The organism is Streptomyces sp. NPDC102451 (assembly GCF_044765485.1).
In the GTDB taxonomy this organism is placed as follows: domain Bacteria; phylum Actinomycetota; class Actinomycetes; order Streptomycetales; family Streptomycetaceae; genus Streptomyces.
Genome location: NZ_JBIWKD010000001.1, coordinates 735,557 through 791,616, shown reverse-complemented (window position 1 = coordinate 791,616; position 56,060 = coordinate 735,557). Strand labels below are relative to the sequence as shown.

Sequence of the window (56,060 nt, the reverse complement as noted above, 5' to 3'; positions counted from 1 at the left end):
CCTGCTCATGGCGGTGGATGTTCTCCATGCCGATCGAGGAGAGGTAGTCCACGGCCGCACCGAGGCCGACGGCCTGCGCGATCGGGGGCGTACCGGCCTCGAACTTGTGCGGCGCGGGGGCGTACGTCGAGGAGTGCATCGACACGGTCTCGATCATCTCGCCGCCGCCGAGGAACGGCGGCAGGTCCTCGAGGAGCTCCTGCCGTCCCCACAGCACACCGATGCCCGTCGGGCCGACCATCTTGTGACCGGTGAAGGCCACGAAGTCGGCCTGCAGCGCCTGCACGTCGAGCACCATGTGCGGGGCCGCCTGCGAGGCGTCGATGCAGACCAGCGCGCCGACCTGCTGGGCACGCCGGATGATCTTCTCGACCGGGTTGATCGTGCCCATGATGTTCGAGACCAGCGTGAAGGAGACGATCTTCGTCTTCTCCGTGATGATCTCGTCGATGTTCGACAGGTCGAGACGGCCGTCGTCCGTGATGCCGAACCACTTCAGCTTCGCACCGGTGCGCTGCGAGAGCAGCTGCCACGGCACGATGTTGGAGTGGTGCTCCATCTCCGTGGTGACGATCTCGGTGTCGCTGTCGACCCGGTAGGGCTCGTCCGCCCAGCCGAGCATGTTGGCGACGAGGTTCAGCGACTCCGAGGCGTTCTTGGTGAAGATCACCTCGTTGCGGCTGGGTGCGTTGATGAAGGCCGCGACCTTGTCGCGAGCGCCCTCGTACAGCGCGGTGGCCTCCTCGGCGATCGTGTACACACCGCGGTGGACGTTGGCGTTGTGCCGCTCGTAGTACTCGCTGAGCGCGTCGAGGACCTGGCGCGGCTTCTGCGAGGTCGCCGCCGAGTCCAGGTAAACGATCTTCTTGCCGTCGTGGACCGTGCGGTCCAGGATCGGGAAGTCCTTGCGGATCGCCTCGGTGTCGAGGAGGCCGGAGAGCCCCTGTCGGGCGTCAGTCACGCGACCGTACCTCCTGAGTTCGCTCCGCTCACGGGGCCACCCTTCGTGTAGGCCTCGTAGCCCTCGTTCTCCAGCTGGTCGGCCAGCTCGGCACCGCCGGAGGCGGCGATCCGGCCGTTGGCGAAGACATGCACGTAGTCGGGCTTGATGTACTTGAGGATGCGTGTGTAGTGCGTGATCAGCAGGGTGCCGACCTCGCCGGTCTCGCGCACCCGGTTGACGCCTTCGGAGACGGTCTTCAGCGCGTCGACGTCCAGGCCGGAGTCGGTCTCGTCGAGGATCGCGACCTTCGGCTTGAGGAGCTCCAGCTGGAGGATCTCGTGGCGCTTCTTCTCACCGCCGGAGAAGCCCTCGTTGACGTTGCGCTCGGCGAAGGCCGGGTCCATCTGGAGCTGGGCCATCGTCTCCTTGACCTCCTTCACCCACGTCCGCAGCTTGGGGGCCTCACCGCGGACGGCGGTGGCGGAGGTGCGCAGGAAGTTGGAGACCGAGACACCGGGGATCTCGACCGGGTACTGCATGGCGAGGAACAGGCCGGCGCGGGCCCGCTCGTCCACGGACATCTCCAGGACGTCCTCGCCGTCCAGGGTCACCGTGCCACTCGTGATCGTGTACTTGGGGTGACCCGCGAGCGAGTACGCGAGGGTGGACTTGCCGGACCCGTTCGGGCCCATGATGGCGTGGGTCTCGCCCTGCTTCACGGTCAGGTCGACGCCCTTGAGGATCTCCTTCGTGGCGTTGTCGGCCTCGACGGAGACGTGCAGGTCGCGGATTTCAAGCGTTGCCATGGGTGACTCAGGACTCCTGGGTGACGGAGACGAGCACATCGTCCCCTTCGATCTTTACGGGGTATACGGGGACGGGGCGCGTCGCGGGAAGACCGGACGGCTTGCCGGTGCGGAGGTCGAAGCTCGATCCGTGCAGCCAGCACTCGATCGAGCAGTCCTCCACCTCGCCCTCCGAGAGCGAGACGTTCGCGTGCGAGCAGATGTCGTTGATCGCGAACACCTCCCCCTCGGTGCGGACGACGGATACCGGCGTGCCGTCGAGCTCCACCCGCTTCGGGGTGTCGTCCTCCAGCTCGCTCAGCGCACAGGCTTTGACGAAGGCCATCAGACCGACGCCTTCAGCTCGGCCTCGATCTTGTCGAGGAGCCGGGCTTCGACATCCGGCAGACCGATCTGCTGGACCAGCTCGGCGAAGAAGCCGCGCACGACGAGCCGGCGGGCCTCCTCGGCCGGGATACCGCGGGACTGCAGGTAGAACAGCTGCTCGTCGTCGAAGCGGCCGGTCGCCGAGGCGTGGCCGGCACCGACGATCTCGCCGGTCTCGATCTCCAGGTTCGGTACGGAGTCGACACGGGCACCGTCGGTGAGAACCAGGTTGCGGTTCATCTCGTAGGTGTCGGTGCCCTCGGCCGCGGCCTGGATGAGCACGTCGCCGATCCAGACGGCGTGGGCGCCGTCGCCCTGGAGCGCACCCTTGTACACCGCGTTGGACTTGCAGTGCGGGGTGTTGTGGTCGACCAGGAGACGGTGCTCCTGGTGCTGGCCCTTGTCGGTGAAGTACAGGCCGAAGAGCTCGGCCTCGCCGCCCGGGGCCGCGTACGCGACGCGGGGGTGAAGGCGGACGAGGTCCCCGCCGAACGTCACGATGATCGACTTGAAGGAGGCGTCGCGGCCGACCAGCGCGTTGTGCTGGCCGACGTGGACGGCCGTGTCGTCCCAGTCCTGCACGGACACGACGGTCAGCTTGGCGCCGTCGCCCAGGACGTAGTCGACGTTGGCCGCGAGCACGGCGTCACCGGTGTGGTCGATGACGACGACGGCCTCGGCGAAGGCGCCCAGCTCGATGACCTGGTGGCCGTAGGCCACACCGCCCTCGCCGTGCACGGTGATCCGGACCGGCTCGCTGAGCACGGCCTCCTTGGCGACCGTGACGACCGAGGCGTGCTGGAAGGACGAGTACGCCTGGGCGGCGACGCGGTCCACCGGGGTGCCCGCCTTGCCGATGCGGGCGTCGTCGCGGCCGACGGTCTCGACCGTGACGCCGGAGGGCGCCTCGACGACGACCTTGACCCCGTCGCCGGTGGCGACCGCGGTGCCGTCGTGCAGACCGCGCAGCCGCTCCAGCGGGGTGAACCGCCATTCCTCCTCCCGGCCGTGCGGGACCGGGAAGTCCGCGACGTCGAAGGACGGGGGCGCGCTCATGCGCGTGGCGACGGTGGACTCGGCCGCCACCGCGATGGAACCGGCGGTGGTGGAGCCCACCGGGGAAATCTGAGCCTCAGCCATGGCTGTCGTAGTGCTCGCTTTCTCAGTCAAGATCTCTTCGGGACGCGGTCGGCCGGCGTACTAGCCGACCGAGCCCTCCATCTGCAGCTCGATCAGCCGGTTGAGCTCCAGGGCGTACTCCATGGGCAGCTCCTTGGCGATCGGCTCGACGAAGCCGCGCACGATCATCGCCATGGCCTCGAACTCGGTCATGCCGCGGCTCATCAGGTAGAAGAGCTGGTCCTCGGAGACCTTGGAGACGGTCGCCTCGTGACCCATCGACACGTCGTCCTCGCGGACGTCGACGTACGGGTAGGTGTCGGAGCGGGAGATGGTGTCCACGAGCAGCGCGTCGCACAGCACGTTGGACTTGGCTCCCGGCGCACCCTCGCCGATCTCGATGAGACCGCGGTAGGAGGTGCGGCCACCGCCTCGCGCCACCGACTTGGAGACGATGTTGGAGGAGGTGTTCGGTGCCATGTGGACCATCTTGGCGCCGGCGTCCTGGTGCTGGCCCTCGCCCGCGAAGGCGATGGACAGGGTCTCGCCCTTGGCGTGCTCGCCCATCAGGTAGACGGCCGGGTACTTCATGGTGACCTTGGAGCCGATGTTGCCGTCGACCCACTCCATGGTCGCGCCCTCGTACGCCACGGCGCGCTTGGTGACCAGGTTGTAGACGTTGTTCGACCAGTTCTGGATGGTCGTGTAGCGGCAGCGGCCGCCCTTCTTCACGATGATCTCGACGACCGCGGAGTGCAGCGAGTCCGAGGAGTAGATCGGCGCGGTGCAGCCCTCGACGTAGTGGACGTAGGCGTCCTCGTCGACGATGATCAGCGTCCGCTCGAACTGGCCCATGTTCTCCGTGTTGATACGGAAGTAGGCCTGGAGCGGGATCTCGACGTGCACGCCCTTCGGCACGTAGATGAAGGAGCCACCGGACCACACGGCGGAGTTCAGCGAGGCGAACTTGTTGTCACCGACGGGGATGACGGTGCCGAAGTACTCCTTGAAGAGCTCCGGGTGCTCCTTGAGCGCGGTGTCGGTGTCCATGAAGATGACACCCTGCGCCTCGAGCTCCTCGTTGATCTGGTGGTAGACCACCTCGGACTCGTACTGCGCGGCGACACCGGCGACCAGGCGCTGCTTCTCCGCCTCGGGGATGCCGAGCTTGTCGTACGTGTTCTTGATGTCCTCGGGCAGGTCCTCCCAGGACTCCGCCTGCTTCTCCGTGGACCGCACGAAGTACTTGATGTTGTCGAAGTCGATGCCCGACAGGTCCGAGCCCCAGTTCGGCATGGGCTTCTTGCCGAACAGCTTCAGGCCCTTGAGCCGGAGCTTCAGCATCCACTCCGGTTCGTTCTTCTTCTCCGAGATGTCGCGGACGACAGCTTCGGACAGGCCGCGCTTCGCCGCCGCGCCTGCCGCGTCGGAGTCGGCCCAGCCGAATTCGTACGTGCCCAGGCCTTCGAGCTCAGGGTGGGCAGTCTCCGTAGGGAGCGTCATGCGGGGTTCCTCCCGGCCGTACTTGCAGATGCTGAATGAGTGGTCTGTGAAGCCTGTGGTGCCGTGGGGCTGCTGCGCGGAACGAACGTCGTGCACACACCGTCCCCGTGGGCGAGGGTGGCGAGACGCTGCACATGGGTCCCGAGCAGGCTGGAGAAGAATTCCGTCTCCGCCTCGCACAGCTGCGGGAACTGCTCGGCTACGTGCGCTACCGGGCAGTGGTGCTGGCAGAGCTGTTCGCCCTGCTGACGGCCCGGCGCGCTGCGCGCCGTAGCAGCGTACCCGTCGGCGGACAAGGCCCTGGCCAGGGCCTCGGTGCGTGCCTCCGGGTCCGCGGCCTCGATCACCGCGCGGTATTTCTCGGACTGGGCGGCCATCCGGGCGCGGGCGAAGGCGACGAGCGCCTCGTCCCCCGCTGTGTCGGCGATCCAGCGCAGCGCGTCGGCGGCGAGCTTGTCGTAGGACTGGTCGAATGCGTCCCGGCCGCAGTCGGTGAGGGCGAACACCTTGGCCGGACGGCCACGGGTCCGCGCTCCGTAGACCCGCTGTTCGCGGGCCTCGACCACATCGTCGGAGACGAGTGCGTCCAAATGGCGACGGACGGCGGCCTGGGTGAGACCGACGCGCTTCGCCAGGTCGGCGACGGTGGACGGGCCATGGTCCAGGATGGAGCGCGCGACCCGGTTGCGCGTCGGGCGCTCACCGGTCGCGAGTTCCTCCTGAGGAGCCTCGCCAACGTATTTCACAACGCCATTGTTGCGTAATTCCTTCGGGCGTGACAACCCGCCTCAGGACCGGGCACGGTGCCCTTCATCACTTAGGTAGACCTAAGTTGACCTGCGGAAATGACGATCACAGCAGGCCGGCGCAGGTGGGCGCTCTCCGGGCCGGCCGGTGGCCGGGCAGCCGGGAAGGCCCGCGGGACCGGCGAGGAACCCGGCGCGCCGGACCCCTCACCGGCCAGCCTAGACTTGCCCGCCATGAGCAGCGAGCCCGTCGTACAGGCCAGGGGCCTTGTCAAGCGGTACGGCACCAAAGCCGCGGTCGACGGCCTCGACCTGGAGGTCGCGGCGGGCGCCGTGACCGCGGTCCTCGGCCCCAACGGCGCCGGCAAGACCACCACGATCGAGAGCTGCGAGGGCTACCGCCGGCCGGACGGGGGGACCGTGCGGGTCCTCGGTCTCGACCCGGTCGCGGACGCCGCGGCGCTCCGCCCCCGCATCGGAGTGATGCTGCAGTCCGGCGGCGTCTACTCCGGCGCCCGGGCCGAGGAGATGCTGCACCACATGGCGAAGCTCCACGCCCATCCGCTGGACGTCGGCGCGCTCGTCGAGCGTCTGGGGCTCGGCAGCTGCGGCCGGACCACCTACCGCAGGCTCTCCGGCGGGCAGCAGCAGCGCCTCGCGCTGGCGATGGCCGTCGTGGGCCGCCCCGAGCTGGTCTTCCTGGACGAGCCGACGGCCGGTCTCGACCCGCAGGCCCGCCGCTCGACGTGGGACCTGATCCGGGAGCTGCGCACCGACGGCGTGTCGGTCGTGCTCACCACCCACTTCATGGACGAGGCCGAGGAGCTCGCCGACGACGTCGCCGTCATCGACGCAGGGCGGGTCATAGCGCAGGGCAGCCCGGAGCAGCTGTGCCGCGGCGGCGCCGAGAACACCCTGCGCTTCACCGGCCGCCCCGGCCTGGACCTCGGCTCGCTGCTGAAGGCGCTGCCCGACGGCAGCGAGGCGGCCGAGCTCACCACCGGCGCCTACCGCATCACCGGCCGGATCGACCCGGAGCTGCTGGCCACCGTCACCTCCTGGTGCGCCCAGCACGGCGTGATGCCGGACGGCATCGCGGTGGAGCGGCACACCCTGGAGGACGTCTTCCTCGAACTGACCGGCAAGGAGCTGCGCGCATGAGCGCCGGTACGTACACCCCGCGCCCCGGCGCCGCCCCGCTGCCCCGCATGATCGCCGCGCAGGCCGCGCTGGAGACGCGGATGCTCCTGCGCAACGGTGAGCAGCTGCTGCTCACGGTGGTCATCCCCACCCTGCTGCTCGTGCTGTTCAGCGCGGTCGACATCGTCGACACCGGCGCGGGTGAACCGGTCGACTTCCTGGCGCCCGGCGTCCTCGCCCTCGCGGTGATGTCCACGGCCTTCACGGGCCAGGCCATCGCGACCGGCTTCGAGCGCCGTTACGGGGTGCTCAAGCGGCTGGGGGCCTCTCCCCTGCCCCGCTGGGGCCTGATGACGGCGAAGACGCTCTCGGTGCTGGTCACGGAGGTGCTGCAGATCGTCCTGCTGACGGTGATCGCCTTCGCCCTGGGCTGGTCGCCCGAGGGGAACCCGTTCGCCGTGCTGCTGCTCCTGGTGCTGGGCACCGTGGCCTTCTCCGGGCTGGGGCTGCTGATGGCGGGGACGCTGAAGGCCGAGGCGACGCTCGCCGCGGCCAACCTGGTCTTCCTGCTCCTGCTGGTGGGCGGCGGCGTCATCGTGCCGCTGGACAAGTTCCCGGACGCCGCGCAGTCGGTGCTGGGCCTGCTGCCGATCTCGGCGCTCTCCGACGGGCTCAGGGACGTCCTCCAGCACGGCGCGGCGATGCCCTGGGGCGACGCGGCGGTCCTGGCCGTCTGGGCGGTCCTGGGACTGGGCGCGGCGGCCCGCTTCTTCCGCTGGGAGTGACCGCCCGGCCACCGCGGATGTCCGGGCCCACCCGGAATGCCCACCCCTCGTGAAAACATGCACAAGCCGTTCCTTACGATGGTGCGCGTGGAAACCCCCCTCTCCTACATCGCCAAGCGCTGGACTCCGTCGGTGAGGACGGCCAAGCGCGCCGCACTCGCCGCGGTGGTGATGAGCGTTTTCATCATCATCACCGGCGGCGCGGTCCGGCTGACCGGTTCCGGTCTGGGCTGCGACACCTGGCCCAAGTGCACCGACGACAGCCTCTTCGCGACGCCCGAGCAGGGACTGCACGGCGCGATCGAGTTCGGCAACCGGATGCTCACCTACGTCCTGTCGGCCGCGGTCGGCTGGGCGATCATCGCGGCACGTTCCCTGAAGCCCCGCCGGCGCGGTCTCACCCGCCTGGCGTGGTCGCAGTTCTGGCTGGTGATGGGGAACGCCGTCATCGGCGGGATCACGGTCTGGGCCGGCCTCAACCCGTGGTCGGTGGCCGGGCACTTCCTGCTCGCCAACTGCCTGCTCACGGTGGCCGTGCTCACCTGGGTGCGGATCGGCGAGGGTGACGGGCCGCCGCGGCCGCGCGCCCCGCGCCCGGTGCGGCAGCTGTCCTGGGCCATCGTCGTCACCACGGTCGTCCTGATCGCGCTCGGCACCACCGTGACGGGCTCCGGCAAGCACGCCGGCGACAGCAGCGACGTACCGCGCATGCCGTGGGACTGGAGCGCCGCCGCCCATGTGCACGCCATCGCCGCCTGGGTCGTCTGCGCCCTGGCCGTCGCGATGTTCTTCGCCCTGCGTGTCGTGGATGCCCCCGTGGACACGAGGGCCCGCGCCCGTGACCTGCTGATCGTCCTGGTGGCGCAGGGCGGCATCGGATACGTCCAGTACTTCAACGACGTACCGGAGATCCTGGTCGGCCTCCACATGTTCGGCTCGGCCCTGCTGTGGATCGCCGTGCTGCGCCTGCTGCTGTCACTGCGCGAGCGTCCGGTGGCCGACACCGCCGTCCCCGCCCCGGCGGTGGCCGGAGACCTGCCGGAGCACGCCGCCGCGCGCTGAGCGGAAGCCGCTCCCCCGGTACCACGGCGACGGCCCCCGTCCTTCTCGGACGGGGGCCGTCGCCGTTCCCCTACGGCCCCGGTCCGGGGCCCGGGCGTCTCAGCCCTTGTTGTCGTTGGAGGGGCCGCCGACCTGGATTCCCGCCATCCGGGACCACTCGTACGGGCCGGTGCGGACCTTGGCCGCGAACTCGCCGTCGAAGTCCTCGTGGACCGTGATGCCCGCCTTCTGCGTGGCGCTCTCGGCGACGGCGTGGGAGGGGGCGACGAGGTCGCCCCAGCCGCCGTCCTCGCCGACCAGCACGATGCGGGTGCCCATCTGGCCGAGGTGGGCGAGCTGCCCCTCGGCGCCGCCGTGCGCCTTGGCGAAGGCGCCGATCTGCTTGGCGAGCTTCGTGGCCCTGCGCTCCGCGCGGGCCGCGTGCTTGCTGTCGTCCGTCTGCTGCGTCTGGGGCTCTGCGGTCTCTGCCATGGACAGGATGCTACCGACGGGTAGATCGACTGGCGACGGGCGGGGGGCGTGGCATCGGCCACGTCCCCCGCCCGTCGGCGGAGCTCAGGTGCGTGCGGGACTACCTCAGGAAGGGGTCCACGGCGACGGCGACGAAGAGGAGCGAGACATAGGTGATGGACCAGTGGAACAGCCGCATCTCCTTGAGTTTGGTGCCCGTGACCCCCGCCTTCGCCCGGTTCTGCAGGCCGTGCGCCTCCCAGAGCCAGAAGCCGCCGGTGAGCAGGGCGACGGCCGTGTAGAACCAGCCCGTGTAGCCCAGAGGAGTGAGGAGCAGCGAGACGCCGACCATCACCCAGCTGTAGACGACGATCTGGCGGGCCACCACCTGGTTGGAGGCGACGACCGGGAGCATCGGGACGCCGACCCGGGCGTAGTCCTCCTTGACCTTCATCGACAGCGGCCAGTAGTGCGGCGGCGTCCAGAAGAAGATCACGGCGAAAAGGATGACCGCGGCCCAGCTCATCGAATTGGTCACGGCGGACCAGCCGATGAGCACCGGCATGCAGCCCGCGATTCCGCCCCAGACGATGTTCTGCGAGGTGCGGCGCTTGAGCAGCATCGTGTAGACGACGACGTAGAACAGAAGTGCGCCGAGCGCGAGGGCTGCCGAGAGCCAGTTGACCAGCAGTCCGAACCACACGGTGGAAATCACCGCGAGGGCGATTCCGAAGGCGAGGCACTCCCTGGGGCTCACCATGCCCGTGACCAGCGGGCGCTGGGACGTACGGTCCATCAGCGCGTCGATGTCACGGTCGATATACATGTTGAGCGCATTGGCACCGCCCGCGGAGAGATATCCGCCGATGGTGGTGGTTACTACGAGCCAAAGATCGGGCACGCCCTGAGCGGCGAGGAACATCACCGGAACGGTGGTGATCAACAGAAGCTCGATGATGCGCGGCTTGGTAAGAGCCACGAATGCCTTGATGCGGGCCCCGGACGGGCGATGGCCCCCTGGGCTCGGAGTCAAGGCGACCCCTGCGGGTCGGGACTCGACGGCCGTCACGCACACCCCTGACAGAGAAATCCCAGCAAGCTCCGGGCGTGAAGGCCCAGTAAAGACTTGCGCGAACCAGACCACTGTAGACGTTGGGCATACGCCGCTCTTCGCGGGGGTGGGGTCGTGTTGGGGTGGCGCAGAAGTGAACGACGGCGCTCATACGGGAGGCGAACTCCGCAGGTCGCCCGCACTGTGGAAAGGGCAGAAGTACGGCCTTGGGACGGGGGTAGGCTCGACAATGCCCGGTGCGGTAACCAGTCACCGGTTTACAACAGTGGAGAGGAGCCCTGACTCAGGGTGAGCACCAAGCCGACCACCACAGACCTCCAGTGGACCGAATTGGACCAGCGGGCCGTGGACACCGTCCGCGTCCTCGCCGCGGACGCCGTACAGAAAGTCGGAAACGGCCACCCGGGTACGGCGATGAGCCTCGCTCCTGCCGCGTACACCCTCTTCCAGAAGGTGATGCGCCATGACCCGGCGGACGCGGACTGGACCGGACGCGACCGGTTCGTGCTGTCCGCGGGCCACTCCAGCCTGACGCTGTACATCCAGCTCTACCTGGCCGGATACGGCCTGGAGCTGGACGACCTCAAGGCGTTCCGCACCTGGGGCTCCAAGACGCCGGGCCACCCGGAGTACGGCCACACCACGGGTGTCGAGACGACGACCGGCCCGCTGGGCCAGGGTGTCGCCAACGCCGTGGGCATGGCGATGGCCGCCCGTTACGAGCGCGGTCTCTTCGACCCGCAGGCGGCCGCCGGCACCTCCCCGTTCGACCACACCATCTGGGTCATCGCCGGTGACGGCTGCCTCCAGGAGGGCATCTCGGCCGAGGCGTCCTCGCTGGCGGGCCACCAGAAGCTCGGCAACCTGGTGCTGCTGTGGGACGACAACCACATCTCGATCGAGGGCGACACGGAGACCGCGGTCTCCGAGGACACCCTGAAGCGCTACGAGTCCTACGGCTGGCACGTCCAGCGTGTGGACCAGCTGCCCAGCGGCGACCTGGACCCCGAGGGTCTGTACCGCGCGCTGCAGGCCGCCAAGGCCGAGACGGAGCGCCCGTCGTTCATCGCGGCCCGCTCGATCATCGCCTGGCCCGCCCCGAACGCCCAGAACACCGAGGCCGCGCACGGCTCGGCGCTCGGCGACGACGAGATCGCGGCCACGAAGCGGGTGCTCGGCTTCGACCCGGAGAAGACCTTCGAGGTCTCCGACGAGGTCATCGCGCACACCCGTGAGGCGCTGGACCGCGGCCGCGAGGCCAAGGCCGAGTGGGAGAAGTCCTTCGCCGCCTGGCACACCGCGAACCCGGAGCGCGCCGCCGACTTCGACCGCATCGCCGCGGGCGAGCTGCCCGAGGGCTGGGAGAACGAGCTCCCGGTCTTCGAGGCCGGCCACGGGGTCGCCACGCGTGCCGCCTCCGGCAAGGTCCTCCAGGCGCTCGGCGGTGTCATCCCCGAGCTGTGGGGCGGCTCCGCCGACCTCGCGGGCTCGAACAACACCACGATCGACAAGACGTCGTCGTTCCTCCCGGCCGGCAACCCGCTGCCCGAGGCCGACCCGTACGGCCGGACGATCCACTTCGGCATCCGCGAGCACTCCATGGCCGCGGCCATGAACGGCATCGCGCTGCACGGCAACACCCGCATCTACGGCGGCACCTTCCTGGTGTTCTCCGACTACATGCGCAACGCCGTGCGCCTCTCCGCGCTGATGCACCTCCCGGTGACGTACGTGTGGACGCACGACTCGATCGGCCTCGGCGAGGACGGCCCGACGCACCAGCCGGTCGAGCACATCGCCTCGCTGCGCGCGATCCCCGGCCTCAACGTCGTCCGCCCGGCGGACGCCAACGAGACGGCGATCGCCTGGCGCGAGATCCTCAAGCGCGGCAAGAAGGACTACGGGAAGAGCGCCCCGCACGGTCTGGCGCTGTCCCGCCAGGGCCTGCCCACCTACGCGGCGAACGAGAACGCCGCCAAGGGCGGTTACGTGCTCTTCGACGCCGAGGGCGGCGACGCGCAGGCCGTTCTGATCGCCACGGGCTCCGAGGTCCAGCTGGCCGTCGAGGCCCGCGACGAGCTCCAGGCGGCCGGTGTGCCGACCCGTGTGGTCTCGATGCCGTGTGTCGAGTGGTTCGAGGAGCAGGACCAGGCGTACAAGGACAGCGTGCTTCCGCCGTCCGTGAAGGCCCGGGTCGCCGTCGAAGCGGGTATCGGCCTCACCTGGTACCGGTATGTGGGCGACGCGGGCCGGATCGTCTCGCTGGAGCACTTCGGTGCGTCGGCGGACGCCAAGGTCCTCTTCCGCGAGTTCGGCTTCACCGCCGCGCACGTGGTGGAAGCCGCCCGGGAATCTCTCGCCTCCGCTGCGCGCTGACGCGGTTATACGACTAGTAGGAGATGCAATTCTCATGACAGACGCACTCAAGCGCCTCTCCGACGAGGGCGTGGCGATCTGGCTGGACGACCTGTCGCGCAAGCGGATCACGTCCGGCAACCTGGCCGAGCTGATCGACCAGAGCCACGTCGTGGGTGTCACGACCAACCCGTCGATCTTCCAGAAGGCGATCTCCTCGGGCGACGGTTACGAGCAGCAGCTCACCGACCTCGCGGCCCGCAAGGTCACCGTCGAGGAAGCCATTCGGATGATCACCACGGCGGACGTCCGTGACGCCGCCGACATCCTGCGTCCGGTCTTCGACGCGACGGACGGTCAGGACGGCCGGGTCTCCATCGAGGTCGACCCGCGCCTGGCGCACAACACCCTGGCCACGGTCGCCGAGGCCAAGCAGCTGGCCTGGCTGGTGGACCGGCCGAACACGCTCATCAAGATCCCGGCGACGAAGGCCGGCCTGCCGGCGATCACGGAGACCATCGGGCGGGGCATCAGCGTCAACGTGACCCTGATCTTCTCCCTGGAGCGCTACCGCGAGGTCATGGACGCCTACCTGGCGGGCCTGGAGAAGGCGAAGGCCGCGGGCCTGGACCTCTCCAAGATCCACTCGGTCGCCTCGTTCTTCGTGTCCCGCGTGGACACCGAGATCGACAAGCGCCTGGACGCGGTCGGCAGCGACGAGGCGAAGGCCGCGAAGGGCAAGTCCGCCCTCGCCAACGCCCGCCTCGCCTACGAGGCGTACGAGGAGGTCTTCGCGGGCGACCGCTGGACCGCCCTCGACAAGGCGCACGCCAACAAGCAGCGCCCGCTGTGGGCCTCCACCGGCGTGAAGGACCCGTCCCTCAAGGACACCCTGTACGTCGACGACCTCGTCGCCCCCAACACGGTGAACACCATGCCGGAGGCGACCCTGGAGGCCGTGGCCGACCACGGCGACATCACCGGCAACACCGTCGCCGGTGGCTACGACCAGGCACGTGCCGACCTCGACGCCGTCAAGAAGCTCGGGGTCAGCTACGACGACGTCGTCCAGCTGCTGGAGGACGAGGGCGTCGACAAGTTCGAGGCCGCCTGGAACGACCTGCTCAAGTCGACCGAGGCCGAGCTCGAGCGCCTCGCTCCTTCGGAGGGCTGACCACCTTGTCTGGTGTTCCCGGAGCCAACCCGCTCCGTGACGCCCAGGACCGACGGCTCCCGCGCATCGCGGGGCCGTCGGGCCTGGTGATCTTTGGCGTCACGGGCGATTTGTCCCGTAAAAAGCTGATGCCCGCCGTCTACGACCTGGCCAATCGCGGCCTGCTGCCGCCGGGCTTCTCGCTCATCGGCTTCGCGCGCCGCGACTGGGAGGACGAAGACTTCGCCCAGGTCGTCCACGACGCCGTGAAAGAGCATTCCCGCACCCCGTTCCGCGAAGAGGTCTGGCAGCAGCTCAGCCAGGGCATGCGCTTCGTCCAGGGCAACTTCGACGACGACGTCGCGTTCGAGACCCTCAGGGCGACGATCGAGGAACTCGACAAGGCGCAGGGCACGGGCGGCAACTTCGCCTTCTACCTGTCCGTGCCGCCGAAGTTCTTCCCCAAGGTCGTCCAGCAGCTCAAGAAGCACGGGCTGGCCGACCAGAAGGAAGGCAGCTGGCGACGGGCCGTCATCGAGAAGCCGTTCGGCCACGACCTGGAGAGCGCGCAGGAGCTCAACCACCTCGTGCACGACGTCTTCCCGCCGAACGAGGTCTTCCGCATCGACCACTACCTCGGCAAGGAGACGGTCCAGAACATCCTGGCGCTGCGCTTCGCCAACACGATGTGGGAGCCGATCTGGAACAGGTCGTACGTCGACCACGTCCAGATCACGATGGCCGAGGACATCGGCATCGGCGGCCGGGCCGGTTACTACGACGGCATCGGCGCGGCCCGTGACGTCATCCAGAACCACCTGCTCCAGCTGCTGGCGCTGACGGCGATGGAGGAGCCCGGCTCCTTCCACCCCAAGGCCCTGGTCGCCGAGAAGCTGAAGGTGCTCACGGCGGTGGAGCTGCCCGAGGACCTCGGCAGTCACACGGTGCGCGGTCAGTACACGCACGCGTGGCAGGGCGGGGAGGAGGTGCCCGGCTACCTCGAGGAGGAGGGCATCGACCCCAAGTCGAAGACCGACACCTTCGCCGCGATCAAGCTGACGATCAACAACCGCCGCTGGGCGGGCGTCCCGTTCTACCTCCGTACCGGCAAGCGCCTCGGCCGCCGGGTCACCGAGATCGCGGTCGTCTTCAAGCGCGCCCCGTATCTGCCCTTCGAGTCCGGTGCGACGGAGGAGCTCGGCGGCAACGCCCTGGTCATCCGGGTGCAGCCGGACGAGGGGGTCACGGTCCGGTTCGGCTCCAAGGTGCCCGGCACGTCCATGGAGGTGCGGGACGTCACGATGGACTTCGCGTACGGCGAGTCCTTCACGGAGTCCAGCCCGGAGGCGTACGAGCGGCTCATCCTCGATGTCCTGCTCGGCGACGCGAACCTCTTCCCGCGCCACCAGGAGGTCGAGCTCTCCTGGAACATCCTCGACCCGATCGAGGAGTACTGGGACAAGCACGGCAAGCCCGCCCAGTACGCGGCCGGCACCTGGGGTCCGGCCGAGGCCGACGACATGCTCGCACGCGACGGACGGAGCTGGCGCCGGCCATGAAGATCGATCTCACGGAAACCACGTCCAGCAAGATCAACCAGGCCCTCATCTCGGCCCGCCGGGACATCGGCTCCCCCGCCGTCGGCATGGTCCTCACCCTGGTCATCGTCACGGACGAGGAGAACGCCTACGACGCCCTCAAGGCGGCGAACGACTCCTCGCGCGAGCACCCCTCGCGGATCATCGTGGTGATCAAGAGGGTCAGCCGTTCGCCGCGTGCGCGCCGCGACGCCCGGCTCGACGCCGAGATCCGGGTCGGCTCCGACGCGGGCTCGGGTGAGACCGTCGTCCTGCGTCTGCACGGTGAACTGGCCAACCACGCCCAGTCCGTGGTCCTGCCGCTGCTGCTGCCGGACGCCCCGGTGGTGGCGTGGTGGCCGGAGGACGCTCCGGCGGATCCGGCCAAGGACCCGCTGGGCGCGCTCGCCCAGCGCCGTATCACCGACACCTACTCCGCCGAGCACCCGCTCGACGAGCTGTCGGTGCGGGCGGCGACGTACCGGCCCGGGGACACGGACCTGGCCTGGACCCGCATCACCCCGTGGCGCTCGATGCTGGCGGCCGCGCTCGACCAGCAGCCCGCGCAGGTCGTCTCGGCGACGGTCGAGGGCGAGTCCGACAACCCGAGCTGCGAGCTGCTCGCGATGTGGCTCGCGGACCGGCTCGGGGTCCCGGTCGAGCGGACGCTCTCCGGCGGTCCCGGTCTGACGGCGGTGCGGCTGGAGACCAAGAACGGCGTGATCGTCCTGGACCGGCCCGACGGTTCGCTGGCGACGCTCTGCATGGCCGGGCAGCCGGACCGTGCGGTCGCGCTGAAGCGGCGGGAGACCGCCGAGCTCCTCGCGGAGGAGCTGCGCCGTCTGGACCCGGACAACATCTACGAGGCGACGGTGAAGTTCGGCGTGGAGCGCCTCGGCGGTCCCACCGAGGCGTCGTCCGTCGGTACGGGGCAGAAGCGGGCGGAGCCGGCCGGCTCGGCCGCGCCTGCCGCGAAGAAGGCGGCGGCCAAGAAGGCGGCGTCGAAGTGAGTGCTCCGCAGCTCGTCGTGCACCGCGACAAGGAGCTGATGGCCCAGGCCGCGGCGGCCCGGCTGATCACGAAGATCGTAGACGCCCAGGCCGCCCGCGGTTCCGCCTCGGTGGTCCTCACCGGCGGACGCAACGGCAACGGCCTGCTGGCCGCGCTCGCCGGCTCGCCCGCCCGGGACGCGATCGACTGGTCGCGCCTCGATCTGTGGTGGGGCGACGAGCGGTTCCTGCCCGAGGGCGATCCGGAGCGCAATGTCACGCAGGCCCGTGAGGCCCTGCTGGACAGGGTGGAGCTGGACCCCGCGCGGGTCCACGCGATGCCCGCGTCGGACGGGCCGTACGGCAACGACGCCGACTCCGCGGCCGCGGGGTACGCGGCGGAGCTCGCCGCCGCGGCGGGCCCGGAGGACCATGGGCCCGTACCGACGTTCGACGTGCTGATGCTGGGCGTCGGCCCGGACACGCATGTCGCGTCGCTCTTCCCGGAGCTGCCCGCGGTGCGGGAGACCGAGCGCACCGTCGTCGGTGTGCACGGTGCCCCGAAGCCGCCGCCCACCCGTGTCTCGCTCACGCTGCCCGCCATCCGGGCGGCGCGCGAGGTGTGGCTGCTGGCCGCGGGTGAGGACAAGGCGGAGGCGGCGGAGATCGCGCTGTCCGGGGCCGGGGAGATCCAGGCACCGGCGGCGGGGGCCTACGGCCGCAGCCGCACGCTGTGGCTGCTGGACGCCCCGGCCGCCTCCCGGCTGCCGCGCGCGCTGTATCCGCCCGCCTCGGCGTAGGCGAGCAGCACAGAGGCCGGTCCCGCTCCGTGGAGGAGCGGGGCCGGCCTCCTGCATGCGGGCGCCATGGGCGGGCCCGGGTGTGTCAGCGGGACGGCGTCTCGAACACCAGGAGCAACACCGCCACCGACGGTGCCATCGAGGCGATCGCGCACCAGAGGCGCAGCGTCGTCCAGCGGCGCAGCCGGGGCAGCGACCATGCGGTGATCAGGGCCACCACGGTGAGAGCCGTGCCGAAGACGGCCACGGCGTCGATCGCGGACAGGCTCCGCTCCAGCTCCTGGGAGCAACCGCGGGTGCCGCAACTCCCGCGGTTGACATGGACGAGCGAGCCGAGGAGGAACGCGACCGGGGCGAGCAGCACCAGCGAGAGGGTCGCGACGAGCGGCGCCACCCAGCCATGGGGGTCGCGGTCGGAAGGACCCGGGGAGGCACCGGCACGGAACGCCGCCGGGTTCTGCGGCGGGAAGCCGCCGGGGCCGGCGGAACCACCGGGTGCCGGCTGCCGGTTGAAGGGATCTGGAGTCGCCATACGAGCATGAAACCCTCCGAGCGGCCCTCGGGGAACAGGGTGGCGTACTCACTCCCGTACGCGGGTGTACTCACCCCGCACCAGGAACGGCTCCAGCAGGCCGGGGACGGCCTCCGCGGCGAAGGTCAGGCCCTCCGAGGCGTCGGTGTCGTGCGCGGTGTAGGCGCCGCCTCCGGCGGCCGTCGTGGCGGTGACGCTCAGCAGCCCGGCGCGGCGCTGGAACCAGGACTGCCGCACGGTCCAGCCGATCACGCCGTTCCGCTGCAGGGCCGCCGTGGAGCGCCGGAGCGTCCCGGAGCGGGTCACGAGGTACGCGCCGCTCAGCGTGTGCCCGAGCGACCGGTAGGCGTCGAGGGCGAGCGCCACGGCGAGGGGCAGGCCCACGACGGCGCAGCCGAGGGCGATCCACAGCAGGACGGGCGTCAGCAGGGCACCCAGGACCGTCAGGACCAGTACAGGGGCGAGGACCGCCGTGACGGCCCGGCGCAGCCGCCGGCCCCGGGCGGCGGGCGGGTGCGGTGCGAGCGGGGCACCGGTCGGCGCGACGGGCTCCCGCAGCACCTCGGCGGCTATCGCGTCGGCGAAGGGCCGGGGCGCGGCCGGCAGCAGGGTGTCGTGGTCGGCCCCCTGGGACTCCTCGTCCTTCGCCAGGCCCGTGGTGATGGCGTCCACCCGGGCCGCGCCGGCCAGCCGTACGCCCAGGGGCTCCACCAGGTCCACCCCGCGCAGCCGCCGCTCCTCGACGGACAGCGAACGGGAGGTCAGCAGCCCGCGCCGCACCCGCAGGGTTCCGCCCGGTTCACGCTCCAGGCGGTAGTTCCACCACATCTCGACCCAGAGGCCGAGCGCCCCGGCGACGCCCGCGACCAGCGCCGCCACGGCCAGGACGGTGATCGCCCAGACCAGCGGGGTGTCCCGGAAGCGGTCGGCGACCCAGTCGATCACCTCGCCCTGCGCGCCGACCCACTCGCTGATCTGCAGGACACCGCCGACCGCCGCGCCGCCGAGCGCGGGGGCGACGAAGGAGACGGGCGCGTAGCGGATCCAGCGGGGGTCGAGCCTGGCCAGCTCGCCGTCGCGGTGCGTTCCCGGGGCCTCCTGGCCGGCGCGGTCGAGGAGTTCGCGGCGCAGCCGCTCGCCCTCGGCGCGGGTGACGGGGTCGAGTTCCAGCGTGGACTCGCCGCCGGTCTGCTCACCGGTGCCGATACGGACCGTGACCAACCCGAGTATCCGTTGCAGCGGGTGGGCGGTCAGATCGACGCTGCGGATCCGCTCGCGGGCCAGGGAGCGCCGTTTGACCAGCAGGAGACCGGTGTGCAGCTCGACCCGTTCGCCGCCGACGCGGTAGCGGGTGCGCCGCCAGCGTACGTAGTCACCGGCTGTGGCACAGCCGATCAGAAGGGCGGCTCCGGCCAGGGCCCAGCCGATGGCCGCCGGATAGCCCAGCCGCCCGGACAGCCCCGCCACGGCCGGGACGGCGGCGCCCACGGCCACCCCCGCCGTGACGAGCGCGGTGACGAGGACCGTACGCCGGTGGATCCGCCGCCACGGGGGGCCGGTCTCGTCGGCGGCGGTGCTCATGTCGCGTCACCTGGCGTGTCCTGGGTGATCCGGGTGAGCCGCTCGGCGAGGTCGGCGGCCGTCTCGTGGCCGAGGCCCTCGATCCTCACCGCGCCCTTGGCGGAGGCGGTGGTGACGGTGACCGTGGCCAGCCCGAAGAGCTGCTCAAGGGGGCCGCGCACGGTGTCCACGGTCTGGATGCGTGACATCGGCGCGATCCGCCACTCCCGCAGGAAGACCCCGGTCCGTACGTAGACCGCCTCGTCGGTGACCTCCCAGCGGTGGGTGCGGAACCACCAGAGGGGGAAGAGGACGGCGCAGGACAGTCCTGCGACCGCCAGCACGGCGGCGGGCGTCCACAGCCAGAACCTGGCCGGGGCGATGAACGCCCCGAGGATGCCCAGGACCGCCACCGGGGCCGCCGTCAGCAGCAGCCACTGGGCCCGCCACCACCCCACGGCACCGCGGTCCGGCCGGTTGCGCGGCGGCCTGAGCCGTACCGTCCCCTCCCCCGTGGTCATCGCTCAGCGGCCCCGCAGCGAGCGGTACGTCGAGACGAGCGCGGCGGTGGAGCTGTCCAGCTGCTCGCCGCCGGTGCCCTCGGTGAGGACCGGCTCGATCTTCTTGGCGAGGACCTTGCCGAGCTCGACGCCCCACTGGTCGAAGGAGTCGATGTTCCAGACGGCGCCCTGGACGAAGACCTTGTGCTCGTACAGCGCGATCAGCTGGCCGAGCACCGACGGGGTGAGACGGTCCGCGAGGATCGTGGTCGTCGGGTGGTTGCCGCGGAACGTCTTGTGCGGCACGAGCTCCTCGGGCACGCCCTCCGCGCGGACCTCCTCGGGCGTCTTGCCGAAGGCGAGGGCCTGGGTCTGGGCGAAGAAGTTCGCCATCAGCAGGTCGTGCTGGGCGATCAGCCCGGGCAGCAGGTCCTGGACCGGTGCGGCGAAGCCGATGAAGTCGGCCGGGATGATCTTCGTACCCTGATGGATCAACTGGTAGTAGGCGTGCTGCCCGTTGGTGCCGGGGGTGCCCCAGACGACCGGGCCGGTCTCCCACTCCACCGGATTGCCGTCCCGGTCCACGGACTTGCCGTTGGACTCCATGTCCAGCTGCTGCAGGTACGCGGTGAACTTGGACAGATAGTGGCTGTAGGGCAGCACCGCGTGCGACTGGGCGTCGAAGAACTCGCCGTACCAGATGCCCAGGAGGCCCAGCAGCAGAGGGGCGTTCTCCTCCGCGGGGGCGGTGCGGAAGTGCTCGTCGACGAGGTGGAAGCCGTCGAGCATCTCGCGGAACCGGTCGGGCCCGATGGCGATCATCAGCGACAGGCCGATCGCCGAGTCGAAGGAGTACCGGCCTCCGACCCAGTCCCAGAACTCGAACATGTTGGCCGTGTCGATGCCGAAGTCCGCGACCTTCTCCGCGTTGGTCGACAGCGCCACGAAGTGCTTGGCGACGGCTTCCTGACCGGCCCTCAGCTCGGTGAGCAGCCAGTCGCGGGCCGAGGTGGCATTGGTGATGGTCTCGATCGTCGTGAACGTCTTGGACGCGACGATGAAGAGCGTCTCGGCCGGGTCGAGGCCCTGCACCGCCTCGTGGAGGTCCGCGCCGTCGACGTTCGACACGAAGCGGACGGTCAGCGAGCGGTCCGTGAAGGAGCGCAGCACCTCGTACGCCATGGCGGGGCCGAGGTCGGAACCGCCGATGCCGATGTTGACGATGTTCTTGATCGGCTTGCCGGTGTGGCCGGTCCACTCCCCCGCCCTGACCCGGTCGGAGAAGGCGGCCATCCTGTCGAGGACGGCGTGCACGGCGGGCACCACGTTCTCGCCGTCGACCTCGATCACGGCACCCCGCGGGGCGCGGAGCGCGGTGTGCAGGACGGCGCGGTCCTCGGTCGTGTTGATCTTCTCGCCGCGGAACATCGCGTCCCGCAGCCCGGCCACGTCCGTGGCTGCGGCGAGCTCGCGCAGCAGCCGCAGCGTCCCGTCGGTGACCAGGTGCTTGGAGTAGTCGATGTGGAGGTCGCCGACCCGGAGGGTGTACTGCTTCCCCCGGTCCGGCGCATCGGCGAACAGCCGCCGCAGATGCGTCCCCCCGAACTCCTCACGGTGCTTACCGAGAGCCGTCCACTCGGGCATCTGGTTGAGCTTGGCTCGGCTTTGTGCGTTCATCCCGGAAATCGCCCACTTCTCTCGTACCTGCAACCTTCCCCGCTGCCCCTCCAACCTAATTGATCAGGGGGGTGCGACGGGGCATCGGTGAGCCGGTGAACGGCATACGGATTCCGGCCGGGCACCCAGGGGGTGACCGGCCGGTGAAAAGTCGGGTCCGAACGAGAGGCTTCTAGATCTCGCCGCGGAGTTTCGCGAGGGCTTCGGCGAGGATCGCCTCGCCGTCCGCGTCACTGCGCCGCTCGCGCACGTACGCCAGGTGCGTCTTGTACGGCTCGGTGCGCGGCGGGGCCGGCGGGCTGTCCTTGTCCTGTCCGGCCGGGAAGCCGCAGCGCGGGCAGTCCCAGGTCTCCGGTACCTGCGCGTCATGGGCGAAGCTCGGCTGCGTCTCGTGCCCGTTCGAGCACCAGAAGGAGATGCGGGCGCGTGGCGCGGACTCGCCGCGCTCGGCCTCCCCCATCGGCCCCGCTCCGACCCGGCTTCCCCGGATCGCGTTGCCACTTGCCACGGTCGTAACTCCCTGCGTGATGGTGCTCGAAGATGCCCCAGTCTACGTAAGGCCCAACGCGCGTCCAGTGAAAGGAGTTACACCGTCACCGGGAATCGCGAACGACGGGTCAGCTGTCCAGCTTGATGAGCAGAGCAAGGACGACAATGCACGCGAACCATGCCAGACCGACCACGACGGTGATGCGGTCGAGGTTCCGTTCGGCGACCGACGAGCCACCCACGGAGGACTGCATTCCACCACCGAACATGTCGGAAAGGCCGCCGCCCTTTCCCTTGTGCATCAGCACCAGCAGCATCAGCAGCAGGCTGAAGACGATCAGGGCGATCTCGAACGCCAAAACCACGGCTGGTCCCTACTTTCCGGAATTCCTAGGACTGCATGTACGAACAGCGGGGGCCCGGGGGTAGACCCCCCTCGGCCCCCGCAAGGGTACGACGGATCCGCGCTACCGCATACTCACTGGTCGCGGAAGCGGACGATCTTGACGAACTCGTCGGCGTCGAGCGCGGCGCCGCCGATGAGGGCACCGTCCACATCGGGCTGCGCCATGATGGCCGCGACGTTGCCGGACTTCACCGAGCCGCCGTACTGGATACGGACGGCGTCGGCCAGCTCCTGCGAGTACAGCTCGGCGAGACGGCCGCGGATCGCACCGCAGACCTCCTGGGCGTCCTCGGGGGTGGCGACCTCGCCGGTCCCGATGGCCCAGACCGGCTCGTAGGCGATCACGATGGACTCGGCCTGCTCGGCCGGGACGTCCTTCAGCGCGCCGTCGAGCTGCGCCAGCGTGTAGGAGACCTGGTCACCGGCCTTGCGGATGTCCAGGCCCTCGCCGACACAGAGGATCGGGGTCAGGCCGTGCTTGAAGGCGGCCTTCACCTTGGCGTTGCAGATCTCGTCGTTCTCGCCGTGGTACTGGCGGCGCTCGCTGTGGCCGACGGCCACGTACGTGCACTTCAGCTTGGCGAGCATCGGGCCGGAGATCTCACCGGTGTACGCGCCGGAGTCCTGCGCCGAGATGTCCTGGGCGCCGTACTTGATCTTCAGCTTGTCGCCGTCGACCAGCGTCTGCACGGAGCGCAGGTCGGTGAAGGGCGGCAGGACGGCGACCTCGACCGCGTCGTAGTCCTTGTCGGCCAGGGCGAAGGCGAGCTTCTGGACGTGCGCGATGGCCTCGAGGTGGTTGAGGTTCATCTTCCAGTTGCCCGCCATGAGCGGGGTACGGCCTTGTGCGGGAGCAGTCATTGAGGGTCAGTCCTCCAGTGCGGCGAGTCCGGGAAGCGTCTTGCCCTCGAGGTATTCGAGGCTGGCGCCGCCACCGGTCGAGATGTGTCCGAATGCGTTCTCGTCGAAGCCCAGGATGCGGACGGCGGCTGCGGAGTCCCCGCCGCCGACGACCGTGAAGGCATCGGAGTCGATGAGGGCCTGGGCGACCGCCTTGGTGCCCTCGGCGTAGTCGGGGTGCTCGAAGACGCCCATCGGGCCGTTCCAGAACACGGTGGCCGCGTCGGCGAGCTTCGAGGCGTAGAGCTTGTTGGTCTCCGGGCCGTTGTCCAGGCCCATCACACCGGCCGGAATGGCGTCGGCGGCCACGGTCTCGGGGTGGCCCGGGGTCTTGGCCTTGAGGTCCGGGAACTGCGCCGAGACGACGACGTCGACGGGGAGGACGAACTCCACGCCCTTCTTCTCGGCACGCTCGAGGTAGCCGAGCACCGCCGGGATCTGGTCCTCCTGGAGGAGGGAGCTGCCCACCTCGTGGCCCTGGGCCTTGAGGAAGGTGTAGGCCATCCCGCCGCCGATGAGGATGCGGTCGGCCTTCTCCAGCAGGTGGTCGATCACGCCGAGCTTGTCGGAGACCTTGGAGCCTCCGAGGACGACGACGTAGGGGCGCGTGACGTCCTCGGTGAGCTTCTTCAGGACGCCGACCTCGGTGGCGATCAGGCCTCCGGCCGCGTGCGGCAGCCGGGCCGGGAGGTCGAAGACCGAGGCGTGCTTGCGGTGGACCGCGCCGAAGCCGTCACCCACGTACACATCGGCGAGCTCGGCGAGCTGATCGGCGAAGGCGCCGCGCTCGGCGTCGTCCTTCGACGTCTCGCCGGCGTTGAAGCGGAGGTTCTCGATGACGGCGACCTGGCCGTCGGCGAGACCGGCGACGGTCGCGCGGGCGGACTCGCCGACGGTGTCGGTCGCGAAGGCGACCTCGGTACCGAGCAGCTCACCGAGGCGCGCGGCGGCGGGGGCCAGCGAGAAGGCCGGGTCCGGGGCGCCCTTGGGGCGGCCGAGGTGCGAGGCGACGACGACCCGCGCGCCCGCGGCGGCGAGCGCGGCGATCGTCGGCCGGACGGCGCGGATGCGGCCGTCGTCGGTGATCGTGGTGCCGTCCAGCGGCACGTTGAGGTCGGCACGGACGAATACCCGCTTGCCCGCGACCCCTTCGGCGAGAAGTTCGTCGATCGTCTTCATCTCTGTTCCCATACTCCTTGGAAGGACGGATGAGCATGCGAGGGGGCTCGAACGGCGCTGCGTCGCACCGTCCGAGCCCCTCACATCACACCTGGATGCCTGCCGATCCTAGGATCAGAGCTGGCCGCCGACGAAGACGGTCAGGTCGACGAGGCGGTTGGAGTAACCCCACTCGTTGTCGTACCAGCCGAGGATCTTCACCGTGTTGCCCTCCTGGACCATGGTCAGGGAGGAGTCGAAGGTGCAGGACGACGGGTCGCCGACGATGTCCGAGGACACGATCGGGTCCTCGGTGTAGGTCAGGAAGCCCTTGAGGTCGCCGTCGTCGGACGCCTTCTTGAACGCGGCGTTGACCTCGTCCTTGGTGACCTCGCGCTGCAGGGTCACGACGAGGTCGGTGGCGGAACCGGTCGGGACCGGGACGCGCATCGCGATGCCGTCGAGCTTGCCCTTGAGCTGCGGGAGGACCAGCGCGGTCGCCTTGGCGGCGCCCGTAGTGGTCGGGATGATGTTCTCGGCGGCGGCGCGGGCACGACGCAGGTCCGAGTGCGGGAAGTCCAGGATGCGCTGGTCGTTCGTGTACGCGTGGACCGTCGTCATCAGGCCCTTGACGATGCCGAAGTTCTCGTCGAGAACCTTGGCCATCGGCGCCACACAGTTGGTGGTGCAGGAGGCGTTGGAGATGACGTGGTGGTTGGCCGCGTCGTACTTGTCCTGGTTGACGCCCATCACGATGGTGATGTCCTCGTCCTTGGCCGGAGCCGAGATGAGGACCTTCTTGGCGCCACCGGCGATGTGCTTCTCGGCGTCGGCCTTCTTGGTGAAGATGCCGGTCGACTCGATGACGATGTCGACACCCAGCTCACCCCAGGGGATGTCGGCCGGGTTGCGCTCGGAGAGCACCTTGATGGTGTGACCGTCGACGGTGATGGTGTCGGCGGTGTGGCTGACCTCTGCTTTGAGACGACCCAGAATGGTGTCGTACTTCAGCAGGTGAGCCGTGGTCGCAGTGTCACCCAGGTCGTTGACAGCCACGATCTCGATGTCCGCACCCTGCTCCAGCAGCGCGCGGAAGTAGTTACGACCGATGCGGCCAAAGCCGTTGATGCCTACGCGGATCGTCACGAACCGATCTCCTCGTTAGGAACGCCGGTTTCGATGCCGGCGAGTTTTATAGGGATGTCCCCGACCGCCTCCGACCCTACCTCTCCGAAGCCTCGGGAGTGACATCGAGAGCGGTGGTGCGAAAAGGGATCCCCTTACTCCCGAGTAGGAGTAAGGGATTCCGGTCGCGGAGGGCTGCCGGGACGGCCACCGTCCGCGGCACGTCACCAAGCGTCAACACCCGCCGGAGCCGGGCCCCTTGCGGCGACGAGGCGGCCGACGGCGCCCCTCGGGCCGATATCACCGGGAGTCACCGCGGCGGTCGCTGACGCGCGCTCAGCTGCCGGGGTTCGCCCTCCGCGGGTGGCGGCAATGGTCTCCGCGGCATATTCGCCGAAGTGCGATGCGGCGAACCGCGAGCTCCACGCTCAATTGCGCGGAGCGGCACTCAATCGATAAAGACTTCGGGCCGTGCACACTTTCGGGAGACACGGACTCGGATGCGGAAGCGGATACGGCCGCGGATACGGACGCGGAACCGGGGAAGATTGCCCGCTCAATCGTGCAGGGCGGCGCTCAAACCTATTCCCGGAAAATTCTCCGCCGCATGACTCACGCCTGAGGGCTTACGCCCCGGCCGGGAGGATTCCGCCGGCCGGGGCCTCCTGCGGCTCTCAGCCCACGAGGCCGTCGGCCAGCTCCTCGCTGAGGGTCGACTCCGTGCCGGGGATACCGAGGTCCTGGGCCCGCTTGTCCGCCATGGCCAGCAGGCGCCTGATCCGGCCCGCGACCGCGTCCTTGGTCAGCGGCGGGTCGGCGAGCGCTCCCAGCTCCTCCAGGGAGGCCTGCTTGTGCTCCATGCGCAGCCGTCCGGCCGCCGCGAGGTGCTCCGGGACCTCCTCGCCCAGGATCTCCAGCGCGCGCCCCACCCGGGCGCCGGCGGCGACCGCGGCGCGGGCGGAGCGGCGGAGGTTGGCGTCGTCGAAGTTGGCGAGACGGTTGGCCGTGGCGCGGACCTCGCGCCGCATCCGGCGCTCCTCCCAGGCCAGCACCGACTCATGGGCACCGAGACGGGTCAGCAGGGCACCGATGGCGTCACCGTCCCGGACGACGACACGGTCGACACCGCGCACCTCCCGGGCCTTGGCCGCGATGGAGAGCCTGCGGGCGGCCCCGACCAGGGCGAGCGCGGCCTCCGGGCCGGGGCAGGTCACCTCGAGCGACGAGGAACGTCCGGGCTCGGTGAGCGAGCCGTGCGCCAGGAAGGCGCCGCGCCAGGCCGCCTCCGCATCGCAGGTGGCCCCCGAGACCACCTGCGGGGGCAGACCTCGGATGGGGCGGCCGCGGCCGTCCACCAGGCCGGTCTGGCGCGCCAGCTGGTCGCCGCCCGCCACCACCCGTACGACGTAGCGGGAGCCACGGCGCAGTCCGCCGGGAGCCATCACGATCAGCTCCGAGCTGTGCCCGAAGATCTCGAGGATGTCCCGCTTGAGCCGGCGGGCCGCCATGGCCGTGTCCAGCTCGGCCTCGATCACAATCCGGCCGCTCACCAGGTGCAGCCCGCCCGCGAACCGAAGAATCGCCGAGACCTCTGCCTTTCTGCAGCAGGTCCGGGTCACGGGAAGCCGAGAGACTTCGTCCTTCACCGCTGGCGTCATCGCCATGGGCCGATCCTTCCATGCATCCGAAAAATACGGTCGTACGCGGCGGCCAACAGCTCCGGATCATGAATCGGAACGCCGTCGGGTGAGGCCACGGGGGCCAGCTCGACCGCGGCTCCGAGCCGCTGTGCGGCGTCGGCGAGGGACTCGCGATCGGGCACGGCGGCCTCGTCGGCCAGCACCACGTCCATGGCGAGTTTAGGGGCGTGTCGTCCCAAAACCTCCAAATGACGCTGCGGTGAGAAGCCTTCTGTTTCACCGGGCTGTGGTGCGAGGTTCAGTGAGAGGACCTTACGGGCCTTCGTCGTGACCAGTGCGTCGAGCAGTTCGGGCACCAGGAGATGCGGAATCACGGAGGAGAACCAGGACCCCGGGCCGAGCACCACCCAGTCGGCGTCGAGCACCGCCGCCACCGCTTCGGGGACCGCCGGCGGGTCGGCCGGCACGAGGTGGACGGACTGCACCTCGCCGGGGGTCAGCGCCACCGTCGCCTGCCCACGCACGGTGACCACGTCCTCGGGGCGCTCCACGTCGTGCCCCCGCACGAGGGCCTGGAGCTCCAGGGGGACGGCGGACATCGGCAGCACCCTGCCGTGTGCTCCGAGCAGCTTGCCGACCAGGTCGAGGGCCTGGACGTGGTCGCCCAGCTGCTCCCAGAGGGCGACGATGAGCAGATTGCCCACCGCGTGCTCGTGCAGATCGCCCTTGGACTCGAAGCGGTGCTGGATGACCCGGGCCCAGGTCTGGCCCCATTCGTCGTCGCCGCAGAGCGCGGCGAGCGCCTTGCGCAGGTCGCCCGGCGGGAGGACGCCGAGCTCCTCGCGGAGCCGGCCGCTGGAGCCGCCGTCGTCGGCGACGGTCACCACGGCCGTGAGATCGCCGGTGATCCGGCGCAGCGCCGTGAGCGAGGCCGACAGCCCCATGCCGCCGCCGAGGGCGACGACCTTGGGCTGTGCGCCACGCTTGCGGCCGGAGAGCGCGGCCGTGGCCCTGCTCAGCCGTCGCTGACGCGGATTGCGACTGCTCACTCGCGCCCCATGTCCCGGTGGACGAGGACGGTCTCGATCCCCTCGGTGGCCAGCCGGGAGGCCAGCTTCTCCGACATCGCGACGGAACGGTGCTTGCCGCCCGTACAGCCCACGGCGATGGTCACGTAACGCTTGCCCTCACGGCGGTAACCCGCGGCGATGAGCTGGAGCAGCTCCGTGTACTGGTTGAGGAACTCCTTGGCGCCCGGCTGGTCGAAGACGTAGTCGGACACCTCCTCGTTGAGCCCGGTGAAGGGGCGGAGCTCCGGGACCCAGTGCGGATTCGGCAGGAAGCGGCAGTCGACGACGAGGTCGGCGTCGACCGGCAGGCCGTACTTGAAGCCGAACGACATCACCGTCGCCCGCAGCTCCGGCTCCTCGTCGCCGGCGAACTGGGCGTCCATCTTGGCCCGCAGCTCGTGCACGTTGAGGCTGGAGGTGTCGATGACGAGGTCGGCGTCGCCGCGCAGCTCACGCAGCAGATGCCGCTCGGCCGCGATGCCGTCGACGATGCGGCCGTCACCCTGGAGGGGGTGCGGGCGGCGGACCGATTCGAAACGGCGTACGAGGGCGTCGTCGGAGGACTCCAGGAAGACGATCCGCCGGGTGACGTGCTTCGCCTCCAGGTCGGCGAGGGAGTCCCGGAGGTTGTCGAAGAAACGGCGGCCCCGTACGTCGACGACGACGGCGATGCGGGCGACGTTGCCCTGGGACCGGGCGCCGAGCTCCACCATCGTGGGGATCAGCGCGGGCGGCAGGTTGTCGACGACGAACCAGCCGAGGTCCTCCAGACACTTGGCGGCGGTGCTGCGCCCGGCGCCCGACATTCCGGAGATGATCACCAGCTCGGGGATGGCGGGCGGGGTGGCCTCGGCCTTCTCCGTGGTGCTTCCCGTACTCACGTGTGCTGCTCCGTCTGCTCGGCCGCGTTCGTCCTGGTCTTCATGCGCGTGCTCGGTCATGTCCTGCTGCCCCCGTCGTCCTCTTCAATGATCTCTCCAGTGGCGGTGTTCACGGCGGGTGCGGCCGGGGCGGCCGCGGCAAACGCGACGGCCACCGATTCCGCGGTCCTGCGCCCTATCCCCGGCACCTCGCAGATCTCGTCGATTGTCGCCTGCCTCAGCTTCTTGACGGAGCCGAAATGCTTGATCAGGGCCTGCTTACGGGTCTCGCCGAGGCCCGGGACGTCGTCGAGGGGGCTGCTGCGGATGCGCTTGGCCCGCTTGGCCCGCTGGTAGGTGATGGCGAAGCGGTGGGCCTCGTCCCGGATGCGCTGGAGGAGATAGAGGCCCTCGCTGGACCGGGGCAGGACCACCGGATCGTCGTCGTCGGGCACCCAGACCTCTTCGAGCCGCTTCGCGAGACCGCAGACGGCGATGTCGTCGATGCCCAGCTCGTCCAGGGCCCTCTTGGCGGCGGCGACCTGGGGCTGCCCGCCGTCGACGACGACGAGCTGGGGCGGGTAGGCGAAGCGCTTGGGGCGGCCGTCGTCCTCGCGGGGCTCCTCGCGGGCGGGGCCGGGCTCCTGCGCAGCGGGCGCCACCGGCCCGGGCACGCCGGGCCCACCGGGCCCACCGGTCCCGCCGGGGGCCGGCACGTCGGATCCCTGGACGCCGGGTGCGGGCACGCCGGGCGCCCGGTCGCCTTGTGCGGGCTCACCGGACGCGCCGGGAGCGGGGCCGACGGGTGCGGGGCCGCCGGGTGCGGGAACGGGGCCCGTGGGCGCCGGGGTGTCCTCCCACTCCCCCGTCCGCTCCTTCTCCTGGAGGTAGCGCTTGAAGCGGCGGCCGATGACCTCGTGCATCGACCGGACGTCGTCCTGGCCCTCGAAGCCCTTGATCTGGAAGCGGCGGTACTCGCTCTTGCGTGCGAGGCCGTCCTCGAAGACCACCATGGACGCGACCACGTCGTCGCCCTGGAGGTGCGAGATGTCGAAACACTCGACGCGTAGCGGCGCGGTGTCGAGACCGAGCGCCTCGGCGATCTCCTCCAGGGCGCGGGAGCGTGTCGTGAGGTCGGACGCGCGCTTGGTCTTGTGCAGCCCCAGCGCCTGCTGGGCGTTGCGCTGGACCGTGCCCATGAGGTCCTTCTTGTCGCCCCGCTGCGGGATGCGCAGGCTGACGTGGGACCCCCTGCGGTCCGCGAGCCACTGGGACACGGCGTCGGGGTCCTCGGGGAGCGCCGGTACCAGCACCTCCTTGGGGACGGAGTCGCCCGTCTCCTCGCCGTAGAGCTGCTGGAGCGCGTGTTCCACCAGGCCCGCCGTGTCGACGGCCTCGACCTTGTCGGTGACCCAGCCGCGCTGGCCCCGCACCCGCCCGCCGCGGACGTGGAAGATCTGGACCGCCGCTTCGAGCTCGTCCTCGGCGACGGCGATCAGGTCGGCGTCGGTGGCGTCGGCGAGCACGACGGCGCTCTTCTCCATAGCCCGCTTCAGCGCCTCCGCGTCATCACGCAGCCGGGCCGCCCGCTCGTACTCCATCTCCTCGGCCGCCTGCATCATGTCCTTCTCCAGGCGGCGGATGTACGTGCCCGTACGGCCTGCCATGAAGTCGCAGAAGTCCTCGGCCAGGTCCCGGTGTTCCTCGGGGGTGACCCGTCCGACGCACGGGGCGGAGCACTTGCCGATGTAGCCGAGGAGGCAGGGGCGGCCGGTGCGCTCGGCGTTCTTGAAGACGCCGGCGGAGCAGGTGCGCACAGGGAAGACCCGGAGCATCAGGTCGACGGTCTCGCGGATCGCCCAGGCGTGCCCGTACGGACCGAAGTAGCGGACGCCCTTCTTCTTGGCGCCGCGCATGACCTGGACGCGGGGGAACTCCTCGTTGAGCGTGACCGCGAGGTAGGGATAGCTCTTGTCGTCGCGGTACTTGACGTTGAACCGGGGGTCGAACTCCTTGATCCAGGAGTACTCCAGCTGAAGCGCCTCGACCTCGGTGGAGACCACGGTCCACTCCACGGAGGCAGCCGTGGTCACCATCGTGCGGGTACGCGGATGCAGACCGGCCAGGTCCTGGAAGTAGTTGGCCAGGCGCTGACGCAGGTTCTTCGCCTTGCCGACGTAGATCACCCGGCGGTGCTCGTCGCGGAACTTGTAGACCCCCGGGGAGTCGGGGATCTGTCCCGGCTTGGGGCGGTAGCTGGAGGGGTCTGCCATGTCTCATACCCTACTTGCGGGCAGTGACAGAGCGGCATTTCCGGGTCCCCCGGGGCCGGGGACGGGCAGTCCGGTCGGGCTCAGGACCCGGGCCGGGCCGGGCCGGGCCGGTCAGGCTCCGGGGCCCGCGACTAGCTTCCCGCCCTCGACCTTCACCGGGACGGAGGGCAGCGGCACGGTGGCCGGGCCCTGGACCGCCTTGCCCGTGGTCATGTCGAAGCGGCTGCCGTGGCAGGGGCAGTTCCCCTCGTTGCCCTCGACCTTGTCCAGGAGGCAGCCGGCGTGGGTGCACTGCGCGCTGAAGGCCTTGTACTGCCCGGCGGCCTGGCAGCTCACGACGACCCGCTGCTCCCGGTAGAGCTTCGCCCCGCCGACCGGGACCTCCTCGGCGGCACCGAGCTCCACGGGTGCGGTGGGTGTGGGCGTCTGCGCGTGGCCGAGCTTCGACTCGGTCGAACAGGCTGCCGCTCCCAGCCCGGCGGCACCGGCGAGAGCGGCGCCCTTCAGTACGGTACGGCGGGCGGCGGGCAGGCCGGGCATGCGGTCTCCACTGGTCGGGGGGACAGAGAGCCGCCGTCACCGTCCGGGGCACCGGGTGTCCGGTACTCCGGGCACGGGCCGCACCTGAAGGCACGGGCGACAGACCCGACGATACCGGCGGAGAACGACGGCCCTTCGACCGGCCCCGGAGAGCACCGGGGCGCCGGGCAGGCCGGCCCCCTGTGCGGGTGCCGGCCTGCCCGGGCGGTGTCAGGCCTTCCGCGCGCGGGTGGCCTTCTTCGCCGCGGGACGCTCGGCCGCCGCCTTCCCCGTGGTCCTGGCCGTGGCGGTCTTACGGGCCGTGGCCGTCTTCGCCGCGACGGCCTTCTTCGCGGGCGCCTTACGGGCCTTGCGGGCCGCCGGCACCACGGCCTCACCGATCCGGTCCGCGCCCAGAACCTCCTGGAGGAACTTCCCGGTGTGGCTGGCGGGCACCGAGGCGACGTGCTCCGGAGTGCCCTCGGCGACGACCAGACCGCCGCCGTTGCCGCCCTCGGGGCCCATGTCGACGACCCAGTCGGCGGTCTTGATGACATCGAGGTTGTGCTCGATGACGATCACCGTGTTGCCCTTGTCGACCAGGCCCGAGAGCACCGAGATGAGCTTGCTGATGTCCTCGAAGTGCAGACCGGTCGTCGGCTCGTCCAGGACGTAGACCGTGCGGCCCGTGGAGCGCTTCTGCAGCTCGCTCGCCAGCTTCACGCGCTGGGCCTCACCGCCGGAGAGCGTCGGCGCGGACTGGCCGAGCCTGACGTATCCGAGGCCGACCTCGTTGAGCGTGCGGAGGTGACGGGCGATCGTCGGGACGGCCTCGAAGAACTCCAGGCCCTCCTCGATCGGCATGTCCAGCACCTCGGCGATGGACTTGCCCTTGTAGTGGACCTCCAGGGTCTCCCGGTTGTAGCGCGCACCGTGGCAGACCTCGCACGGGACGTACACATCGGGCAGGAAGTTCATCTCGATCTTGATCGTGCCGTCGCCGGAGCAGTTCTCGCAGCGGCCGCCCTTGACGTTGAAGGAGAAGCGGCCCGGCAGATAGCCGCGCACCTTCGCCTCCATCGTCTCGGCGAACAGCCTGCGGACGTGGTCGAAGACTCCGGTGTACGTCGCCGGGTTGGACCGGGGCGTACGGCCGATCGGCGACTGGTCGACGTGGACGACCTTGTCGACGAGGTCGTCGCCGTCGACCCGGGTGTGCCGCCCGGGGACCGACTTGGCGCCGTTGAGCTCACGCGCCAGGTGGGTGTAGAGGATGTCGTTGACCAGGGTCGATTTCCCCGAACCCGAGACACCGGTGACCGCCGTGAGCACACCCAGCGGGAAGGAGACGTCGATGTCCTGGAGGTTGTTCTCCCGGGCGCCGTGCACCGTGAGCCGGCGCTTCGGGTCGACGGGACGCCGGATGTCCGGCATCTCGATGGCCCGCTTCCCCGCGAGGTACTGCCCGGTGATCGACTCCTTGTTGGCCAGCAGCTCCTTGAGCGAGCCGGAGTGGACGACCTTGCCGCCGTGCTCACCGGCGCCGGGGCCGATGTCGACGACCCAGTCGGCGACCTTGATGGTGTCCTCGTCGTGCTCGACGACGATGAGCGTGTTGCCCATGTCGCGGAGCCGGACCAGGGTCTCGATCAGCCGGTGGTTGTCGCGCTGGTGCAGGCCGATGGACGGCTCGTCCAGCACGTACAGCACGCCGACGAGTCCGGAGCCGATCTGGGTGGCGAGCCGGATGCGCTGGGCCTCGCCGCCGGACAGGGTGCCCGCGGCGCGGTTCAGCGAGAGGTAGTCGAGGCCGACGTCGACGAGGAACCTCAGTCGCTCGTTGACCTCCTTGAGGACCCGCTCGGCGATCTTCTTGTCACGGGCGTTGAGCTTGAGGCGGCCGAGGAACTCGGCGCACTCGCTGATCGACATCGCGGCGACCTCGGCGATGGACTTCTCCATCACCGTCACCGCGAGGACCAGCGGCTTGAGCCGGGTGCCCTCACAGGTCGGGCAGGCCACCTCGCGCATGTAGCCCTCGAAGCGCTCGCGGCTGGAGTCGCTCTCGGCCTCGGAGTGGCGCCGCTTGACGTACTGGACGGCACCCTCGAAGCGGGGGGTGGTGTAGGCGCGCTCGCGCCCGTACCTGTTGCGGTAGCGGACCTCGGTCTGGATCTTGTGACCGTGCAGCAGGGCCTTCTTGGCGCGTTGCGGCAGTCCGGCCCAGGGGATGTCCGTGCGGAATCCGAGGGCGTCGGCCAGCGCGGTGATCTGGCGCCCGAAGTACTCCTTGGTGTGACCGTGCGACCACGGGTGGATCGCCCCCTCGTCCAGGGACTTGTCCTCGTCCGGGACGATCAGCTCCGGGTCGACCTCCATCCGCGTACCGATGCCCGTGCAGTCGGGGCAGGCGCCGAAGGGGGAGTTGAAGGAGAAGGAGCGGGGCTCCAGCTCCTCGAAGGAGAGGTCGTCGTAGGGGCAGTAGAGGTGCTCGGAGTACATCCGCTCACGCTCGGGATCGTCCGCCTCGAGGTCGACGAAGTCGAGCACGACCATGCCGCCGGAGAGGCCCAGCGCCGTCTCGACGGAGTCGGTCAGTCGGCGCTTGGCGCTGTCCTTCACCGTGAGGCGGTCGATGACCACCTCGATGGTGTGCTTCTCCTGCTTCTTCAGCGTGGGCGGCTCGGACAGCTGGATCGTCTCGCCGTCGACGCGGGCCCTGCTGTAGCCCTTGGTCTGGAGATCGGCGAAGAGGTCGACGAACTCGCCCTTGCGCTCGCGCACCAGCGGCGAGAGCACCTGGAAGCGGCTGCCCTCGGGCAGGCCGAGCACCTTGTCGACGATGGCCTGCGGCGACTGGCGCGCGATGGGCCTTCCGCACTCGGGGCAGTGCGGCTTGCCGATCCTGGCGAAGAGCAGCCGGAGGTAGTCGTAGACCTCGGTGATGGTGCCGACCGTCGAGCGCGGGTTGCGCGAGGTCGACTTCTGGTCGATGGAGACGGCGGGCGAGAGGCCTTCGATGAAGTCCACGTCCGGCTTGTCCATCTGGCCGAGGAACTGCCGGGCGTACGAGGAGAGCGACTCCACGTAGCGACGCTGGCCCTCGGCGAAGATCGTGTCGAACGCGAGCGACGACTTGCCCGATCCGGAGAGCCCGGTGAAGACGATGAGGGAGTCACGGGGGAGATCGAGCGAGACGTTCTTCAGGTTGTGCTCGCGCGCGCCACGGACGATGAGACGGTCGGCCACGCCGGTCCGCACCTTTCTGGAGAGAAATGGGGGAACTGAGCCCCTGTCCCAGGGTATGGGGGGCGCCACAGCGATGTATGAAGCTTTCGACTCCGAGCGTATAGCACGCGCATTCGATTTATGGTCGACCGAAGACTCCATCACCCGAACGAGTGGTGAGGTCTACGCTCGGCTCATGACTGATCATGCGCGCGACCTGGAAGCTGTACGTGAAGCGACCGATCGGCTGCTCAGTGCCACAGGCACGATGGACGACGACGCCGTTGCCGAGCCGTCGCGGCTGCCGGGCTGGACCCGGGGCCATATTCTTGCCCACCTGTCACGTAACGCCGACGCGCTCGTAAATGTTCTCCGAGGGCGCCCGATGTACGCGAACAGCGAAACCCGGGACGCCGACATCGAACGTGGCGCGCCCCGCCCCCTGGCCGAGCAGGCCGCCGACCTGCGCACGAGCGGCGCGGCCTTCCTCGCGGCGGCCGAGACCCCGGCCGACTGGTCACGCACGGTCACCATGCGCAACGGTGTGACGGATTCGGCCTCCCGGATCCCCTTCCGCCGCTGGGCCGAGGTCGAGCTGCACCACGTCGACCTGGGGGTGGGGTACGAGCTGGAGGACCTGCCGGAGGAGTTCGTGACCCGGGAGAACGACTTCCTGGCGGAACGGTTCGCCGGGCATCCCGACGTCCTCCCCACGACGGCGGTCGCCCCCGACGGCCGGCTGTGGACCACGGGCGGCGGCGCCGACGGCCCCCCGGTGACCGTCCGGGGCGAGGCCGCCGACATCCTCGGCTGGCTCTGCGGACGCCGGGACGGCTCCGGGCTCACCGTGGAAGGCGGCGGCCTTCCCGCACTCCCCCCGCTATAGGCTTCGTCACATGACGTACAGCGGAGCGGTCAAGGTCGGCGGGCGTGCGGACGTACACGAGCTGACGGATCTGATGATCTCCAAGGTCGCCGTCGGCCCGATGAACAACAACGCCTATCTGCTGCGCTGCCGGGCCACCGGCGAGCAGCTCCTGATCGACGCGGCCGACGAGGCCGGAACCCTGCTGCGGCTGATCGGTGACGACTCCATCGCGTCCGTCGTCACCACGCATCAGCACGGCGACCACTGGCAGGCGCTGGCCGAGGTGGTGGCGGCCACCGGGGCGCGCACCTACGCCGGGCGGTACGACGCCGAGGGCATCCCGGTCCCGACCGACGTCCTGGTCGACGACGAGGACACGATCCGGGTCGGGCAGGTCACGCTGACCGCCCGCCGTCTGACCGGCCACACCCCGGGCTCCATCGCGCTCGTCTACGACGATCCGCACGGCGCTCCGCACCTGTTCACCGGGGACTGCCTCTTCCCGGGCGGGGTCGGGAACACGCACAAGGACCCCGAGGCGTTCGCGAGCCTGCTCCACGACGTGGAGACCAAGCTCTTCGACCAGCTGCCCGACGAGACCTGGGTCTACCCGGGCCACGGTCACGACACCACGCTCGGCGCCGAGCGCCCGCAGCTGCCGGAGTGGCGCGAGCGCGGCTGGTGAACCGCTGAAAGCCCGACGGCCGGGTGCCCCTCACGGGGCCCCGGCCGTCGGTATGTCCGTCCGGCGCTACTTCTCCGCGCCGACGTTCTCGCTGTCGTCCTTCTCCTCGTCCTTCTCCGTGCCCTTCTCCACCGCGTCCTGCCTCTTGGTGGCGATGAGGCTGGTGATCGTTGTGATCACCAGGACGCCGCAGATGACGGAGAGGGAGAACGGGATGGAGATCTCCGGGACGTGCACCCCGGACTCGTGCAGGGCGTGCAGCACCAGCTTGACGCCGATGAACCCGAGGATCACCGAGAGCCCGTAGCTGAGGTGGACCAGCTTCTTCAGCAGACCGCCGATCAGGAAGTACAGCTGACGCAGGCCCATCAGGGCGAAGGCGTTGGCGGTGAAGACGATGTACGGGTCCTGGGTCAGGCCGAAGATCGCCGGGATGGAGTCCAGCGCGAACAGCACATCGGTGGTGCCGATGGCGAGCATGACCACCATCAGGGGGGTCAGGACGCGCTTGCCGTTGTTCCGGATGAAGAGCTTCGTCCCGTGGTACTTGTCGGCGACACCGAAGCGGTGCTCGATCGACTTCAGGAGACGGTTCTCCTCGAACTCGTCCTCCTCCTCGTCGGCCCGCGCCTCCTGGATCAGCTTCCAGGCGGTGTAGATCAGGAACGCGCCGAAGATGTAGAAGACCCACGAGAAGTTGGCGATGACCGCGGCACCGGCGGCGATGAAGATCGCACGCAGCACCAGGGCGATCAGCACACCGACGAGCAGCACCCGCTGCTGGAGGTGCGAGGGCACCGAGAACTTCGCCATGATCAGGACGAAGACGAAGAGGTTGTCGACACTGAGCGACTTCTCGGTGATGAAGCCGGCGAAGAATTCGCCCGAGGCCTGGCTCTCGCCGAAGACCAGCAGACCGAGTCCGAAGAGCACGGCCAGGGCGATCCAGACGATGGTCCAGATTCCGGCTTCCTTGGTCGACACGTCATGGGGCTTGCGCCCGATGAAGAAGTCGACGGAGACGAGGGCGACGAGACCGAGAATGGTCAGCGCCCAGAGGGTCCATGAAACGTCCACTGCGCCTCCGGCAGTTCGCTACGGCTATAGATCAGCGTCGTCGCTGCCGGAGGTCTCTTCCACCCGGGAGCGCGGGATGCGCGCCGGGCCGACGCCCCGGGACCGGTCACAGTCCGTACTGACGGGAACGCCGCGATCGGGAGTACTCCCCTCCGCACCCAGAACAGTACATGAAGCACCAAGAAACAGTAAAGTTTCTGCCAAGGTGAAGCCAAAATGCCAGGTCAGAGGCTCTGCGGCGGGTAACTGACCTGCCGTCACCCCGCTCAGCGGTAGCCGGCGCGCCGCGCCTCGGCGACCAGCGCGAGCACCTGCTCCAGGACCCGGCTTCCCTGCGGCGCCCTCAGCGGCTCGTACGTCCACGCGTGGCCCACCCAGGGGTCGGCGAGGTGGTCGTCGGCCACCGGGGTGATCCGCAGCAGGGACCGCCACAGCGGGTCCAGCACCGGACCGTAGGCGCGGGTGTCCTCGCGGTCGGCCACCATCAGCAGGTGCACGCCCACCGAGGGGCCCTCGTCGGCCAGATAACGCAGCTGGGTGACGGCCCGGTCGTCGAAGCCGTGCGGGAAGTCGTTGACGATCAGCAGCTGTTCCGCCGTGTCGAGGTCCGGGGGCAGCGCGTCCGAGGCGCCGGCCCTGATCGCCATCTGCACCAGGTCGACCCGCCGGGTGAGGTGCGCGAGGACCGAGGCCACACCTTCCGCCCCGGATGCGGGCGGCCCGGCGAGGACGCCGGCATCGACCAGGGGTGCGAGCGGGCCGGCTGCGGAACCGGCCGGGTCGATGACGTGCACGGAGAAATCGTCCGCCGGGTAGACGGCGAGCAGCCGCGCGGCCAGGGCGACCGCGGTCTCCATGGCCAGGGTGCGCAGCCGGTCCCCGGGCGTCGCGGCGGCCGCCTCGGAGGCCGTACGTCCGCTGTCGACCCAGATCCCGCGCTCCAGGGGCAGCCGGACCAGCAGGGGGATGCGCAGGCCGATGCCCTCGGGCAGATGGAGGTCGCCGATGCGCAGGGCCATCGGGATCTCCATCGGCACGCGGTAACCGTGCCAGACAGGGTTGCCCCAGCCCGCGTACGCGGCGGGGAGGGCGGGTTCGACGACGGCGGACTCCGCAGCGAGCTGGGCGAGGTCGCGTTCGAGCGCCTCGCGGGCCCGGCCGGTGAGTTCGTCGTGCTTGGCCCGGGCCTCCTCGCGGGCCCGGTCGCCCGCTCCGCCGATGCGGCTGCGCGGGTCGGAGAGGGTCCGGTCGAGCTCCTGGTCCATCCGGGACTCGGCGAAGTCGACCGCGCTCCGGTAGGCGGCGACGGCGCGGGCGAGGTCCTCGAACATGCCCCAGATCTGGTTGTAGAGGCGCTCGTCCATGGACCAGCCGGTGGCGTCACCGGCGACGGGCTGCGCGGGCCGGCCGGGGGCGGCGGGCGGGGCCGTCGGGGGCGGGGGCGGCGGCGCGGAGGTCTGGCGCCGCGGGTGCGCGTAGTTGACGGGGCCGCCGGGGGCCTCCGTGCGCGCGGGCGCGGGATCCGGCGGGGCGGGGGCGGGCGGGCCGCCGTCCCCGGAGGCCGCGGGGCCGGCGGGGTGGCGCACCCGCTCACCGTCGGGGGCCCGGGGCGGCGGTGTCACGGAGCGGGCGAGCCCGGAGGCGACGGCCTCCTGGATGGAGGCGGCGAGCTCCGCCGCCTCCGCCACCCCCTGGTCGGCGAGCATCCCGGCGAGCCCCGCGGCGTACCCCTGGCCGACGGCGCGGACCTTCCAGACGCCCTGGCGGCGGTAGAGCTCCAGGGCGGACACGGCGGACTCGGTGTCCAGGCCGGTGAGGGTGAACGTGGCGATCTCGGTGCCGTCGAGCCCGGTCACGGCGACGAAGGGGGCGGCCACCGCGCCGAACCTGGCCGGCTGCCCGGGGCCCACGGGCAGGGCGAGGAGCACGGTGACGCGGTGCACCGAGTCGGGCAGGGCGTCCAGGTCGACGGCGAGCCGGTGGTCGGCCGCGGCCTGCCGGGACACTTCGAGCCCGGGCACCCGGTGCGAGGCGGGGTGGGCTATCCACTCGGCGTCCCGGACCGTGCCCCGCTCGTCCCCGAGCGTGGCCCCGGCCACGACGGGTGAGCCCGCCGACACCCTGATCTCCAGACGGGTCTGGGGCAAGGTGTGGTTCTGCCCCCGGACCAGCTCGGCCGTCATCGCCCTGTCCCCTCGACGTTCGGTGTGGTGCCCTGCCATGGGCGCAGCTCCCGGCGGCGGGTGCCTCCGGGAGCTGCTCGTACGGATCTGTGGGCTGTGCCGCCCGCCGCCGCGCCTACAGGTGCGGCAGGATCGCCGGCATCAGGTCCTGGAACGTACGGCCGTTGGCCGGGTTGCCGAGGGCGGTCATCTGCCATCCGCTGCCCGAGCGGTGCACCTTCGCCATGATCTGCGCCGTGTACTGGCCGCCGCCGTCCAGCGTGTAGCGGGCGAGCTCCTGGCCGTTGGTCTCGTCGACGATGCGACAGAAGGCGTTCTGCACCTCCTGGAACGTCTGGCCGGTGAACGAGTTCACCGTGAAGACGATCTGGTCGATGTGGACCGGGACCCGCTGCAGGTCGACGAGGATCGCCTCGTCGTCGCCGCCGGAGCCGGCACCGCCGACCAGGTTGTCCCCGGTGTGCTTGACCGAACCGTCGTCGCTGACGAGGTGGCGGAAGAACACGACGTCCACGGGCTGCTTGTCGGCGAAGAGCACCGCCGAGGCGTCCAGGTCGATCTCCCGGGTGCGCGAGCCGAACAGCCCGCGGCGCGGGGCCGCCTGCCAGCCGAGCCCCATCCGTACCGCGGTCAGGGTCCCCCCGTCGCTCTTCTGCAGGCTGATGGCCTGGCCCTTGGTCATGTTGACCGTCACGCGCTGTCCCCTCTCCGCTTGCCCCGCCACCTTCGGTGTGCGGTTTCCCCGCACCCTACGCAGTCCCCCGAGGCGGGAAGGAGCCATGGGCCGTTTTTGTGTCGGTCCTGCAACACTGCGGGCCCACGGGGGAACACTGCGCGCCCCACCAGGTCAGGCCAGCCCCGCCTCCCTCATCTGGCGCAGCTCCTTCTTCAGCTCCCCCACCTCGTCACGCAGCCGGGCGGCGACCTCGAACTGCAGGTCGGCGGCGGCCGCCCGCATGCGGTCCGTCATCTCCTCGATGATCCCCGCGAGCTCCGCGGCGGGCCGGTCGGTGACCACCGCGCCGTCCTTCTTCGCCTTGCCCCCCGCGGCCGCCTTGCCGCCCAGCGAGGGGACCGGGGCCTTGGTGTCCTTGGCCTGCCGGTAGCCGGTGCCGAGCAGCTGCTCGGTGTCGACCTCCTCGCGTGCGATGGACGCGACGATGTCGTTGATCTTCTTGCGGAGCGGCTGCGGGTCGACGCCACGCTCGGTGTTGTAGGCGATCTGCTTCTCGCGGCGGCGGTTGGTCTCGTCGATGGCCTGCGCCATCGCGGGGGTGACCTTGTCGGCGTACATGTGGACCTGCCCCGAGACGTTACGGGCGGCACGTCCGATGGTCTGGATCAGCGAGGTGCCGGAGCGCAGGAAGCCCTGCTTGTCCGCGTCGAGGATGGCCACGAGCGACACCTCGGGCAGGTCGAGGCCCTCACGCAGGAGGTTGATGCCGACCAGCACGTCGTACTCGCCGGAGCGCAGCTCGCGCAGCAGCTCGATGCGGCGCAGCGTGTCGACGTCGCTGTGGAGGTAGCGGACCTGGATGCCCAGCTCGAGGAAGTAGTCCGTGAGGTCCTCGGACATCTTCTTGGTGAGGGTGGTGACCAGGACGCGCTCGTCCTGTTCGGTCCGCTTGCGGATCTCGTGGACCAGGTCGTCGATCTGGCCCTCGGTGGGCTTGACGACGACCTCCGGGTCGACGAGCCCGGTGGGCCGGATGATCTGCTCGACGTAACCGTCGCCGCGGGACATCTCGTACTTCCCGGGGGTGGCGGAGAGGTAGACCGTCTGGTTGATCCGGCCGAGGAACTCCTCCCACTTCAGGGGGCGGTTGTCCAGCGCGGAGGGCAGCCGGAAGCCGTGGTCGACGAGGGTCCGCTTGCGGGAGGCGTCGCCCTCGTACATCGCGCCGATCTGGGGCACGGTGACGTGCGACTCGTCCAGGACGAGGAGGAAGTCCTCGGGGAAGTAGTCGAGGAGGGTGTTGGGGGCGGTGCCGGGCGAGCGGCCGTCGAAGTGCATCGAGTAGTTCTCGACGCCGGAGCAGGTGCCGATCTGCCGGAGCATCTCGATGTCGTACGTGGTGCGCATGCGCAGCCGCTGGGCCTCCAGCATCTTGCCCTGCTTCTCCAGCTCGGCGAGGCGCTGCTCCAGCTCCTGCTCGATGCCGGTGACCGCCTTCTCCATGCGCTCGGGTCCCGCCACGTAGTGGCTGGCGGGGAAGACGTGGAGCGAGGAGTCCTCGCTGATGACCTCGCCGGTGAGCGGGTGGAGGGTCGAGAGGGCCTCGATCTCGTCGCCGAACATCTCGATGCGGACGGCGAGCTCCTCGTACACCGGGAAGATCTCGATGGTGTCGCCGCGGACCCGGAAGGTGCCGCGGGTGAACGCGAGGTCGTTTCGGGTGTACTGGATCTCGACGAAGCGGCGCAGCAGCTGGTCGCGGTCGACCTCGTCGCCGACCTTGAGCTGGACCATCCGGTCCACGTACTCCTGGGGGGTGCCCAGGCCGTAGATGCAGGAGACGGAGGCGACCACGACGACGTCGCGCCGGGTCAGCAGCGAGTTCGTGGCGGAGTGCCGGAGCCGCTCGACCTCCTCGTTGATCGAGGAGTCCTTCTCGATGTAGGTGTCCGACTGCGGGACGTACGCCTCGGGCTGGTAGTAGTCGTAGTACGAGACGAAGTACTCCACGGCGTTGTTCGGGAGGAGCTCGCGGAACTCGTTGGCCAGCTGGGCGGCCAGCGTCTTGTTCGGCGCCATCACCAGGGTGGGGCGCTGCAGCTTCTCGATCATCCAGGCGGTCGTCGCCGACTTGCCCGTGCCGGTCGCGCCGAGCAGGACGACGTCCTTCTCACCTGCGCGGACGCGCCGGTCCAGCTCGGCGATGGCCGCCGGCTGGTCACCGCTGGGCTGGTAGGGACTGACGACCTCGAAAGGCGCCACCGAACGTTCGATCTTCGAGACTGGCCGCATGCAACCACCGTACGACCCCCCACTGACAACGGCCGGGGATCAGCGGCTCCGCGGCTGCCGGTACGCCCTGCGCGAGGCGCTCTCGTAGTGCGGTGCGGGGCGGCGCTGGGCGGGGATCGAGGTGACCGGGCCGCCGCACCGGGAGGTGTGTCCGGGCGTCCGGCGGGCTGCCTGGGGCCCGCCGGTCACCACCAGGGGGTCGATCATCACGATCACCGCGGCGAGCAGCAGGAAGCAGCCCGGCCCGATCATCATCGGCAGGAGCAGTGAGGTGGGGGCCTCGCCGGCCTGCGGCGCGGCGTCGGGGTGCAGGTGCACCTGGAGCGCGGCCATCCCCGTGTAGTGCATGCCGCTCACGGCCACGCCCATGACGACGCTGGCGCCGAGGCTGGGCAGGAAGCCGTGGATGGAGACGGCCGCCCACAGAGCGGCTGTCGCGGCCACCACGGCGATGACGACGGAGAGCGAGACGGTGAGGGTGTCGTACTCGAACAGTCCCTCGAAGTTCATTCCAGCCATGCCGAGGTAGTGCATGGAGGCGACCCCGAGGCCGGTGATCGTCCCGCCGGTGACCAGTGCCATGCGGGTGGCGCCCCGGTAGCCGACGAGGAATATGCCGACCCCGACCATCACGACCGCCACGCCGAGGCTGGCGAAGGTGAGGGGCCTGTCGTAGCTCATCGGTGCTTCCCGGACGGTGAAGCCCAGCATCGCGATGAAGTGCATCGTCCAGATGCCGGAGCCGATGGAGGTCGCGCCGAGCGCCAGCCAGCCGGCTCTGGACGCGCCTCGTGTGCGCAGGGAGCGCGTGGTGCACCGAAGACCGAGCGCGGCACCGAGGCATGCCATGAGGAACGCCGTGACGGGGGTCACGAGGCCGTAGGTGAATCCGTCAACTGTGCCCTGCATGCTGGTACGCCCTTCGCGGTGTGCCCGGGTTCGGGGGTGACCCTAAAGGGCAAGGCCCGGCAAGCAAACATAAGAGCGGCATTTTATCCTCCTCTGGGCCTTCCGCGTATCCGGCACCCATCGCTCCGTTCACAACATGGCCATCATTCCCCTCCCGTCCGTTGGGGATCTGATGCGAGTCTCTGCCTGTCCGCATTCCGACGCGAGGAGTACACGTGTCCGTACGCACAGCAACCGCCTCCGGCACCGTCACCGCCCTGCTCGGCGCCTGCGTCCTGCTGCCCGCCACCCAGGCCCAGGCCTCGGGCAGCCAGGACAGCCCGGTCGTCTACGCCCACCGGGGCGCCTCCGCCTACGCCCCGGAGAACACCCTGGCGGCTGTGGACGCGGCCGACCGTCTCGGCATCGACTGGGTGGAGAACGACGTCCAGCTCACCAAGGACGGTGTACTGGTCGTCGTGCACGACACCACCCTGAACAGGACCACGGACGCCGAGGAGGTGTTCCCCGACCGGGCGCCCTGGGCGGTCAAGGACTTCACCGCGGCGGAGATCGCGAGGCTGGACGCGGGCAGCTGGTTCGGCCCCGCCTTCGCGGGTGCCCGGGTGCCGACGCTCACGCAGTACCTGCGCCGCATCGAGCGGAACCACCAGAATCTGCTCCTGGAGATCAAGAGCCCGGAGATCTACCCGGGGATCGAGAAGGAGACCCTGGGCGTCCTGCGCAAGCAGGGATGGCTCGACCGCGCTCACGTCAAGCACAGGCTGATCGTCCAGAGCTTCGGTGCAGAGAGTGTGAAAACTGTCCACGCTCAGCGTCCGGACGTCGTCACGGGCTTCCTGGGCACCCCCGCGGTGGCCGATCTGCCGTCGTACGCGGCGTTCACCGACCAGATCAATCCGTCGTACACGACGATCGGCGCCGACTACGTCGCCGAGGTGCAGAAGCTGAAGGGCGCCCACGGCAAGCCGCTGCAGGTCAACACCTGGACGGTGAACGACGCGGCGAAGGCTGCGGAGGTGGCCGGTTTCGGCGTGGACGGCATCATCACCAACAACCCCGACACCGTCCGGGACGCCACCCGCTGAGCGGCTGACGGGGCGTTGTCAGTGGCCGGCCGTACGGTGGGCCACATGGAGAGCAGCGAGCAGGTCGTGGAGTGGTCCGTCGTGCCGAGCGCCATCGGCCCGCTCCTGCTGGCCGCGACCCGGACGGGCCTGGTGACCGTGGTCTTCCACGCCCGCCCGGCGGTCCGGGACAAGGTGCTCGGACAGGTGCGGTCCCGGCTGGGCGCGGAGCCCGTGGAGGCCCCGGACTCCGTGCTGCTGGCCGAGCCGGTGCGTCAGCTCGCCTCGTACTTCGCGGGAGGGCTGCGGGACTTCTCGCTCGACCTGGACTGGTCGCTGAGCTCCGGTTTCCACCGCGAGGTGCTCCGCGAGCTGGCCTCCGGCGTGCCCTACGGGACGGTCGTGGGGTACGGCGACCTGGCGCGCCGGGTCGGCCAGCCGGGCGCCGCCCAGGCCGTGGGGGCGGCCATGGGCTCCAACCCGCTTCCGGTGGTGGTTCCTTGCCACCGGGTGGTGGAGAGCGACGGGGGGCTCGGCGGCTTCGGCGGCGGGCTGGAGACGAAGCGGCAGCTGCTGGCACTCGAGGGGATACTCCCGCAGCCGCTGTTCTAGGAGGTCCGGCGGCTGGTCACGCTCCGGGCCCCGTCCAGGCGGGGTGGTGCGGGTCGTCGGCGCGTACGACCGTGTCCGCGCGTCCGGCCGGGCCCACCTCTTCCTCGTACCGCGCGAAGGCGGGGAGCGTCCAGCGCTCGCTCTCCCCGGTGCGCCGTCGCAGCGCTCCCGGCGAGAGGCTCAGATGTACGGCGAGGTCGAACGGGAACCAGTGCCCGAGGAGCAGCGGACCGTGCAGGATGAGCACCCCGCCCTCGGGAAGCACCTGGTAGGGGCTGCGGGTCGCCCGGTCCGTCACGGGGTTCCAGAGATCGGGCAGGATCCGGCCGCTGCCGCCGGGTTCCAGCGGACGGAACACCTCCCGCCACAGCGCGCCGGTGTCGAACCAGCTGTCGGCGTACGAGTCCGGGTCCTCCTTGCCGTATTCGTAGCGCAGGCTGGCCGGGCGCAGGAAGCCGCCCGTGGAGACGGTGAGCACCGGGCGCCCGCGCGCCCGCAGTGCCTCGGCGAGGTGCGCGGCGAGATCTTCGGGGCGGGCGGCCGGAGCGCTGTCCACGCCGATCCTGAGCCAGGGCCCGCCGTCGGCCGGTGCCGTCCCGTCGGCACGCCCGGCCAGGGCTTCGGCCAGCCGTTCCCAGGTGATCGGTTCGAATCGCACGCGTCCATCATCGCCCCGCGGCCGGTCAGAGCCGGGTGCCCCTGGCCCGTAGCAGCTCGGTGATCTTCCGGACGAGTTCCTCGTCGTTCTTCGCGGACACCCCGGGAGCGGTGGTGTCGGACACCAGGTCGTCGAGCCGCTCGGCGGTCCGGAAGTCGTAGGCCCGCTCCTCCTCGTCGCCGGGGACGTTGTCGTACGCGTCCCTCGCGCGGAAGCCGACCGTCATGTCGACGGCCTTCGCGATGATCCAGGTCAGGATGAAGGAGAACGCGATGACGGAGACGATCGCGACGAGCTGTTTGCCCAGCAGGGCCCAGCCGCCGCCCTCGAAGAGACCCTTCTGGCCGCTGATCCGCGCCGTGGCGAAGAGACCGACCATGATCAGCCCGATGAACCCGCCGACCCCGTGCACCCCGACCACGTCGAGGGTGTCGTCCACGCCGAAGCGGTACTTGAGCGTGATCGCGAAGGCGCAGACCGCGCCCACGACGAGTCCGGTGACGACGGCGCCCAGGGTGTCGATCTCACCGCAGGCGGGCGTGATGGCGACCATGCCCGCGACGGCGGACGAGACGACGCCCATGGTGGTCACCTTGCCGGTGCGCCACTTCTCGACCAGCGGCCAGGTGACCATGGCGCCCGCGGCGCCCAGCTGGGTGTTGATGAACGCGGCGGCGGCGGTGCCCTGGTCGCTGAGCGCGGAACCGGAGTTGAAGCCGAACCAGCCGAACCAGAGGAGCCCGGCGCCGATCACGACGAGCGGGATGTTGTTGGGCCGCTCCTCCCGGCGGGCGAAGTCGCGCGGTGCCCGCAGCACGAGTGCCACGGCCAGGCCCGCGACCCCGGAGTTGAGCTCCACCGGCAGCCCCCCGGCGAAGTCGAGCGCGCCGAGGTGCTTGACGATCCAGCCGTCCTGGTCGAACACCCAGTGGGCGAGCGGGACGTAGACGATCAGCAGCCACAGGACGACGAAGACGAGCCAGCCCTTCATCGTGGCGCGGTCGGCGATCGAGCCGCTGATCAGCGCGACGGTGATGATGGCGAAGCCCATCTGGAACGTGCTGTAGATGTACGTGGGGATGTGGCCGGTGAGCGAGGTCAGCCCGACGTCGTGCATGAACACGTGGTCGAGGTTGCCGATGAGTCCCGCGCCGCCGACATCGGGGCCGAACGCCAGCGTGTAGCCGATCACCCACCACAGGAGCGTGCCGAAGGCGAGCGCGGCGAAGCTCATCTTGATCATCATCAGGACGTGCCTGGTGCGCACCATGCCGCCGTAGAAGAACGCCAGTCCTGGCGTCATCAGCAGCACCATGGCGGTGGAGGCGAGCAGCCAGGCGGTGTCCCCGGAGTCGTACGCGGGTGGCATCGGCGCGGGAGCGGTGTTCATCGGCGGTACCTCGTGGGTGTCGTCGGGGCGGGGGAGGTGCGCGCTACGGCTTGCGGGTGGGCGGCGCCGGCCTGCCGGTGAGGAGCCGGTGCACGGCGTGCCAGGCGGCGGTGTGCGCGGCGGCGACCCGCACGGGGCTGTCGTCCAGGAGCCGGAGCCAGGCACCGCAGTCCCGCGGCAGCACGCTCACCCCGTACAGGACCCCGTGTCCGGCCAGGGCCGTGTGGAGGGTGTCGGCGATCTCGGAGGCCGGGGCCCGGTCACTGACGACGTAGAGCGAGGAGACGTGGTCGTGGCCGGCGAACGTCCCGGGGCCCACGACGCCCGGCCCCCTCGTCGCCGCGCCCGTGTCCAGGCGCAGGGTGTCGATGGCGAGCGGTGTGCCGTCGGGCCGGGTGATGTGCAGATCCGCCGCGACGACCCGGTAGTCGTGGCGCTCCCCGCGGGCGAGCCGGCCGGCCGTGACGGTGTCGCCGAGGAGGACGGTGGCACCGGGGGCGACCGTGACCTCGGTGCGCTGGTAGAACCGGGCGTCCTTGAACGGGATCACGGGGTCCGGCAGGTACTCGACGTAGGAACCCTCCTCCGCCGTGATGTGCACGCGCTGGCTCGCGTAGTCGTGCTCCATCCGGAAGACCTTGGTGGCGGCCTGGGTGGTGAGGTGGACCTCGCTGCCTGGGCCGCAGCGGAAGTCCATCCGGTAGCGGTCCGCCTGGGCGATGCCGCCGCCGGTCGCCATCAGGCAGACGTAGGTCATGCCGGGCATGGCGGGGTCGGTCCACAGCGGCCGCATGATCTGCAGGGGTGACTTCTGGTAGCGCTCGACGAGTTCGGTGCGCCCACCCCGTACCGCGAAGGCCAGGTCCAGGATGCCCACCTTGGCCGGGGAGCCGGGGGCGAGCGTGTCCGGTACGGAGGCCAGGGCCGCCACCTCCGGGGGGAGGCGTACGGCGCTGTAGTAGCCGGGGTCGAGCCGGTCGGGCCTGGTCCGGAGCGGGGTGGGCGGCACGTCAGATCAGCACCTTGCGGCGTGATTCGATGTAGCCGAGGACGTCGTCGACGCCGACGCCGGTCAGACAGTCCGTGAGCACGACCGGGCGGTTCTCCCGCACCCGGTGGGCGTCGGATTCCATGATGCCGATGTCGGTGCGTACGTACTTGGCGATGTCGATCTTGTTGATGACGAGCAGGTCGGAGTCGGTGATGCCCGGGCCGCGCTTGCGGGGCATCTTCTCCCCCTCGGCGGTGTCCAGGACGAAGAGGAAGATGTCGACGAGGGCGGGGCTGAAGGTGAGCGTGAGGTTGTCGCCGCCGGACTCGTAGAAGAGCGTGTCCGTGTCGGGGAAGCGCTCCAGCATCTCCGCACCGGCCGCGAGGTTCATCGTGGGGTCGTCGCGCACCGCCGTGTGCGGGCAGGCTCCCGTCTCGACGCCGACGACGCGCTCGGGTTCGAGGATCCCCTCCAGGGTGCGCCGGATGTGCTGGGCGTCCTCCTGGGTGTAGATGTCGTTGGTGATGACCGAGGGGCGGCGGCCGCTCCTGATCAGCAGCGGCACCAGCGCCTCGATGAGCGCGGTCTTGCCGGATCCGACGGGTCCGCCGATGCCGACCCGCAGTACGTTGTCGTCCATGGTGCTCCCTGGCTCGTGTGGGGGGTGAGTGTGTTCAGCTGGCGAAGAGCCGGGCCTCGGCGCGTTCATGACGGCCCGACATGATGTCCGAGGCGAAGACGGTGGCACCGACGTCGGGCAGCTCCCGGCGCAGTGCCGCCTCGACGGCCTCCTCGATGACGGGGGCGGCTCCGTGGAGCAGGGTCTGCGCCTTGCGGTGGTCGGTGAGCCGCAGGCGGAGCGCGGCTCCCGCGAAGCTCGCGCAGAAGGCGAAGAGGTCCGAGGCGACGGCCTGCCGGACCGGTACGCCGGTCGCCGCGTAGATGACTCCGGCCGCCACCGCCTGGGTTCCGGGGGCCTCGCGGCGTACGACACGGGCGAAGTAGGCGCCGATCTCCGGCCGGTCGAAGACCTCGCTCGCCAGGTCGAGGAGCTGCCGTCCGGTCCGGGTGGCCGCCTGGCGCATCTCCCGTCCCAGTTTGGTGGCGAAGAGGTGTTCGTCGACGGCGGCCACGGCGTCCGGGTCTCCCGCCCGGCAGGCGCGGTGGGCGAGTGCGAGCGCGGTGGCGTCGGCCGGGCCGACGCCGTGCAGCACCAGGGATTCCAGCAGCCGGGGCAGGGAGTCGGAGTCGACCGCCTTGGCGTGGGCGAATCCCTCCAGGCTGTGCGACAGCGTGTAGAAGCCGCTCGGGAACGCCGAGTCGGTCAGCTGGAGACTGACCAGCAGGTGTCCGAGCCCGGTCGCCGTGGCCGGTGTCCCCGGGGCGGCTCGCGCGCCGGGCCCGGGGCCCATGGTGTCGCTCTCCTCCTGGTACACCGCCTAGACCAGGAAGAACAGGTGGTTGAGGGGGAGCTTCTCGGCGGGGTCGATGGTGGCGACCTTGCCGTTGAGGGTGACCTTGAACGTCTCGGGGTCGACCTTGATGTGCGGCAGCGCGTCGTTGCGGACCATGTTGTGCTTGCCGATGGTCCGGGTGCGCAGCACGGGCAGGACCTTCCGCTCCAGGCCGAGCTCGGCGGGGACGTCGGCGGCGATGCCCGCCTGCGACATGAACGTGACGTGCGTGGCCTGCTGGGCCTTGCCGAACTGGCCGAACATCGGGCGGTAGATCACGGGCTGCGGGGTCGGCAGCGAGGCGTTGGGGTCGCCCATCTGTGCCCAGGAGACGATGCCGCCCTTGATCACCATCTTCGGCTTGGCACCGAAGGAGTGGATGGGCCAGAGCACGATGTCCGCGATCTTGCCCTTCTCGATGGAGCCCACGTGGTCCGAGATGCCGGTGGCGATCGCCGGATTGATGGTGACCTTCGCGAGGTAGCGCAGGACCCGCTGGTTGTCGTTGCGCTCGGAGTCGCCCTCCAGCGGACCGAGCTTGTCCTTGCAGTGGTGGGCGGTCTGGAAGGCACGGGTGACCGATTCGCCGACCCGGCCCATGGCCTGCGAGTCGGAGGAGAACATGCTGATCACACCGAGGTCGTGGAGCACCGTCTCGGCGGCAATGGTCTCGGCGCGGACCCGGCTGTCGGCGAAGGAGACGTCCTCGGGGATGTCATGGCTGAGGTGGTGACAGACCATCACCATGTCCAGCAGCTCGTCCACGGAGTTCTTGGTGTACGGCAGCGTCGGGTTGGTCGAGGACGGCAGGACGTTGGGCTCCCCCGCCACCCGCATGATGTCGGGGGCGTGACCGCCGCCCGCGCCTTCGCTGTGGAAGGTGTGGATGGTGCGTCCGTCGATCGCCGAGCGGGTGTCCTCGAAGAATCCGCCCTCGTTGAGGCTGTCCGTGTGGATGGCGACCTGGACGTCGTGCTCGTCGGCGACGTTCAGGGCGTTGTCGATCACGGCGGGGGTGGCGCCCCAGTCCTCGTGGACCTTCAGGGCGCAGGCTCCGGCGACGACCTGCTCGTTCAGCGCCTCGGGAAGGCTGCCGTTGCCCTTGCCCATGATGCCGACGTTGACCGGGATGCTCTCGGCGGCCTGGAGCAGCTTGCCGATGTTGTACGGCCCGGGGGTGCAGGTGGTGCCGTTGGAGCCGTCGGTCGGGCCGGTGCCGCCGCCGATGAGCGTGGTGATGCCGTTGGTGAGGGCCTGCTCGGCCTGCTGGGGCGCGATCAGGTGGACGTGGGTGTCGATGGCGCCCGCCGTGGCGATGAGGTGCTCGCCGGCGATGGCCTCTGTGCCGGGCCCGATGATCAGGCCCGCGTGGACCTTGTCCTGGGTCTGCGGGTTGCCGGACTTGCCGATGTCGACGATGAAGCCGTCCTTGATCCCGATGTCGCACTTCACGACGCCGACGACCGGGTCGATGACCACGACATTGGTGATGACGGTGTCGAGGGCGCCCTGGGCGCTGGTGGCCTGGGGGTCTGAGGCCATGCCGTCGCGCATGGTCTTGCCACCGCCGTAGAGGACCTCGTCCCCGTACTGGCCCTCGCTGTAGTCCTTCTCGACCTCGACGACGAGGTTGGTGTCGCCGAGGTGGAAACGGTCGCCGACCGTCGGACCGAACATGTCGGTGTACTGCTTGCGCGGCAGGATGGGCATCAGCGCGAACCCTTCTTCTGCTTGGTGTCCTTCTGTTTCCTGGGCTTGTCCGTGCTCGTGCCGCCGCTCCCGCCCGCGGTGGGCCTGCCCGCCGTGCTCTCCTCCGCGCCGGCGAAGCCCCGTTCGATGGCCTTGCGCACGGCCTCGACCCGGGCGGGGTGCGATACGAGGCTGCCGTTGAGCAGCCCGCTGAAGCCGACCAGCCGCCCGGTGCCGGCGTACTCGCACAGCTCGACCTCGCGCGTACCACCGGGTTCGACGCGTACAGAGGTGCCGGCGGGGATGTTGAGGTGCATGCCCAGCGCCTTCTGCCGGTCGAACGACAGCGCGGAGTTGACCTCGAAGAAGTGGTAGTGCGACCCGATCTGGATCGCGCGGTCGCCGGTGTTCTCGACGGTGAGCCGGGTGGTCCGGCGGCCGGCGTTGATCTCGATCGGATCCTCGCCGTACAGGTACTTCTGGCGGAATGTCATGCGGTGCTCCTGGTGAGGTGGCCCGCTCCATGGCCGTGCGGGTGGCCGTGCGGGTGCGGGTGGGGATGTCCGTGGTCGTGCCCCTCCCCCGGGGGGTGCGTGTGGGAGTGGCCGTGGTCGTCGGCGGCGGTGAGTCCGGTCGCGATGCCGTCGTCCCGCCCCCGGCTCCAGCGCAGCCCGGCGTCGGCCACCCGTTCGGCGAGGACCCGGGCCAGTGCCGCGCGGGACACCGTCGGCCCGGCGGACGTGACCTCGGTGCCCGGCACCACGGGGAGCTCCGGGAGGTGGAACGCCGCGGGCAGCAGCGTCACCCGGGAGGCGCCGAGCATGCCGCAGCGCCTCACTCCCCCGGCGGGATCCGGGTCGCCGCCGGTCAACGCGACCTCGACCAGGCGATGGCTGCCGTAGCCGTGGACCAGCCGTGCGATCCGGTAGAGCTCGGCGTCGTCGAACAGTCCGCCGGCCGGGGCGGTGACGAGCAGCGCCGAGGTTCCCGGTGTGCGGGCGGCCGCCGCCCGCAGCCAGGCGACCAGATGCCGCCCGGTTCCGAACGGCTCCGCGAGGAGGGTCCCGGAGGTCTGTCCGGCGGGCAGCGCGCGCAGCGTGCGCGCGGTGTCCGCGACGAGTTCGGGGTCCCTGCCCAGGGTCATCGGGACGACGCACGCCTGCTCGCCCGAGCGTCTCAGGCCGGCCAGGGCGCGGATCAGCTCGCGTCCGCCGGGAACGACGAGCACCTCGGGACCCGCGAGGTCGCGCAGCGCTTCACCGTCGCCGGCCTCATGGCCGTACACGGCGACGACGCGGCGGCGGTCCGTCATGTCTCAGCCCCCGATGGGGTCGTGACAGGAGACGAGTTTGGTGCCGTCCACGAAGGACGCCTCGACCTGCAGCAGCCCGAGCATCTCGCGTACGCCCGGCATGGTGTCGTCCTCGCCGACGATCTGCCGGCCGAGTTCCATGCAGTCGGCGACACTCCTGCCGTCGCGGGCCGCCTCCAGAATGGCCTCGGTGATCAGCGCGACGGACTCGCTGTAGTTGAGCTTGAGCCCACGGCCCTGACGTTTGCGGGCCAGGTCGGCGACCACGTACACCAACAGCTTGTCGATCTCGCGGGGGGCGAGGTTCATCGTCGGTACCTTCCTCAGGATGGGGGGACGAGTGGTTCAGGCGCTGCGGCGAAGGCGCGGCAGCAGAGGGACCGCTGCCATGAGCGCCCAGGTGGTGAGGATGAACGGCCAGGTGAAGGTGTGGCCGCCGAAGGGTTTGAACAGGGAGGTCAGTGACGCCGTGAGGCCGGTGGTGGCCGCGGCTCCGAAGAGCGCGTAGACGCCGTTGGCGACCGTGCCGGCGAGGAAGACCGCGCCGAGGGCGATGGCGACCAGGACGGCGTTGTAGCCGTAGATGCCTTGGGCGATCTGGGCGGTCGGGGCGCCGAGTGCCCAGGCGGCCACGATGCCCATGACGCTGCCGGCGGCCGCGTACAGGAGGACCCGTACGCCGGCGAAGGCCAGCCCGACGAGCATGATGAGCCCGACGTACCACTCGTCGACCAGGAAGATCTGCGACACGTTGGTGAAGAAGGCGTGCCACAGGTCGCTCCAGGAGATCCCGGTGTCCCCGGAGGTCGGGTTGGAGACCTCTTCGGGGGCGCCGTGCCAGATCCGGCCGAAGGAGGGGGCGCCGAGCACCATGACGCCTGAGACCAGGCAGAACGGCGCGGTGAGGGCGGTCAGTCCGTACGGCGCGAGCAGAGTGGTCAGCGTCGCGGTGAGGAGGGTGCACATGATCGCGCCGACGACGGCCAGCACATAGGTGGCGGGGTGGTGCCCGAGGTAGGTGACCAGCGCGATTCCGGTGAGGCAGCCGCAGTACCCCTGGAGGCCGAGGGCGATGTTCGACCGGTCCGCACCCAGCGCGTAGGCGGTGGCTGTGGAGATCAGGGTGCCCAGGGTCGCGAAGAGGCCGATCTGCCAGCCGGCGCTCCACAGCGCGGCGAGGATGAGGACGCCGGTCCAGAGGAGGGGCTGGAGGTCGACCTGGCCCACCCCGCGGACCGACGCCAGAAGGAAACCGGAGGGTTCTTTCCTCTGCAGCTTTCCGACGATGTCCGGTTCGGCGACAGGCACGGGTGGCTCCAGCCTTCGAAAGGAGAACGTGCGAATGAGCCCGTGCCTCTTACAAGGATCTGTATGGACATGGGCGCCATGCCCAGGAAATGCCATCTGCCGGGTATCGACGACTTCGGGTGCGCCGTTCGAGCCGCACGTCCCACCACGACCGCGCCCTGCGCGGATAGCCCGATTCATCCCCATACGGTGTCGGCATGCTCCAGAAGATGGCTCTGCACGCCCGCACACACCCGGACCACCACCCCGGCGTCCAGCGCTCCGTCGTGGCCGCGGTCGCGGTCGGCGGCGCCGCCGGAGCCGCGGCCCGCTACGGTGCCGAGCTGCTGTGGCCCACCGGCCCGACGGCCTTTCCCTGGACGATCCTGCTGGTCAACGCGGTGGGCTGCTTCCTGATGGGCATCCTCATGGTGACCCTCAAGCTGCGCTTCCCCTCGGCCCCCCGGCTTGTCAGCCCTCTTCTGGGCACCGGGGTCCTCGGCGGTTTCACCTCGTTCTCGCACTACACGGACGGGGTGCGCCAGTTGTTCGAGGCGGACCGGCCCGGCTACGCGACGGGCAGCCTCCTGCTGACGGTGGTGGCCGCTCTCGCGGGGGTGACGGCGGGCGCTCTGGTCGCCCACGCGGTGTTCAGGGGCGGCTATCGCACGCAGGACGGTGCGTGATGTCGGCCGACTGGCTGCTCGTGCTCGCCGGGGCGCTCGTCGGGGCGCCGGTGCGCTATCTGCTCGGCGTCGACGCCAAGTACCGCCTCGGTGGCTCCTTCCCCTGGGGAACGCTCGCGGCGAACGCGGCCGCCTGCCTGGTGCTGGGATTCGTCGCCCAGGGCGCCACGGACGGCGAGCTGGGATCGCGGCTCCAACTGCTGCTGGCGACCGGCTTCTGCGGTGCCCTGTCGACGTGGTCGACCTTCTCCTACGAGCTCCTGACGCTCACCTCGGCTCGCAGACTGGCGGTGGCCGGGGGATATCTGCTGCTCAGCGTGGGTGCGGGGCTCGGGCTCTCGTTCGCCGGAGCGGCGGTGGCGAACGCGCTCCTGTGACCTCCTGCGACCGTGGATCCGGCGGCCGCGACCGCTGGATCCGGCGGCCGGAACCAGAGGAAAACCACTCCCGTGCGCCGGGGCGTTGGCGCATGATGCTCCGTATGGATCTCGCCTTCGCCCGTCGGTTCGCTGCCCGTTGGCAGGACGACTGGAACTCCCATGACCTGGACCGCATCCTCGCGCACTACCACGACGACGTGACGTTCAGCTCGCCGATGATCGCCCGGCTGACGGACGACCCGGCCGGCACCGTGCACGGCAAGGCGGCCCTGCGCGCGTACTGGGCGCAGGGGCTGGAACGGATCCCGGACCTCCGGTTCGAGGTGATGGACGTGAGGGCGAGCGTCGACGCGCTGGTCATCGACTACCGCAACCAGATCGGCGGCCGGGTGAGCGAGGTGCTGACCTTCCGGGACGGCCTGGTCGTGGCGGGCTTCGGCGCCTACGGCGACACCCCCGCCAACTGACCGCTCCCCAGGGCTACCGCACGCCCGGGCAGTGCGCCGCGGCGGCGTCGTCGGAGAGTGCGCTGCCCTCGGGGAGCAGGTACGTCACCCACAGGACGACGGGTTCCGTACCGAGGTTGCGTCCGATGTGCCGGTGGTCGGCCCCGGAGGGTTCGATGAAGGACGTCCCGGCGGGCGTCACCTCGACCGAGCAGTCGTCGAGGGTCCTGGTGAGTGTCCCGGACTTGACGACGGCGATCAGCTGCCCTTTGTGGGTGTGCCAGCCGGTGGAGCCGCCGGGCTCCACGGTGATCTCCCGGAAGGTGACGTCCGTACGGCCCCGCGGGGTCTTCACCTTGAGCTTGCCCTCGGAGGTGCCCTTCGCGACGACGGTGCCGCTCACTCCGCTGCCCGGCGTGGCGACCGCCGCCGCCGGCACGAGGCCCAGCGCGGCCACGCAGACACCCACGAGCAGGATCTTGCGCAGCGTGCTTCGCCGCCCCGCGCCCGTCCCGCCGTTCCCGTTCTTCGCTCCGACCACGCCGCCGAACCTCATGAAGGACTCCTCAGCATCCGCCCGATGAACGCCTCTACG

At 70.2% G+C, this 56,060-nt stretch carries 55 protein-coding genes (2 of these 55 running past the window's edge); 15 read left to right on the top strand and 40 right to left on the bottom strand.

Annotated features, from left to right (window positions below):
* The 6 genes in view from ACIRD8_RS03715 to ACIRD8_RS03690 are tightly spaced (at most 60 nt apart) and all read right to left on the bottom strand, a layout consistent with a single transcriptional unit that may run on beyond the window.
* On the bottom strand, positions 1-961 hold the 5' portion of the coding sequence (locus ACIRD8_RS03715) for a cysteine desulfurase (protein ID WP_403985565.1). It extends 308 nt beyond the left edge of the window; the window shows 961 of its 1,269 coding nt (coding positions 1-961); it begins with the start codon at positions 959-961; the stop codon falls past the left edge of the window.
* Positions 958-1,749: a Fe-S cluster assembly ATPase SufC gene (gene sufC / locus ACIRD8_RS03710; protein ID WP_104789961.1), complete on the bottom strand. Its 792-nt coding sequence runs from the start codon at positions 1,747-1,749 to the stop codon at positions 958-960. The genes ACIRD8_RS03715 and sufC overlap by 4 nt, the downstream gene beginning before the upstream one ends.
* Before the next feature lie 7 nt (positions 1,750-1,756).
* Positions 1,757-2,074, bottom strand: a complete 318-nt coding sequence (locus ACIRD8_RS03705) for a bifunctional 3-phenylpropionate/cinnamic acid dioxygenase ferredoxin subunit (RefSeq protein ID WP_018555702.1) — start codon at positions 2,072-2,074, stop codon at positions 1,757-1,759.
* On the bottom strand, positions 2,074-3,255 hold the full coding sequence (sufD, locus tag ACIRD8_RS03700) for a Fe-S cluster assembly protein SufD (RefSeq protein ID WP_382994545.1): 1,182 nt from the start codon (positions 3,253-3,255) through the stop codon (positions 2,074-2,076). Before sufD ends, ACIRD8_RS03705 begins: the two co-directional genes overlap by 1 nt.
* A 60-nt stretch (positions 3,256-3,315) precedes the next feature.
* Entirely contained in the window at positions 3,316-4,737 is a 1,422-nt protein-coding gene (gene sufB / locus ACIRD8_RS03695; RefSeq protein WP_033303094.1) for a Fe-S cluster assembly protein SufB, read from the bottom strand.
* Positions 4,734-5,483: a helix-turn-helix transcriptional regulator gene (locus ACIRD8_RS03690; protein WP_403985563.1), complete on the bottom strand. Its 750-nt coding sequence runs from the start codon at positions 5,481-5,483 to the stop codon at positions 4,734-4,736. The genes sufB and ACIRD8_RS03690 overlap by 4 nt, the downstream gene beginning before the upstream one ends.
* Positions 5,484-5,717: 234 nt before the next feature.
* Between ACIRD8_RS03690 and ACIRD8_RS03685 the strand changes: the two genes are divergently transcribed.
* The 3 genes from ACIRD8_RS03685 to ACIRD8_RS03675 all read left to right on the top strand — a co-directional run bounded on the left by ACIRD8_RS03685 (position 5,718) and on the right by ACIRD8_RS03675 (position 8,470).
* On the top strand, positions 5,718-6,644 hold the full coding sequence (locus ACIRD8_RS03685; protein WP_403985561.1) for an ABC transporter ATP-binding protein: 927 nt from the start codon (positions 5,718-5,720) through the stop codon (positions 6,642-6,644).
* Positions 6,641-7,408, top strand: a complete 768-nt coding sequence (locus tag ACIRD8_RS03680) for an ABC transporter permease (RefSeq protein ID WP_393387686.1) — start codon at positions 6,641-6,643, stop codon at positions 7,406-7,408. Before ACIRD8_RS03685 ends, ACIRD8_RS03680 begins: the two co-directional genes overlap by 4 nt.
* 78 nt (positions 7,409-7,486) lie before the next feature.
* Entirely contained in the window at positions 7,487-8,470 is a 984-nt protein-coding gene (locus ACIRD8_RS03675; protein ID WP_403985559.1) for a heme A synthase, read from the top strand.
* A gap of 99 nt (positions 8,471-8,569) precedes the next feature.
* Here the strand turns inward: ACIRD8_RS03675 and ACIRD8_RS03670 are convergent, their stop codons facing one another.
* Positions 8,570-8,941: a hypothetical protein gene (locus ACIRD8_RS03670; protein WP_403985557.1), complete on the bottom strand. Its 372-nt coding sequence runs from the start codon at positions 8,939-8,941 to the stop codon at positions 8,570-8,572.
* A gap of 100 nt (positions 8,942-9,041) precedes the next feature.
* A complete protein-coding gene (locus tag ACIRD8_RS03665) occupies positions 9,042-9,995 on the bottom strand; it encodes a heme o synthase (RefSeq protein WP_403985555.1) in 954 nt (317 codons plus the stop codon).
* Between the two features lie 285 nt (positions 9,996-10,280).
* Here ACIRD8_RS03665 and tkt point away from each other — a divergent pair, with 285 nt between their 5' ends.
* From tkt to pgl, 5 genes are read left to right on the top strand one after another with little or no spacing between them, the layout of a single operon-like run.
* The gene (tkt, locus tag ACIRD8_RS03660) at positions 10,281-12,368 is read left to right on the top strand and encodes a transketolase (protein ID WP_403985553.1); all 2,088 of its coding nucleotides are present in this window, start codon (positions 10,281-10,283) and stop codon (positions 12,366-12,368) included.
* A gap of 34 nt (positions 12,369-12,402) precedes the next feature.
* Positions 12,403-13,521 (top strand): transaldolase, encoded by a 1,119-nt coding sequence (gene tal / locus ACIRD8_RS03655; protein ID WP_403985551.1) that lies wholly within the window; start codon positions 12,403-12,405, stop codon positions 13,519-13,521.
* A 5-nt stretch (positions 13,522-13,526) separates the two neighbouring features.
* The gene (zwf, locus tag ACIRD8_RS03650; protein ID WP_403985549.1) at positions 13,527-15,059 is read left to right on the top strand and encodes a glucose-6-phosphate dehydrogenase; all 1,533 of its coding nucleotides are present in this window, start codon (positions 13,527-13,529) and stop codon (positions 15,057-15,059) included.
* On the top strand, positions 15,056-16,087 hold the full coding sequence (gene opcA, locus ACIRD8_RS03645; protein ID WP_403985547.1) for a glucose-6-phosphate dehydrogenase assembly protein OpcA: 1,032 nt from the start codon (positions 15,056-15,058) through the stop codon (positions 16,085-16,087). Before zwf ends, opcA begins: the two co-directional genes overlap by 4 nt.
* A complete protein-coding gene (gene pgl / locus ACIRD8_RS03640) occupies positions 16,084-16,866 on the top strand; it encodes a 6-phosphogluconolactonase (protein ID WP_403985546.1) in 783 nt (260 codons plus the stop codon). The genes opcA and pgl overlap by 4 nt, the downstream gene beginning before the upstream one ends.
* An 85-nt stretch (positions 16,867-16,951) precedes the next feature.
* On the opposite strand, the gene ACIRD8_RS03635 is transcribed toward pgl, so the two are convergent.
* The 15 genes from ACIRD8_RS03635 to uvrA form a co-directional block, all read right to left on the bottom strand.
* Positions 16,952-17,398: a hypothetical protein gene (locus tag ACIRD8_RS03635; RefSeq protein ID WP_403985544.1), complete on the bottom strand. Its 447-nt coding sequence runs from the start codon at positions 17,396-17,398 to the stop codon at positions 16,952-16,954.
* 48 nt (positions 17,399-17,446) lie between these two features.
* Positions 17,447-18,979: a PH domain-containing protein gene (locus tag ACIRD8_RS03630; protein ID WP_403985542.1), complete on the bottom strand. Its 1,533-nt coding sequence runs from the start codon at positions 18,977-18,979 to the stop codon at positions 17,447-17,449.
* Positions 18,976-19,479 (bottom strand): PH domain-containing protein, encoded by a 504-nt coding sequence (locus ACIRD8_RS03625; protein ID WP_403985540.1) that lies wholly within the window; start codon positions 19,477-19,479, stop codon positions 18,976-18,978. The genes ACIRD8_RS03630 and ACIRD8_RS03625 overlap by 4 nt, the downstream gene beginning before the upstream one ends.
* A 3-nt stretch (positions 19,480-19,482) precedes the next feature.
* A complete protein-coding gene (pgi, locus tag ACIRD8_RS03620) occupies positions 19,483-21,135 on the bottom strand; it encodes a glucose-6-phosphate isomerase (RefSeq protein WP_403985538.1) in 1,653 nt (550 codons plus the stop codon).
* 172 nt (positions 21,136-21,307) lie between these two features.
* On the bottom strand, positions 21,308-21,643 hold the full coding sequence (locus ACIRD8_RS03615; protein ID WP_403985536.1) for an RNA polymerase-binding protein RbpA: 336 nt from the start codon (positions 21,641-21,643) through the stop codon (positions 21,308-21,310).
* A gap of 109 nt (positions 21,644-21,752) precedes the next feature.
* Positions 21,753-21,989 (bottom strand): preprotein translocase subunit SecG, encoded by a 237-nt coding sequence (gene secG / locus ACIRD8_RS03610; RefSeq protein ID WP_014156893.1) that lies wholly within the window; start codon positions 21,987-21,989, stop codon positions 21,753-21,755.
* Positions 21,990-22,102: 113 nt separating this feature from the next.
* A complete protein-coding gene (tpiA, locus tag ACIRD8_RS03605) occupies positions 22,103-22,891 on the bottom strand; it encodes a triose-phosphate isomerase (RefSeq protein WP_403985534.1) in 789 nt (262 codons plus the stop codon).
* 6 nt (positions 22,892-22,897) lie between these two features.
* Positions 22,898-24,109, bottom strand: coding sequence for a phosphoglycerate kinase (locus ACIRD8_RS03600; protein WP_403985532.1), 1,212 nt, complete (start codon positions 24,107-24,109; stop codon positions 22,898-22,900).
* Positions 24,110-24,223: 114 nt separating this feature from the next.
* Positions 24,224-25,234 carry a type I glyceraldehyde-3-phosphate dehydrogenase gene (gap, locus tag ACIRD8_RS03595; protein WP_403985530.1) on the bottom strand — a complete coding sequence of 337 codons (1,011 nt, stop codon included), beginning with the start codon at positions 25,232-25,234 and terminating at the stop codon, positions 24,224-24,226.
* A 653-nt stretch (positions 25,235-25,887) separates the two neighbouring features.
* Positions 25,888-26,877 (bottom strand): DNA-binding protein WhiA, encoded by a 990-nt coding sequence (gene whiA, locus ACIRD8_RS03590; protein WP_018104603.1) that lies wholly within the window; start codon positions 26,875-26,877, stop codon positions 25,888-25,890.
* Positions 26,868-27,902, bottom strand: a complete 1,035-nt coding sequence (gene yvcK / locus ACIRD8_RS03585) for a uridine diphosphate-N-acetylglucosamine-binding protein YvcK (RefSeq protein ID WP_403985528.1) — start codon at positions 27,900-27,902, stop codon at positions 26,868-26,870. Before yvcK ends, whiA begins: the two co-directional genes overlap by 10 nt.
* Positions 27,899-28,864, bottom strand: a complete 966-nt coding sequence (rapZ, locus tag ACIRD8_RS03580; protein WP_403985526.1) for an RNase adapter RapZ — start codon at positions 28,862-28,864, stop codon at positions 27,899-27,901. The genes yvcK and rapZ overlap by 4 nt, the downstream gene beginning before the upstream one ends.
* On the bottom strand, positions 28,861-31,056 hold the full coding sequence (gene uvrC, locus ACIRD8_RS03575; protein WP_403985525.1) for an excinuclease ABC subunit UvrC: 2,196 nt from the start codon (positions 31,054-31,056) through the stop codon (positions 28,861-28,863). The genes rapZ and uvrC overlap by 4 nt, the downstream gene beginning before the upstream one ends.
* Positions 31,057-31,167: 111 nt before the next feature.
* Positions 31,168-31,596, bottom strand: a complete 429-nt coding sequence (locus ACIRD8_RS03570; RefSeq protein ID WP_403985523.1) for a Rieske (2Fe-2S) protein — start codon at positions 31,594-31,596, stop codon at positions 31,168-31,170.
* Between the two features lie 210 nt (positions 31,597-31,806).
* On the bottom strand, positions 31,807-34,824 hold the full coding sequence (gene uvrA, locus ACIRD8_RS03565; protein ID WP_403985521.1) for an excinuclease ABC subunit UvrA: 3,018 nt from the start codon (positions 34,822-34,824) through the stop codon (positions 31,807-31,809).
* A gap of 175 nt (positions 34,825-34,999) precedes the next feature.
* Between uvrA and ACIRD8_RS03560 the strand changes: the two genes are divergently transcribed.
* Positions 35,000-35,689, top strand: coding sequence for a maleylpyruvate isomerase family mycothiol-dependent enzyme (locus ACIRD8_RS03560; protein WP_403985519.1), 690 nt, complete (start codon positions 35,000-35,002; stop codon positions 35,687-35,689).
* 10 nt (positions 35,690-35,699) lie between these two features.
* The gene (locus tag ACIRD8_RS03555; protein WP_403985517.1) at positions 35,700-36,356 is read left to right on the top strand and encodes an MBL fold metallo-hydrolase; all 657 of its coding nucleotides are present in this window, start codon (positions 35,700-35,702) and stop codon (positions 36,354-36,356) included.
* A 66-nt stretch (positions 36,357-36,422) separates the two neighbouring features.
* Here ACIRD8_RS03555 and ACIRD8_RS03550 read toward each other — a convergent pair whose 3' ends face one another.
* From ACIRD8_RS03550 to ACIRD8_RS03530, 5 genes are all read right to left on the bottom strand, one after another.
* The gene (locus ACIRD8_RS03550) at positions 36,423-37,433 is read right to left on the bottom strand and encodes a TerC family protein (RefSeq protein WP_403985515.1); all 1,011 of its coding nucleotides are present in this window, start codon (positions 37,431-37,433) and stop codon (positions 36,423-36,425) included.
* A gap of 266 nt (positions 37,434-37,699) precedes the next feature.
* Complete coding sequence (locus tag ACIRD8_RS03545) at positions 37,700-39,616, bottom strand: TerD family protein (protein WP_403985513.1); 1,917 nt, start codon at positions 39,614-39,616, stop codon at positions 37,700-37,702.
* 115 nt (positions 39,617-39,731) lie between these two features.
* Complete coding sequence (locus ACIRD8_RS03540) at positions 39,732-40,310, bottom strand: TerD family protein (protein ID WP_403985511.1); 579 nt, start codon at positions 40,308-40,310, stop codon at positions 39,732-39,734.
* A gap of 153 nt (positions 40,311-40,463) precedes the next feature.
* Positions 40,464-42,584 (bottom strand): excinuclease ABC subunit UvrB, encoded by a 2,121-nt coding sequence (gene uvrB / locus ACIRD8_RS03535; RefSeq protein WP_403985510.1) that lies wholly within the window; start codon positions 42,582-42,584, stop codon positions 40,464-40,466.
* A 39-nt stretch (positions 42,585-42,623) separates the two neighbouring features.
* Positions 42,624-43,493 (bottom strand): MHYT domain-containing protein, encoded by an 870-nt coding sequence (locus tag ACIRD8_RS03530; protein ID WP_403985508.1) that lies wholly within the window; start codon positions 43,491-43,493, stop codon positions 42,624-42,626.
* Between the two features lie 215 nt (positions 43,494-43,708).
* On the opposite strand from ACIRD8_RS03530, the gene ACIRD8_RS03525 reads away from it, so the two are divergent.
* Complete coding sequence (locus tag ACIRD8_RS03525; protein ID WP_403985506.1) at positions 43,709-44,581, top strand: glycerophosphodiester phosphodiesterase; 873 nt, start codon at positions 43,709-43,711, stop codon at positions 44,579-44,581.
* A 45-nt stretch (positions 44,582-44,626) separates the two neighbouring features.
* Positions 44,627-45,172, top strand: coding sequence for a methylated-DNA--[protein]-cysteine S-methyltransferase (locus ACIRD8_RS03520; RefSeq protein WP_403985504.1), 546 nt, complete (start codon positions 44,627-44,629; stop codon positions 45,170-45,172).
* Positions 45,173-45,188: 16 nt separating this feature from the next.
* Here the strand turns inward: ACIRD8_RS03520 and ACIRD8_RS03515 are convergent, their stop codons facing one another.
* The 10 genes from ACIRD8_RS03515 to ACIRD8_RS03470 are packed head-to-tail and all read right to left on the bottom strand — an operon-like array spanning position 45,189 to position 53,974.
* Positions 45,189-45,830: a uridine kinase gene (locus tag ACIRD8_RS03515; protein ID WP_403985502.1), complete on the bottom strand. Its 642-nt coding sequence runs from the start codon at positions 45,828-45,830 to the stop codon at positions 45,189-45,191.
* Positions 45,831-45,855: 25 nt separating this feature from the next.
* On the bottom strand, positions 45,856-47,220 hold the full coding sequence (locus tag ACIRD8_RS03510) for an ammonium transporter (RefSeq protein ID WP_403985500.1): 1,365 nt from the start codon (positions 47,218-47,220) through the stop codon (positions 45,856-45,858).
* 43 nt (positions 47,221-47,263) lie between these two features.
* Entirely contained in the window at positions 47,264-48,229 is a 966-nt protein-coding gene (locus tag ACIRD8_RS03505; RefSeq protein ID WP_403985498.1) for an urease accessory protein UreD, read from the bottom strand.
* Between the two features lies 1 nt (position 48,230).
* Positions 48,231-48,851, bottom strand: a complete 621-nt coding sequence (ureG, locus tag ACIRD8_RS03500) for an urease accessory protein UreG (RefSeq protein WP_030637895.1) — start codon at positions 48,849-48,851, stop codon at positions 48,231-48,233.
* Positions 48,852-48,885: 34 nt separating this feature from the next.
* Positions 48,886-49,647 carry an urease accessory protein UreF gene (locus ACIRD8_RS03495; protein ID WP_403985496.1) on the bottom strand — a complete coding sequence of 254 codons (762 nt, stop codon included), beginning with the start codon at positions 49,645-49,647 and terminating at the stop codon, positions 48,886-48,888.
* Between the two features lie 3 nt (positions 49,648-49,650).
* Positions 49,651-51,375 carry an urease subunit alpha gene (gene ureC / locus ACIRD8_RS03490; RefSeq protein WP_403985494.1) on the bottom strand — a complete coding sequence of 575 codons (1,725 nt, stop codon included), beginning with the start codon at positions 51,373-51,375 and terminating at the stop codon, positions 49,651-49,653.
* On the bottom strand, positions 51,375-51,848 hold the full coding sequence (locus ACIRD8_RS03485) for an urease subunit beta (RefSeq protein ID WP_403985492.1): 474 nt from the start codon (positions 51,846-51,848) through the stop codon (positions 51,375-51,377). The genes ureC and ACIRD8_RS03485 overlap by 1 nt, the downstream gene beginning before the upstream one ends.
* Positions 51,845-52,666 (bottom strand): cobalamin biosynthesis protein CbiX, encoded by an 822-nt coding sequence (locus tag ACIRD8_RS03480; protein ID WP_403985490.1) that lies wholly within the window; start codon positions 52,664-52,666, stop codon positions 51,845-51,847. Before ACIRD8_RS03480 ends, ACIRD8_RS03485 begins: the two co-directional genes overlap by 4 nt.
* Before the next feature lie 3 nt (positions 52,667-52,669).
* Positions 52,670-52,975 (bottom strand): urease subunit gamma, encoded by a 306-nt coding sequence (locus ACIRD8_RS03475; RefSeq protein WP_014156865.1) that lies wholly within the window; start codon positions 52,973-52,975, stop codon positions 52,670-52,672.
* A gap of 36 nt (positions 52,976-53,011) precedes the next feature.
* Positions 53,012-53,974: an urea transporter gene (locus tag ACIRD8_RS03470; protein ID WP_403985488.1), complete on the bottom strand. Its 963-nt coding sequence runs from the start codon at positions 53,972-53,974 to the stop codon at positions 53,012-53,014.
* A 197-nt stretch (positions 53,975-54,171) separates the two neighbouring features.
* Here ACIRD8_RS03470 and ACIRD8_RS03465 point away from each other — a divergent pair, with 197 nt between their 5' ends.
* The 3 genes from ACIRD8_RS03465 (at position 54,172) to ACIRD8_RS03455 (ending at position 55,486) form a co-directional block, all read left to right on the top strand.
* Positions 54,172-54,639 carry a fluoride efflux transporter FluC gene (locus ACIRD8_RS03465; RefSeq protein ID WP_403985486.1) on the top strand — a complete coding sequence of 156 codons (468 nt, stop codon included), beginning with the start codon at positions 54,172-54,174 and terminating at the stop codon, positions 54,637-54,639.
* A complete protein-coding gene (locus ACIRD8_RS03460) occupies positions 54,639-55,016 on the top strand; it encodes a fluoride efflux transporter FluC (RefSeq protein ID WP_403985484.1) in 378 nt (125 codons plus the stop codon). Before ACIRD8_RS03465 ends, ACIRD8_RS03460 begins: the two co-directional genes overlap by 1 nt.
* Positions 55,017-55,120: 104 nt before the next feature.
* The gene (locus ACIRD8_RS03455) at positions 55,121-55,486 is read left to right on the top strand and encodes a nuclear transport factor 2 family protein (RefSeq protein ID WP_403985482.1); all 366 of its coding nucleotides are present in this window, start codon (positions 55,121-55,123) and stop codon (positions 55,484-55,486) included.
* Between the two features lie 13 nt (positions 55,487-55,499).
* Here the strand turns inward: ACIRD8_RS03455 and ACIRD8_RS03450 are convergent, their stop codons facing one another.
* Together ACIRD8_RS03450 and ACIRD8_RS03445 are read right to left on the bottom strand one after the other, a co-directional pair.
* Positions 55,500-56,021, bottom strand: a complete 522-nt coding sequence (locus tag ACIRD8_RS03450; RefSeq protein ID WP_403985480.1) for a cupin domain-containing protein — start codon at positions 56,019-56,021, stop codon at positions 55,500-55,502.
* A 34-nt stretch (positions 56,022-56,055) separates the two neighbouring features.
* On the bottom strand, positions 56,056-56,060 hold the 3' end of the coding sequence (locus tag ACIRD8_RS03445; protein ID WP_403985478.1) for a winged helix-turn-helix transcriptional regulator. 724 nt of this gene lie beyond the right edge of the window; the window shows 5 of its 729 coding nt (coding positions 725-729); the start codon falls outside the window, past its right edge; its stop codon occupies positions 56,056-56,058.

Bases quoted from the DNA above. Each gene is read 5' to 3' on its own strand.
- sufC (WP_104789961.1), bottom strand. From the start codon at position 1,749: ATGGCAACGCTTGAAATCCGCGACCTGCACGTCTCCGTCGAGGCCGAC.
- ACIRD8_RS03705 (WP_018555702.1), bottom strand. From the start codon at position 2,074: ATGGCCTTCGTCAAAGCCTGTGCGCTGAGCGAGCTGGAGGACGACACC.
- sufD (WP_382994545.1), bottom strand. From the start codon at position 3,255: ATGGCTGAGGCTCAGATTTCCCCGGTGGGCTCCACCACCGCCGGTTCC.
- sufB (WP_033303094.1), bottom strand. From the start codon at position 4,737: ATGACGCTCCCTACGGAGACTGCCCACCCTGAGCTCGAAGGCCTGGGC.
- ACIRD8_RS03685 (WP_403985561.1), top strand. From the start codon at position 5,718: ATGAGCAGCGAGCCCGTCGTACAGGCCAGGGGCCTTGTCAAGCGGTAC.
- ACIRD8_RS03680 (WP_393387686.1), top strand. From the start codon at position 6,641: ATGAGCGCCGGTACGTACACCCCGCGCCCCGGCGCCGCCCCGCTGCCC.
- ACIRD8_RS03675 (WP_403985559.1), top strand. From the start codon at position 7,487: ATGGTGCGCGTGGAAACCCCCCTCTCCTACATCGCCAAGCGCTGGACT.
- ACIRD8_RS03670 (WP_403985557.1), bottom strand. From the start codon at position 8,941: ATGGCAGAGACCGCAGAGCCCCAGACGCAGCAGACGGACGACAGCAAG.
- tal (WP_403985551.1), top strand. From the start codon at position 12,403: ATGACAGACGCACTCAAGCGCCTCTCCGACGAGGGCGTGGCGATCTGG.
- opcA (WP_403985547.1), top strand. From the start codon at position 15,056: ATGAAGATCGATCTCACGGAAACCACGTCCAGCAAGATCAACCAGGCC.
- ACIRD8_RS03635 (WP_403985544.1), bottom strand. From the start codon at position 17,398: ATGGCGACTCCAGATCCCTTCAACCGGCAGCCGGCACCCGGTGGTTCC.
- ACIRD8_RS03630 (WP_403985542.1), bottom strand. From the start codon at position 18,979: ATGAGCACCGCCGCCGACGAGACCGGCCCCCCGTGGCGGCGGATCCAC.
- ACIRD8_RS03625 (WP_403985540.1), bottom strand. From the start codon at position 19,479: ATGACCACGGGGGAGGGGACGGTACGGCTCAGGCCGCCGCGCAACCGG.
- pgi (WP_403985538.1), bottom strand. From the start codon at position 21,135: ATGAACGCACAAAGCCGAGCCAAGCTCAACCAGATGCCCGAGTGGACG.
- tpiA (WP_403985534.1), bottom strand. From the start codon at position 22,891: ATGACTGCTCCCGCACAAGGCCGTACCCCGCTCATGGCGGGCAACTGG.
- ACIRD8_RS03600 (WP_403985532.1), bottom strand. From the start codon at position 24,109: ATGAAGACGATCGACGAACTTCTCGCCGAAGGGGTCGCGGGCAAGCGG.
- whiA (WP_018104603.1), bottom strand. From the start codon at position 26,877: ATGGCGATGACGCCAGCGGTGAAGGACGAAGTCTCTCGGCTTCCCGTG.
- rapZ (WP_403985526.1), bottom strand. From the start codon at position 28,864: ATGACCGAGCACGCGCATGAAGACCAGGACGAACGCGGCCGAGCAGAC.
- uvrC (WP_403985525.1), bottom strand. From the start codon at position 31,056: ATGGCAGACCCCTCCAGCTACCGCCCCAAGCCGGGACAGATCCCCGAC.
- ACIRD8_RS03570 (WP_403985523.1), bottom strand. From the start codon at position 31,596: ATGCCCGGCCTGCCCGCCGCCCGCCGTACCGTACTGAAGGGCGCCGCT.
- ACIRD8_RS03560 (WP_403985519.1), top strand. From the start codon at position 35,000: ATGACTGATCATGCGCGCGACCTGGAAGCTGTACGTGAAGCGACCGAT.
- ACIRD8_RS03555 (WP_403985517.1), top strand. From the start codon at position 35,700: ATGACGTACAGCGGAGCGGTCAAGGTCGGCGGGCGTGCGGACGTACAC.
- ACIRD8_RS03545 (WP_403985513.1), bottom strand. From the start codon at position 39,616: ATGACGGCCGAGCTGGTCCGGGGGCAGAACCACACCTTGCCCCAGACC.
- uvrB (WP_403985510.1), bottom strand. From the start codon at position 42,584: ATGCGGCCAGTCTCGAAGATCGAACGTTCGGTGGCGCCTTTCGAGGTC.
- ACIRD8_RS03530 (WP_403985508.1), bottom strand. From the start codon at position 43,493: ATGCAGGGCACAGTTGACGGATTCACCTACGGCCTCGTGACCCCCGTC.
- ACIRD8_RS03520 (WP_403985504.1), top strand. From the start codon at position 44,627: ATGGAGAGCAGCGAGCAGGTCGTGGAGTGGTCCGTCGTGCCGAGCGCC.
- ACIRD8_RS03510 (WP_403985500.1), bottom strand. From the start codon at position 47,220: ATGAACACCGCTCCCGCGCCGATGCCACCCGCGTACGACTCCGGGGAC.
- ureG (WP_030637895.1), bottom strand. From the start codon at position 48,851: ATGGACGACAACGTACTGCGGGTCGGCATCGGCGGACCCGTCGGATCC.
- ureC (WP_403985494.1), bottom strand. From the start codon at position 51,375: ATGCCCATCCTGCCGCGCAAGCAGTACACCGACATGTTCGGTCCGACG.
- ACIRD8_RS03485 (WP_403985492.1), bottom strand. From the start codon at position 51,848: ATGACATTCCGCCAGAAGTACCTGTACGGCGAGGATCCGATCGAGATC.
- ACIRD8_RS03480 (WP_403985490.1), bottom strand. From the start codon at position 52,666: ATGACGGACCGCCGCCGCGTCGTCGCCGTGTACGGCCATGAGGCCGGC.
- ACIRD8_RS03475 (WP_014156865.1), bottom strand. From the start codon at position 52,975: ATGAACCTCGCCCCCCGCGAGATCGACAAGCTGTTGGTGTACGTGGTC.
- ACIRD8_RS03465 (WP_403985486.1), top strand. From the start codon at position 54,172: ATGCTCCAGAAGATGGCTCTGCACGCCCGCACACACCCGGACCACCAC.
- ACIRD8_RS03460 (WP_403985484.1), top strand. From the start codon at position 54,639: ATGTCGGCCGACTGGCTGCTCGTGCTCGCCGGGGCGCTCGTCGGGGCG.
- ACIRD8_RS03455 (WP_403985482.1), top strand. From the start codon at position 55,121: ATGGATCTCGCCTTCGCCCGTCGGTTCGCTGCCCGTTGGCAGGACGAC.
- ACIRD8_RS03450 (WP_403985480.1), bottom strand. From the start codon at position 56,021: ATGAGGTTCGGCGGCGTGGTCGGAGCGAAGAACGGGAACGGCGGGACG.